Source organism: Elusimicrobiota bacterium (assembly GCA_016706425.1).
Taxonomy (GTDB): Bacteria; Elusimicrobiota; Elusimicrobia; order FEN-1173; family FEN-1173; genus JADJJR01.
In genome coordinates this window covers 1611412-1669082 of sequence record JADJJR010000001.1, presented here as the reverse complement: position 1 = coordinate 1669082, position 57671 = coordinate 1611412, and the positions used below count along the sequence as shown (strand labels likewise).

Annotated in this window: 49 protein-coding genes, 1 tRNA gene and 3 pseudogenes (2 of these 53 only partly in view); 37 read left to right on the top strand and 16 right to left on the bottom strand. The window is 61.2% G+C overall.

From position 1 onward, the window contains the following. From IPI56_06925 to IPI56_06825, 21 genes are all read left to right on the top strand, one after another. Nucleotides 1-2812 carry the 3' portion of a carbohydrate-binding protein gene (locus tag IPI56_06925; protein MBK7545458.1) on the top strand. The gene continues 2486 nt to the left of window position 1, outside the view, so the window shows 2812 of its 5298 coding nt (coding positions 2487-5298); the start codon falls outside the window, past its left edge; it ends in the stop codon at nucleotides 2810-2812. 177 nt (nucleotides 2813-2989) lie between these two features. Continuing rightward, nucleotides 2990-8392: a discoidin domain-containing protein gene (locus IPI56_06920; GenBank protein MBK7545457.1), complete on the top strand. Its 5403-nt coding sequence runs from the start codon at nucleotides 2990-2992 to the stop codon at nucleotides 8390-8392. Further along, nucleotides 8389-10359, top strand: coding sequence for a discoidin domain-containing protein (locus tag IPI56_06915; protein MBK7545456.1), 1971 nt, complete (start codon nucleotides 8389-8391; stop codon nucleotides 10357-10359). Before IPI56_06920 ends, IPI56_06915 begins: the two co-directional genes overlap by 4 nt. Before the next feature lie 8 nt (nucleotides 10360-10367). After that, nucleotides 10368-11039: a hypothetical protein gene (locus IPI56_06910; protein MBK7545455.1), complete on the top strand. Its 672-nt coding sequence runs from the start codon at nucleotides 10368-10370 to the stop codon at nucleotides 11037-11039. A gap of 580 nt (nucleotides 11040-11619) precedes the next feature. Continuing rightward, nucleotides 11620-13908, top strand: a complete 2289-nt coding sequence (locus tag IPI56_06905; protein ID MBK7545454.1) for a discoidin domain-containing protein — start codon at nucleotides 11620-11622, stop codon at nucleotides 13906-13908. Nucleotides 13909-13917: 9 nt separating this feature from the next. After that, the gene (locus tag IPI56_06900; GenBank protein MBK7545453.1) at nucleotides 13918-14322 is read left to right on the top strand and encodes a hypothetical protein; all 405 of its coding nucleotides are present in this window, start codon (nucleotides 13918-13920) and stop codon (nucleotides 14320-14322) included. Nucleotides 14323-14444: 122 nt separating this feature from the next. Further along, nucleotides 14445-16295, top strand: coding sequence for a discoidin domain-containing protein (locus IPI56_06895; protein ID MBK7545452.1), 1851 nt, complete (start codon nucleotides 14445-14447; stop codon nucleotides 16293-16295). A gap of 29 nt (nucleotides 16296-16324) precedes the next feature. After that, nucleotides 16325-16690: a hypothetical protein gene (locus tag IPI56_06890; protein MBK7545451.1), complete on the top strand. Its 366-nt coding sequence runs from the start codon at nucleotides 16325-16327 to the stop codon at nucleotides 16688-16690. 184 nt (nucleotides 16691-16874) lie between these two features. After that, nucleotides 16875-17864 carry a transposase gene (locus IPI56_06885; GenBank protein MBK7545450.1) on the top strand — a complete coding sequence of 330 codons (990 nt, stop codon included), beginning with the start codon at nucleotides 16875-16877 and terminating at the stop codon, nucleotides 17862-17864. 454 nt (nucleotides 17865-18318) lie between these two features. Beyond that, nucleotides 18319-18873, top strand: a complete 555-nt coding sequence (locus IPI56_06880) for a hypothetical protein (GenBank protein MBK7545449.1) — start codon at nucleotides 18319-18321, stop codon at nucleotides 18871-18873. A 12-nt stretch (nucleotides 18874-18885) separates the two neighbouring features. After that, nucleotides 18886-20937: a hypothetical protein gene (locus IPI56_06875; GenBank protein MBK7545448.1), complete on the top strand. Its 2052-nt coding sequence runs from the start codon at nucleotides 18886-18888 to the stop codon at nucleotides 20935-20937. Further along, nucleotides 20937-22469 carry a type II/IV secretion system protein gene (locus IPI56_06870; GenBank protein ID MBK7545447.1) on the top strand — a complete coding sequence of 511 codons (1533 nt, stop codon included), beginning with the start codon at nucleotides 20937-20939 and terminating at the stop codon, nucleotides 22467-22469. Before IPI56_06875 ends, IPI56_06870 begins: the two co-directional genes overlap by 1 nt. After that, nucleotides 22469-23659 (top strand): type II secretion system F family protein, encoded by a 1191-nt coding sequence (locus IPI56_06865; GenBank protein MBK7545446.1) that lies wholly within the window; start codon nucleotides 22469-22471, stop codon nucleotides 23657-23659. Before IPI56_06870 ends, IPI56_06865 begins: the two co-directional genes overlap by 1 nt. Nucleotides 23660-23669: 10 nt before the next feature. After that, the gene (gene gspG, locus IPI56_06860) at nucleotides 23670-24113 is read left to right on the top strand and encodes a type II secretion system major pseudopilin GspG (protein MBK7545445.1); all 444 of its coding nucleotides are present in this window, start codon (nucleotides 23670-23672) and stop codon (nucleotides 24111-24113) included. Further along, on the top strand, nucleotides 24100-24546 hold the full coding sequence (locus IPI56_06855; GenBank protein ID MBK7545444.1) for a hypothetical protein: 447 nt from the start codon (nucleotides 24100-24102) through the stop codon (nucleotides 24544-24546). The genes gspG and IPI56_06855 overlap by 14 nt, the downstream gene beginning before the upstream one ends. Then, nucleotides 24536-24880, top strand: coding sequence for a prepilin-type N-terminal cleavage/methylation domain-containing protein (locus IPI56_06850; protein ID MBK7545443.1), 345 nt, complete (start codon nucleotides 24536-24538; stop codon nucleotides 24878-24880). Before IPI56_06855 ends, IPI56_06850 begins: the two co-directional genes overlap by 11 nt. Further along, a complete protein-coding gene (locus tag IPI56_06845) occupies nucleotides 24877-25386 on the top strand; it encodes a prepilin-type N-terminal cleavage/methylation domain-containing protein (GenBank protein ID MBK7545442.1) in 510 nt (169 codons plus the stop codon). The genes IPI56_06850 and IPI56_06845 overlap by 4 nt, the downstream gene beginning before the upstream one ends. Beyond that, the gene (locus IPI56_06840) at nucleotides 25383-26267 is read left to right on the top strand and encodes a general secretion pathway protein GspK (GenBank protein ID MBK7545441.1); all 885 of its coding nucleotides are present in this window, start codon (nucleotides 25383-25385) and stop codon (nucleotides 26265-26267) included. Before IPI56_06845 ends, IPI56_06840 begins: the two co-directional genes overlap by 4 nt. Beyond that, complete coding sequence (locus tag IPI56_06835; GenBank protein ID MBK7545440.1) at nucleotides 26264-27583, top strand: hypothetical protein; 1320 nt, start codon at nucleotides 26264-26266, stop codon at nucleotides 27581-27583. Before IPI56_06840 ends, IPI56_06835 begins: the two co-directional genes overlap by 4 nt. Further along, nucleotides 27580-28065, top strand: a complete 486-nt coding sequence (locus IPI56_06830; protein MBK7545439.1) for a hypothetical protein — start codon at nucleotides 27580-27582, stop codon at nucleotides 28063-28065. Before IPI56_06835 ends, IPI56_06830 begins: the two co-directional genes overlap by 4 nt. Nucleotides 28066-28160: 95 nt before the next feature. Further along, nucleotides 28161-28234 (top strand) — tRNA-Met (locus IPI56_06825). Here the strand turns inward: IPI56_06825 and IPI56_06820 are convergent. Both IPI56_06820 and IPI56_06815 read right to left on the bottom strand, forming a co-directional pair. Next, nucleotides 28194-28955, bottom strand: a complete 762-nt coding sequence (locus IPI56_06820; protein ID MBK7545438.1) for a hypothetical protein — start codon at nucleotides 28953-28955, stop codon at nucleotides 28194-28196. The genes IPI56_06825 and IPI56_06820 overlap by 41 nt on opposite strands. Before the next feature lie 405 nt (nucleotides 28956-29360). Continuing rightward, a pseudogene (locus IPI56_06815) lies at nucleotides 29361-29873 on the bottom strand (recombinase family protein). 310 nt (nucleotides 29874-30183) lie between these two features. Between IPI56_06815 and IPI56_06810 the strand changes: the two are divergent. After that, nucleotides 30184-30753, top strand: coding sequence for a hypothetical protein (locus IPI56_06810; GenBank protein MBK7545437.1), 570 nt, complete (start codon nucleotides 30184-30186; stop codon nucleotides 30751-30753). Between the two features lie 2538 nt (nucleotides 30754-33291). Here the strand turns inward: IPI56_06810 and IPI56_06805 are convergent. From IPI56_06805 to IPI56_06770, 8 genes are all read right to left on the bottom strand, one after another. Then, nucleotides 33292-34122 carry a thermonuclease family protein gene (locus IPI56_06805; protein MBK7545436.1) on the bottom strand — a complete coding sequence of 277 codons (831 nt, stop codon included), beginning with the start codon at nucleotides 34120-34122 and terminating at the stop codon, nucleotides 33292-33294. Beyond that, nucleotides 34115-34423, bottom strand: coding sequence for a DUF1232 domain-containing protein (locus tag IPI56_06800; protein MBK7545435.1), 309 nt, complete (start codon nucleotides 34421-34423; stop codon nucleotides 34115-34117). Before IPI56_06800 ends, IPI56_06805 begins: the two co-directional genes overlap by 8 nt. Before the next feature lie 109 nt (nucleotides 34424-34532). Then, nucleotides 34533-35084: a hemerythrin domain-containing protein gene (locus IPI56_06795; protein ID MBK7545434.1), complete on the bottom strand. Its 552-nt coding sequence runs from the start codon at nucleotides 35082-35084 to the stop codon at nucleotides 34533-34535. Nucleotides 35085-35100: 16 nt separating this feature from the next. Further along, the gene (locus IPI56_06790; protein ID MBK7545433.1) at nucleotides 35101-35709 is read right to left on the bottom strand and encodes a hypothetical protein; all 609 of its coding nucleotides are present in this window, start codon (nucleotides 35707-35709) and stop codon (nucleotides 35101-35103) included. An 11-nt stretch (nucleotides 35710-35720) separates the two neighbouring features. Further along, nucleotides 35721-36068, bottom strand: coding sequence for a cupin domain-containing protein (locus tag IPI56_06785; protein MBK7545432.1), 348 nt, complete (start codon nucleotides 36066-36068; stop codon nucleotides 35721-35723). Nucleotides 36069-36081: 13 nt separating this feature from the next. Beyond that, nucleotides 36082-36516, bottom strand: a complete 435-nt coding sequence (locus IPI56_06780) for a hypothetical protein (GenBank protein ID MBK7545431.1) — start codon at nucleotides 36514-36516, stop codon at nucleotides 36082-36084. Nucleotides 36517-36559: 43 nt separating this feature from the next. Next, nucleotides 36560-36802, bottom strand: a complete 243-nt coding sequence (locus IPI56_06775; protein ID MBK7545430.1) for a hypothetical protein — start codon at nucleotides 36800-36802, stop codon at nucleotides 36560-36562. Beyond that, the gene (locus IPI56_06770) at nucleotides 36799-37767 is read right to left on the bottom strand and encodes a hypothetical protein (GenBank protein ID MBK7545429.1); all 969 of its coding nucleotides are present in this window, start codon (nucleotides 37765-37767) and stop codon (nucleotides 36799-36801) included. Before IPI56_06770 ends, IPI56_06775 begins: the two co-directional genes overlap by 4 nt. A gap of 1073 nt (nucleotides 37768-38840) precedes the next feature. On the opposite strand from IPI56_06770, the gene IPI56_06765 reads away from it, so the two are divergent. Continuing rightward, nucleotides 38841-40193, top strand: a complete 1353-nt coding sequence (locus IPI56_06765) for a hypothetical protein (GenBank protein MBK7545428.1) — start codon at nucleotides 38841-38843, stop codon at nucleotides 40191-40193. Between the two features lie 710 nt (nucleotides 40194-40903). Further along, a complete protein-coding gene (locus IPI56_06760) occupies nucleotides 40904-41308 on the top strand; it encodes a hypothetical protein (protein MBK7545427.1) in 405 nt (134 codons plus the stop codon). A gap of 263 nt (nucleotides 41309-41571) precedes the next feature. On the opposite strand, the pseudogene IPI56_06755 reads toward IPI56_06760, so the two are convergent. Both IPI56_06755 and hypD read right to left on the bottom strand, forming a co-directional pair. Next, nucleotides 41572-43282 (bottom strand): annotated as a pseudogene (locus tag IPI56_06755) (hydrogenase maturation protein). Continuing rightward, complete coding sequence (hypD, locus tag IPI56_06750; GenBank protein MBK7545426.1) at nucleotides 43279-44409, bottom strand: hydrogenase formation protein HypD; 1131 nt, start codon at nucleotides 44407-44409, stop codon at nucleotides 43279-43281. Before hypD ends, IPI56_06755 begins: the two are co-directional and overlap by 4 nt. Nucleotides 44410-44550: 141 nt before the next feature. On the opposite strand from hypD, the gene IPI56_06745 reads away from it, so the two are divergent. The 10 genes from IPI56_06745 (at nucleotide 44551) to IPI56_06700 (ending at nucleotide 51305) form a co-directional block, all read left to right on the top strand. Beyond that, complete coding sequence (locus IPI56_06745; GenBank protein ID MBK7545425.1) at nucleotides 44551-44955, top strand: Rrf2 family transcriptional regulator; 405 nt, start codon at nucleotides 44551-44553, stop codon at nucleotides 44953-44955. A gap of 13 nt (nucleotides 44956-44968) precedes the next feature. After that, nucleotides 44969-45553 (top strand): hemerythrin domain-containing protein, encoded by a 585-nt coding sequence (locus IPI56_06740; protein ID MBK7545424.1) that lies wholly within the window; start codon nucleotides 44969-44971, stop codon nucleotides 45551-45553. Between the two features lie 44 nt (nucleotides 45554-45597). Further along, the gene (locus IPI56_06735) at nucleotides 45598-45927 is read left to right on the top strand and encodes a nitrous oxide-stimulated promoter family protein (GenBank protein MBK7545423.1); all 330 of its coding nucleotides are present in this window, start codon (nucleotides 45598-45600) and stop codon (nucleotides 45925-45927) included. A gap of 85 nt (nucleotides 45928-46012) precedes the next feature. Beyond that, entirely contained in the window at nucleotides 46013-46699 is a 687-nt protein-coding gene (locus tag IPI56_06730) for a type 1 glutamine amidotransferase (protein ID MBK7545422.1), read from the top strand. Nucleotides 46700-46921: 222 nt separating this feature from the next. Then, on the top strand, nucleotides 46922-49162 hold the full coding sequence (locus tag IPI56_06725; GenBank protein ID MBK7545421.1) for a nitric-oxide reductase large subunit: 2241 nt from the start codon (nucleotides 46922-46924) through the stop codon (nucleotides 49160-49162). Continuing rightward, nucleotides 49159-49494: a cupin domain-containing protein gene (locus IPI56_06720; protein MBK7545420.1), complete on the top strand. Its 336-nt coding sequence runs from the start codon at nucleotides 49159-49161 to the stop codon at nucleotides 49492-49494. The genes IPI56_06725 and IPI56_06720 overlap by 4 nt, the downstream gene beginning before the upstream one ends. 10 nt (nucleotides 49495-49504) lie before the next feature. Next, nucleotides 49505-50158, top strand: a complete 654-nt coding sequence (locus IPI56_06715; protein MBK7545419.1) for a superoxide dismutase — start codon at nucleotides 49505-49507, stop codon at nucleotides 50156-50158. 2 nt (nucleotides 50159-50160) lie between these two features. After that, the gene (locus tag IPI56_06710) at nucleotides 50161-50835 is read left to right on the top strand and encodes a DUF488 domain-containing protein (protein MBK7545418.1); all 675 of its coding nucleotides are present in this window, start codon (nucleotides 50161-50163) and stop codon (nucleotides 50833-50835) included. A gap of 109 nt (nucleotides 50836-50944) precedes the next feature. Further along, complete coding sequence (locus IPI56_06705; protein MBK7545417.1) at nucleotides 50945-51052, top strand: hypothetical protein; 108 nt, start codon at nucleotides 50945-50947, stop codon at nucleotides 51050-51052. 58 nt (nucleotides 51053-51110) lie between these two features. Then, nucleotides 51111-51305 (top strand): hypothetical protein, encoded by a 195-nt coding sequence (locus tag IPI56_06700; GenBank protein MBK7545416.1) that lies wholly within the window; start codon nucleotides 51111-51113, stop codon nucleotides 51303-51305. Between the two features lie 585 nt (nucleotides 51306-51890). Here the strand turns inward: IPI56_06700 and IPI56_06695 are convergent. Beyond that, nucleotides 51891-52091, bottom strand: a complete 201-nt coding sequence (locus IPI56_06695; GenBank protein MBK7545415.1) for a hypothetical protein — start codon at nucleotides 52089-52091, stop codon at nucleotides 51891-51893. A 1035-nt stretch (nucleotides 52092-53126) separates the two neighbouring features. Here IPI56_06695 and IPI56_06690 point away from each other — a divergent pair. Beyond that, on the top strand, nucleotides 53127-53864 hold the full coding sequence (locus tag IPI56_06690; protein MBK7545414.1) for a glycosyltransferase: 738 nt from the start codon (nucleotides 53127-53129) through the stop codon (nucleotides 53862-53864). A 71-nt stretch (nucleotides 53865-53935) separates the two neighbouring features. Further along, nucleotides 53936-54058, top strand: a pseudogene (locus IPI56_06685) (prepilin-type N-terminal cleavage/methylation domain-containing protein). A 468-nt stretch (nucleotides 54059-54526) separates the two neighbouring features. Here the strand turns inward: IPI56_06685 and IPI56_06680 are convergent. From IPI56_06680 to IPI56_06670, 3 genes are read right to left on the bottom strand one after another with little or no spacing between them, the layout of a single operon-like run. Further along, entirely contained in the window at nucleotides 54527-55549 is a 1023-nt protein-coding gene (locus IPI56_06680; protein MBK7545413.1) for a hypothetical protein, read from the bottom strand. Beyond that, on the bottom strand, nucleotides 55546-56646 hold the full coding sequence (locus IPI56_06675; protein ID MBK7545412.1) for a Gfo/Idh/MocA family oxidoreductase: 1101 nt from the start codon (nucleotides 56644-56646) through the stop codon (nucleotides 55546-55548). Before IPI56_06675 ends, IPI56_06680 begins: the two co-directional genes overlap by 4 nt. A gap of 6 nt (nucleotides 56647-56652) precedes the next feature. Further along, nucleotides 56653-57276 (bottom strand): 7-cyano-7-deazaguanine synthase, encoded by a 624-nt coding sequence (locus IPI56_06670; GenBank protein MBK7545411.1) that lies wholly within the window; start codon nucleotides 57274-57276, stop codon nucleotides 56653-56655. Between the two features lie 33 nt (nucleotides 57277-57309). On the opposite strand from IPI56_06670, the gene IPI56_06665 reads away from it, so the two are divergent. Next, nucleotides 57310-57671, top strand: partial view of a VIT1/CCC1 transporter family protein gene (locus IPI56_06665; protein MBK7545410.1) — the 5' portion only. It continues 601 nt past the right edge of the window; the window shows 362 of its 963 coding nt (coding positions 1-362); its start codon is at nucleotides 57310-57312; the stop codon falls past the right edge of the window.

Below are 57671 nucleotides of genomic sequence, written 5' to 3'. Positions count from 1 at the left end.
CATTATCCCCATGACCACGGACATCGTGTCCGGGTTGTGTGTGACCTCGGTGACCGACGGGACGTTGAACACCGCCAAGTTCACGAACGTGGCCAACACCTTCGACCGGACGGAGGGTGGGCCGAACGGGTTGCTGGCGTATTACTACAAAGGCATCGACGCGGATTTTTCCCGGAACTATTTCCGGACGGAGCGGTTGGTGCCCAACGTCGATTTCGACTGGGGCACGGGACAGCCGGACCCCCTGTTGGGGCCGGATTCTTTTTCGGTGATTTGGAAAGGGTATGTGACCCCGGCGATCACGCGGCGCTACACGTTTCACACGTTGACCGACGACGGCGTGCGCCTGTGGGTGAACGGGCAGTTGTTGGTGGACAAATGGATCGACCAGGGGGCGACGGAACACAGCGGGGCGATCGACTTGACGGGCGGGGTCCCCGTGCCGATTGAAATGCGCATGTACGACCGCGGGTTGGGCGCCGTGGCCAAGCTGATGTGGAGCGCGCCGGGGTTGGGGAAGGAAGTGATCCCGCCCTCGGCCGTATCGCCGGGGCGGCCGGATCTGGTGGTGACGAACGTGTCCGTCACGCCGTCCAACCCCGTGGCGGGGGAGGAAGTGTCGTTCTCCGCCGTGATCAGGAACGTCGGTATGACGGCGTCGCCGTCGGGACAGTTGCACGCGGTCGCCTTTTACGTGGACGGGCGGAAATTCGCCTGGTCCACGGCGCGCTGGACGGGCTTGGAGCCGGGCGCCTCGGCGAACGTGGAGGCCGACGGCGGAGTGAACGGGACCCGCTGGACGGCGGAACCGGGACCCCACACGGTGATGGCGGTGGTGGACGACAACGACACCCTTCCGGAAACGGACGAGTTCAACAACAAAAGCGAGATCCCGCTCGCGTGCGCGACGGCCCCGGCCGGGCGCGGGCTTTTCGGCGCGTACTACAACAACCCGGATTTCACGGACTTGCGCATGACGCGGGTGGACCCGAAAATCAAATTCAATTGGATCCACCTCTCGCCGGACCTTTCGCTGGGGTCGGACACCTTTTCGGTGCGATGGACGGGATCCATCACGCCGCGATACAGCGAGGCGTACACGTTTCACGCCGAGGCCGACGACGGGGTGCGGTTGTGGGTCGATGGGCAATTGATCATTGACCAATGGGCCTCCCAAGGGGCGACGGAACACACGGGCACCATCGCCCTGACGGCCGGGCGGCCGGTGTCGATTCGGATGGATTATTACGACGACAGGGTGGCGGCGCTGGCGAACTTGTCGTGGAGTTCGCCGTCCCAGGCCAAGGAGCTGGTGCCGCCGGAGGTCCTGCGCCCCAACGGGCACGAGGCGGAGCGGGGCACCGTGGGAGGCGGCGCGGCGGCCACCGGCTATTACGTGGGTCAAATGCATAACGCCGGGGCCTGGAACCAGGTGGACGGCGTGGACGGGTTGGCCGGGGGTTACAAGAGCCTCACCATCCGTTACGCCACCAACGAGACGAACTGCGTGAAGAGCCTTTTCGTTAACGGCGTGTTTGTGCGGCGCGTGTCTTTCCCGGCCACCGGCGGATGGGAAACCTTCGCCGTGAGAATGGAACCCATTGGGTTGTCGTCGGGGGCGGTCAACACGGTCCGCCTGCAAAACGCGGCGGGGGACGCGGGCGGGTTGAACATCGACCGGTATGAGACGTCGGACTATTCGCCGACCGGCGTTTACTCGGCCGAAGACGGGACCGTGGGCAACGGCGCGGTGATCGCGGGGTCTTACGTTGCCCAGATGCACCACCCCGGCGCCTGGAACCAAATCGGCGCCGTCTTTGGGGCGGGCGGGGGGGTGAAAATCCTCAAAATTCGCTACGCCTGCAACGAGGCCGGCGTCATCAAAAGCCTCTACGCCAACGGCGTGTTTGTACGGCATGTGACGTTCCCGCCGACCGGGTCTTGGAGCGCTTATGGCGAGACGCAGACGACCGTCACGCTGGAGGCCGGCTTCAACAACACCCTCAAGCTGGAGAACGGCGCGGGCGACGCGGGCGGGGTGAACATCGACTCTTACGCGATATCGGATTATACGCCCGGGGACTACGAAGCCGAGCAGGGGGCGGTGGGCGGGGGCGCTGCGATCCAGGGGGCGCACGTGGGGCAGATGCATCAATCGGGGGCCTGGAACCAGATTGGCATCGTCGACGGCTTGGGTGGCGGAACGAAGACCCTGGTGGTTCGCTACGCGACCAACGAAGCCGGCGTCGTCAAAAGCCTCTATGTGAACGGCGTGTTTGTGCGTCGCGTGAACTTCCCCGTGACGGGGGCGTGGGACGCTTTCGGCGCCACGCAGGTGGCGATCCCGCTGAACGCCGGGCCGGCCAACGTTATCAAGCTTTTGAACGCCCCGGGCGACGCCGGGGGGGTGAACATCGACCGCTACGCGGTTTCGGATTATGTCCCCGGCGTTTACGAGGCCGAATGGGGCACCGTGGGCGGGGGCGCAGCGGTCGTCGGCTATTTTGTGGGGGGGATGCACGCCGTGGGGGCTTGGAGCCAAGTCGATGGCGTGGACGGCGGGAGCGGCGGAACGAAAACCCTACGGATCCGCTGCGCGGCCAGCCTGACGGATGGGGAAAAGGGCCTTTACGTCAACGGCCAATATCGGCAGACGTTGTACTTCCCCTCGTGGTGGTACGGGTGGGAGAGCTTTCACGACGTGGACGTGCCCGTTGATCTAAACCCGGGCCCGGTGAACACGATTCGGTTGCTCAATTCAAAGGTGCAAAGCGGATTGAACATCGACCGCTACGGGATTGTCGAGCCATAGAAAATCGACCGCCGAATGGGCGGTGGGGGGTGTAAAACCGGAGGCCAGGCTTTTTGCAAATTATACTGCTGTCGGTGGTTTATATTATAAGTAGTATAATTTATTTTAAAACACTTGACATAAATAGAGTGTTTGTGTAAATTGTCCCGGCGATGACTTTCTTTCGCGGGGGCGGCCATGATCAACAAATCTTTCTCATTCGTCAAATCGATTGTCCGGTCGACGGCAATGGTTTTAATGTCGGCCGTTTTTGTCGTCGGCGTATCGGCCGGAGAGAAAGCGGGGCCTAACCCCGGCAACCTCGCCCCCACGGGCTCCCACGACACGTCCCTCTTCACGGGGGCTTTTACCTACAGCTACCCCATCGAAGTTCCTCCAGGCCGAAACGGCCTACAGCCCGACATTAAATTGATTTACAACTCCCAGGCTGGAAACGGCTGGCTGGGATTGGGTTGGGATTTGAGCGTCGGCGCTATATTCCGAAGCACCAAAAAAGGCGTCCCCACCTACACGGATTCCGACACCTTCATGTTTTCGCAGGGAGGCCAAACCCAGGAACTGGTGCCCATCGGAGGCGGTGAGTATCGCGTTCAAATTGAAGGGGCGTTCTTTCGATTCAAAAAAATTAACGCTCAAGAATGGCGTGCGTGGGACAAGGGGGGAAGGGAATTCCTTTTCCTTGGGCTCGTGCCCAAAGGCACGGAATTTTACTATTGGGACCTTCGCAAGGTGACGGATCTTAATGGCGGCACAATTGAGCTAACGTCTTTTTATGAAGGGGCGCTGAATCCAAATCCCTCCGGCGGTGCCGGTTCTCAGGGGCTGCCGGGATATATCCCGGCAGAAATCCGATATAACCGAAAAACGGACGGCACCTACAAGAACCGCGTTGTATTGGAATTGGAAGCGCGTTCCGACACCCTAACCGACTATCGTGCTGGGACTGAAAATGAAGTGAATAAGCGGCTCAAGACGATAAAAGTCTATTCCGAGACTCAACTTATTCGTCGAAACGAATTAACTTATAGCCAAAATACCGCGGGCAAATCTTTCCTGTCCGCTATTCAAGAATACGGTTTGTCCGGAACAACACTGCCCCCGGTGCGCTTCACATATCAGGAAGGCGACCCAACTTGGGATGCGGCAATTTCCGAACTTCCAACGCAATCGCCGAGCGGCATCGTTGTCGCTGATATCAACGGAGACGGCTTGGTGGATGTCCTTCGGAGGTCTCCGACAGAGACCCCGGCCGCTTGGCTCAACACGGGCAATGGTTGGTTGAGAAATGATGCTTTTGCACCTCCCGTTGATCTTTCCGCCGAAGTTCAACTCGTGGATGTGAACGGGGACGGGTTGATGGATATCCTCCATAGTGCGTTTAATCTCTATGATCCTCCCACGCAGAATGCGTGGTTGAACAGCGGCAATGGTTGGGCCGTCGCGCCGGAATGGATTCTTCCGGCGGCCGCCGTTTTCAGCAGGGGTGTCGAAGACATGGGAACCAGAGTTGTTGACATAAGTGGAGATGGTTTGGTTGACATTGTCATGTCGCGGAATGCCAAACCCCATAATGACAATGATGATCCGGTTTATTCTTTCGGAGTTTGGATAAACAATGGGAATGGCTGGGTGGAAAGCCAATCGTGGGGATCACCGCCCGCCATCTGCGATGTTGTAATTCAATTGGGAAACGGGAATCAAACTCAATCAAAGGATCTCGGTGTTCGTTTTCTTGATGTGAACAACGACGGACTGGTGGACATCTTGAAGGCCGCCGGGGGAGTCCGTAAAGCTTGGATTAACAACGGGATCAATTGGGTTGAGCAGCCCGGATCGCCATTGGTTCCTCCCCTGGATTTCGTCACTGCAGAGGGCAAGGACGAAGGTGTGCGGCCAGCGGACATCAACGGCGACGGAATCGTGGACTGTGTCCAATATCTGGATGGTGAGGCTGGAACAAAAAAAGCTGTCTGGCTGGGGACAGGCAACGGCTGGGTTAGGGACGACCGATGGCTCCCACCCTTTCGGCTCGTTAACTGGGTTCTTTCTGACTATCGGGTGGACGAGGGGGCCCAATTAGCTGATTTCAACGGAGACGGTTTAATTGATGTCGCACACTACATGACCAACCCAGTAGGCATAAAAATTCGCCGGAGTATTGTTCCCGACAAGCTCATCCAAATTCAAAATCTATTGGGCGGGCTGGTTTCTGCCCAATACGAATTTGTCGTTCAAAAGAGTACGGGACTTCCCTTCCCGGTCGCCGTTGTGAAATCCGTCTCCATGTCGGATGGTTTGGGATCGACAACAACGATAAACTATTCTTTTTACGAAGGCCTTTTCGATCACATCCCATCGACAGAAAAAGAGTTTCTCGGTTTTGGAAAAGCTCGGACGACGGATTCCCAAGGCAACCATGGGATAAACACATTTTTTCAATCGGAGAGCGCGGTCAATGACGTCAACATGCTCAAAGGTCTTGTGGCGGAACAAGCGGCCTACGATGCCGTCGGAAACCTGTTGACGAAAACCACGAACATTTACGGCGTGGCCCAGCCCTACCCCGGGGTGTATTTCCCCCATCTTTCGCAAACAAACAGCGTCTTGGGATCGAAAATCACCTCCGCCCAATTTGAATATGACGCCTATGGAAACGTCACCAAACAAACCGCCCTGGGAGATGTGTCCGTGAGCGGCGACGAAACGGAGACAACCATCGAGTATGTGCACAACACGCCGCTGAACATTCTGGGCTTGCCCGCCCACACGAAGGTGTTGGACAGCCTGGGAAACACTGTGTCGGAGAGCTGGACGAACTACGACGGCAACGCGCTGTGGACCCAGAGCCCCACGAAAGGCCGCCCCACGCGCGCCGAGGCGTGGCTGTCCGGCGGGGCGAACGTCGCGCTGACAAAAGCCTATGACGCCCATGGGAACTTGACGGACGAATACGACGCGAAGTGGAACGCCACCAACGGCACCGAGGGGAACCACGCTCGCTACGAGTACGACCCCGTTTACAATCTTTTCCCGGTGAAGGTCACGCAGGGGGCGGGTTCCTTTAACTTTATTGAGACGATGGCGTACAACACGGACACCGGCCAGGTGCTAAGCAAGACCGACGCCAACGGCCAGACCACGCAATTCGTCTACGACACCTTCGGCCGAACCACGAAGGTGGTGGGCCCGGGGGACACGGCGGCCCATCCGACGGTGGCGTACGAATATCAAGTCCAACCGACGCCGCCGCATCTGGTTTTGGAGAAACGGCGGATTAATCATCACCAAGAGGGCGTTCCGGAATCGGATCAGACGCTGGACAGTTACACCTTTTTGGACGGGCTGGGGCGCGTGCGCCAAACCAAAACCCCGGGGGCGGCGGGGCGGCAGATTGTTTCCGGCGTACACACCTACGACGCGCGGGGGCTTGTGGGGGAGAGTTTCGCTTCGGCCACGGTGTTGTTTTCGACGTCCATGGCGGTTTTGCCCGCCAACACCCCCAAGACATCGGCGGAGCACGACGCGCTGGGGCGCGTGGTGCGCACAGTGTTCCCGGACGGCGGGGCGGCGGCGACGACCTACGTTGAACGCGTGACCACGGGGATCGACCCCAATGGGAACAAAAAAGAAACAGTGGCGGACGCCTATGGACGCACGGTGGAAGTGGGCGAATTCGACGGCCCGACGAAACACACCACCGTTTACAACTATGACGCTTTGGGGAATCTGAAGGGGATAGTGAAGTCGAACGGGGAGACGGTTTCCATCCTCTATGACAGCCTGGGGCGGAAAACCTGGATGCGGGACCCGCAAATGGGGGAATGGCGTTACGAATACGATGCCAACGGCAACTTAACCAAACAAATCGACGGCAAAAACCAGACGATCATCATGGCGTACGACCGGTTGAACCGGCCGACCTCCAAGACCTATCCCGACGGGAGATCCGTCGTCAACCAATACGACCAAGGGCTTAACGCGGTGGGGCGGCTGTCGAAGGTGACCGATTTGTCGGGGACGCTGGAACTGTTCTACGACGACTTGGGCCGAGCGACCCAAAAGAAGCGCGTCATTGACGGCAGGACTTATATCACCCAAAGCCGCTACGACCTTTTGGGCCGGGACACCGCGTTGGTGTACCCGGATGGGAGCGAAGCCCGCAACGTTTACGAAGGAAGCTTTTTGAAATCCGTCACCGACGCGGGGGGCGCGCCTTACGCGGCGTTGACCTACGACTTGGCCGCCGCCGGGCAGCCGGCCACGTTGACCTACGGGAATGGAACCGTCACCACCTACGCCTATCGGGCGGACAACCGAATGATGCAAAACATCACCGCCCAAAAAGGGTCCCAAACCTTGTTGAATTTGAGCTACACCTACGATAAATCCGCCAACGTGAAGTCCACGGTGGACGGCGTGCGGGGGTGGACGTACAACTACGACTACGACGGTTTCAATCGTTTGTCCGACGCGCAGGGGCCCTATGGACGGCAGATGTATCAATATGATTCCGTTGGAACCCTGTTGGGGTACATCGAAAACCCGGCCTGGGACGGTTCTTTGGACCATCCGGCGGCCACGGCGTCCTCGGTGTGGGGCGCGGGGGCGGAGGCGACGTTGGCCATGGACAACAATACCTACACCCGCTGGACCTCGGCGGCGGGGGATCCGGCGCCCTGGCTGCTGATCGATTTGGGATCGCCCCGCGACTTCAACACGGTGGTGCTGAACTGGGAAACGGCCTACGCGACGCGCTACCGGCTGTTGTGTTCCTTGGACGGGAAAAACTGGACGGCGATGGGGAACCCTTACGATTCGGACGGGGGCATCGACCGTGTGGGCGTGGGGGCGCGGACGGCGCGCTATGTCCGGCTGGAGACCATCGCGCTGAATCCGGCGCACGGATTAGTTTCCCTTTGGGAGATCTCCGTGACGGATGGACGGGTCGCCACGGCGTCGAGCAACGCGGCCATCGCCGGCGCGGCGATTGACGGCAACCCCTACACCCGCTGGACGTCGGATGCGATAGATCCTCAGTGGATCAGCGTTGATTTCGGCCAGGAAAAAGCCTTTGACACGGTGCGGATCATGTGGGAGGCGGCCTATGGGAAGAGCTACGAAATCCGCATCTCCACGGACAACGCCAATTGGACGGTTGTGTACGCGACGGCGAACGGGGACGGGAACGTGGATGAGTGCCCGGTGGGGGACCGGCGGGCGCGGTATCTGCGCTTGTACGCAACCCAACGCGGGACGCAATGGGGGTATTCTCTTTGGGAGATCGAAGCGTTCCGGTCCAACATTCGAAACGCGGCGCTGCGGGCGGGGGCGACGGCGCTGACGTCGGGCGCGGCGGCGGGGGCGGCGGTGGACGGGTCGGCGACGACGGGGTGGGTGTCGGCGGCGGCGGACAGCCAGTGGTGGCAGGCGGATCTGGGGGAAGCGCGGTGGATGAACCGGATGGCGCTCAAGTGGGGAGCGAGCCACGGGGTGGAGTACAAATTGAAGGCCTCGATGGACGGACGCCGCTGGAAAACCCTTTATCAAACGACGGCGGGGACGGTGGGACGGACGAAGTGACGTTCGGGTCTGTTCGAGCGCGGTACGTGCGGTGGGAGGGAACGCGGCGGAGCGGGAGCGGGGGCTACGAGCTGAAGGAGCTGGAGGTGTACGGGCCGGACATCCGGGCGTGGGCGTCAACGGAGGGAGCGAGCCTGCCGGCGGCGCACGCGGTGGACGGGGACGAGCGGACGCGGTGGGCGGGGCAGGCGATCGACCCGCAGTGGCTGGCGGTGGATTTCGGGGAGACGCGAGCGTTCGACACGGTGCGGCTGGTGTGGGAGGTGGCGTACGGGAAGGATTACCTGGTGCAGGTGTCGACGGACAAGGCGAACTGGGTGATTGTTGGGGCGGTGACGGGCGGGGACGGTGGCGTGGACGAGGTGGCGGTGGGCGCGCAACAGGCGCGGTATCTTCGGATCTACGGGCTGGTGCGCGGGACGGCGTGGGGGTATTCGCTCTATGAGCTCGACGCGTACGGCCCCGCGGACCCTGTCGAAGAGACCCTGGTGGGGAGCTACGGGGAGGGAACGGCGAGCGGGGAAATCATCGGGCTGACGAACGTGGGGGCGATCGTGGCGGCGATCCAAAGCCATCGGAACCAGATATTGAAGGATGGGAACGGGAACATGGTGATCGCGCGGGACAAGTGGATCGCGTACGATTACGAGAATCGGCCTGTGAAGGTGGTGACGGCGGAGGGGAGCGTCACGGAATACGCCTACGACGCGGAGGGGCAGCGTGTGAAGGCGACGGGGGCGGGGGGAACGACGTATTTTGCGGGGACGGTGTACGAGGACCGCGGGACGGAGCGGATCCGATACGTTCACGCGGGGGGACAGCGTGTGGCGCAGGTGAGCAGCGCGGCGGGGACGAGCTACTTCCACGTGGACCAGCTGGGGAGCGTGAGCGCGCTGACGAACGGGGCGGGGGCTGTGACGCGGACGCTTGCGTACACGCCGTTTGGCGGGAGTTTCGAGGTGGGGGGGAGCGGGGAGACGGCGTGGCGGTTCACGGGGCAGCGGCAGGACGACGGGACGGGGCTGTATTATTACAACGCGCGGTACTACGACCCGGCACTGGGGCGGTTCATCACGCCGGACACGATCGTGCAGAGCCCCTACGACCCGCAAAATCTGAATCGGTATGCCTATTGTTTCAATAACCCAATCAACTATACTGATCCTAGTGGTCATTTTTCTTGGAACATCAAACATACATGGCGCGGAATTGAAAAAAGCATTAGCCATACCTGGCACCAAAGCGGAGCGGCGAGTTGGTGGAACAAGAACCGCGATTATGTATGGGCAAGCGCGGCAATTATTGCAACAGCAGGAGGTGCCCTCGCCTATGGCGGACCAGTTTGGACGGGAGCTCTAATGGGTGAGGTTGTGGGCGGCTACAGTGCTTATAGGGCTGGTGGGGACATCTTGAGTGGTGTCGCAATCGGCGGAGTGATCGGCGCGGTTACGGGCTACGCGGGTGGGCAAGCAGGAGGTTTTTTGCGTGATGCCATGGGTGGCAGTCGGTTGGGGTATGTCTTTGGCGGGGCCACACGCGGAGCAATCATGGGGATGGGGGGCGGCAGTGCCGCCAGCTATGCCGGCGGTATAGGGGACTGGGGGTCCGTCGTCCGAGGAGCGTATCGAGGAGCAGCCATCGGAGGTATAGCAGGAGGTGTTTTGGGTTACCTCGAATATGCGCCGAAGGTGCCTAGCAGAGAGGGTCTTTTGAACGCCATCAAGACTGCGGCGAGAGACGGCGCCAAGAATGCGGCGCAAAAGGGAGACATCGGTGCTCTTTTTTCAGATGTGGTCAAAGAAGTGACAAAGGCCATGGCGAAGCCGGCGCTAAACTTCTTGGCGGATAACCCGGAGCTTGGGTATGACATGATCGCCGGAGGCGTGGGCGTTGAAGAAACGGACCACTTCGGCGGGGAGTATTTTGACGAGAATGGCGTCAAAGGAAGAATCAAAATTAAGTTCTGAGAGGAAATATGACCTACTTCTCGAGGATAGATAAGGGAGCTCTTCTGTGGTGCGCTGTCTTCCTTTCAGGCTGCGGCACCCATAGGATGGTGCTTGTGAGAGAGCGCCAGGTAGAAAACGAGGGTTTGTATAGGGTCAACAAGCCTGTTGGGGAATGGAAGTGGAACGACAGCAGTGTCATCCGTTATGGGACGGTCGGGACTGCGGCGGACGATATAATTTTCTGGAAATGCCCCGGTCCGCAGCAGATCACCATCATGAGGGCTGATTACCGTCGAAATGAACGGAAGAAAGCTCTGCCCGTCCAGGTGGAGAAGAATTCATTTGAAGAAGTTGCCGTGCGGTTCCTTCAAAGCTTTAACGAGAAGATGGGTGTCAAGGATATCCGGTTCCTGGAGCACCGGAAGGCTTCCTTGTCTGGCTACGAGGCGGTCGAGGTCTCGGTTGTAACGAGAGATGAATATCTCGTCGCGTGTGATTCCACCCAATTGGCCGAGAGGGCTTTGAAGAGCAAGTTTGTTTTGATTAAACGAGGGGATTGGGGATACACGCAGTTTTCGAAGAAAGGCCGATTTCCAAGGATGATCGTCTTGTGGTACAGCAGCCCGGTTGAGAACTTCGACGGAGGCGTGGGCGAGTTCGACCAAATGGTCCAGGAGTTCCGCTTCATGGAAAACTGACATGATGTCGACGATCCGAATAAGCTGGGGTGGCACAATGCTGGCCTTGTGTTCGTTTCTTCTGGCGGGGTGCGCGCCGTTTCGGGCTTACACGGGACCGAAAGCCCCAAGGTCCGACGTCGCGATTATTGAGGTTAATCATCCTGTCGACCAAGTGATGAGTGGCAGCGAGGAGACGGTTTATCTTCGGAAAGTGAATGGATTTATCACTGCTAAGGACAGGGTGGCTGTCTTGCCCGGCCCCTGTGAGATAGAGGTCGGTTATCGATCCGGTGACGACGATGAGAGAAGGGCCATTTCCCAACGGAACGTTAGGATTGAGTTTAAGGCGGAAGCAGGAGTGGCATATGCTGTTTATGCCAGACGGCTTTGGAGCAAAGGCCATTGGTACGCGGTCGTTTGGGGATCTGGACGGGAAATTGCGAGGAGCGAGAATGGGGTTATTGTAATTAAGGGTCCTCCACAGAAGGCTCCTTCGCATCCGTGAGGGCGGCTTCTCATTGGATACCAAGCACAGCTTATAAGATGGTCAGCACACATTTTCTATTTGTGGACGTGTTTAACAAATTGACGGCATAGTTTGTCCCTGCGGGCGGGGGCGACGGCGTTGACGTCGGGAGCGGCGGCGGGGGCGGCGGTGGACGGGTCGGCGACGACGGGGTGGGTGTCGGCGGCGGCGGACAGCCAGTGGTGGCAGGCGGATCTGGGGGAAGCGCGGTGGATGAACCGGATGGCGCTCAAGTGGGGAGCGAGCCACGGGGTGGAGTACAAATTGAAGGCCTCGATGGACGGACGCCGCTGGAAAACCCTTTATCAAACGACGGCGGGGGACGGTGGGACGGACGAAGTGACGTTCGGGTCTGTTCGAGCGCGGTACGTGCGGTGGGAGGGAACGCGGCGGAGCGGGAGCGGGGGCTACGAGCTGAAGGAGCTGGAGGTGTACGGGCCGGACATCCGTGCGTGGGGGTCGACGGAGGGGGCGAGCCTGCCGGCGGCGCACGCTGTGGACGGGGACGAGCGGACGCGGTGGGCGGGGCAGGCGATCGACCCGCAGTGGCTGGCGGTGGATTTCGGGGAGACGCGAGCGTTCGACACGGTGCGGCTGGTGTGGGAGGTGGCGTACGGGAAGGATTACCTGGTGCAGGTGTCGACGGACAAGGCGAACTGGGTGATTGTTGGGGCGGTGACGGGCGGGGACGGGGGCGTGGACGAGGTGTTGGTGGGCGCGCAGGCGGCGCGGTATTTGCGGGTGTACGGGCTGGCGCGTGGGACGGCGTGGGGGTATTCGCTCTATGAGCTCGACGCGTACGGCCCCGCGGACCCTGTCCAAGAGACCTTGGTGGGGAGCTACGGGGAGGGAACGGCGAGCGGGGAAATCATGGGGCTGACGAACGTGGGGGCGATCGTGGCGGCGATTCAAAGCCATCGGAACCAGATATTGAAGGATGGGAACGGGAACATGGTGATCGCGCGGGACAAGTGGATCGCGTACGATTACGAGAATCGGCCTGTGAAGGTGGTGACGGCGGAGGGGAGCGTCACGGAATACGCCTACGACGCGGAGGGGCAGCGGGTGAAGGTGACGGGGGCGGGGGGAACGACGTACTTTGTGGGGACGGTGTACGAGGATCGTGGGACGGAGCGGATCCGATACGTCCACGCGGGGGGACAGCGTGTGGCGCAGGTGAGCAGCGCGGCGGGGACGAGCTACTTCCACGTGGACCAGCTGGGGAGCGTGAGCGCGCTGACGAACGGGGCGGGGGCGGTGACGCGGACGATGGCGTACACGCCGTTCGGGGGGAGTTTCGAGGCGGGGGGGAGCGGGGAGACGGCGTGGCGGTTCACGGGGCAGCGGCAGGATGACGGGACGGGGCTGTATTATTTCAACGCGCGGTACTACGACCCGGCACTGGGGCGGTTCATCACGCCGGACGTATACATCCAAAGCCCCTACGACCCGCAGACGCATAACCGCTACACCTACTGCCGGAACAACCCGGTCAATCTGGTGGACCCGGATGGGCATTTCTTTTGGATCCCGGTTCTGGTGGGCGCGGCAATGGCGGGAACGCACGGGCGTATTTTCAGCGGGAACGCTTGGCAACACTTCGACTTCAAAGCGGCGGTCATCGGCGCGGCGGCGGGAGCCGCTGGACAGTGGGGGTATACCTTGGGTGGTGGTGGAGCGGGAGGAGCCTTCCTGGGGGGTATGATGGGTGGAGCAACCCAGGGGGCGCTAGGGACAAACGGGAATGTTTTTCAAGGAGCTGTTTTGGGTTCAGTCTCGGGTGGAATGAGTGGTTTGGTGTCTTATGGTGTTGGACAGCTGCCAATTTTTGACATATCAGGTTCGCCTTACATTTCTGGTGTTCACAACCCGATTGCCAATGGTGTGGGCGCATTTCTGTCCGCCTACCTCCTGGGTGGAAAAAAATCGGAAGCAATGGGGGCTTGGCGTTCCGGGTACTGGTCGGGGATCCTGAACAACCTTGGACAATACACATATAGCGCTATCAAAGAACCACCTACGAGCGGGGAATATTTAATGTCCCGTCGATTGGGCGGGACAGATAGTCGGTTGAAGGGAACTGTAGGAATCGGTTTGCAGCTGATGGGGATTGGACACTATGCAGCTGTCGATTTCGGTACGGGGCGTACGAAAGAACTTTTCCCAGAAAACGGAGAAGGAATCGCTAGGGAATACAATCGAACCGAAAGGCTAAATTCACTCAGGAATTACGGTGGCCGGTTTGGCACCTCTTACCGCCCTTTGACTGTTTCTTTTGATCAAATCCCGACGGGCAGCGCGGGGAGATACTTATTCATTGGGAATAATTCGAACCATTGGGCCAACAGTGTCATTAAATGAGAGGTTCTAATGATAAAAAAAATATTGATTACAATTCTGTTGTTTTTGTCGCCGAATTTTAGCCAAGCGATCATGTTGCGCCCTAAGGATTACAAGAGGATGTCCGTTGATGAAATAAGAAAATTTTTTCTTCAGCGCACCCCCATTGGGAGCACACGGAAAGATGTGGAGCATTTTATCCAACAAGAGCTGCATAAGAAGTTTAAGGTTCATAATTTCGCAATAGGATTAAAACCTGGATCCTATGCCGTCCCAATCGAAGATGGAGACTTCACGATGGAAGCCCCTTTGACATCCTATGGTTTTGTGAAGCATTTGTTCCTAGGAGAGCATCTGGTGGATGGTTTTTGGTTGTTCACTAAGGAAGGCATACTGAAGGATTTTCAAGTGCTACGACACTGGGATGGAGTTTGAATTGGAGGAGCAGGGGACGTTGTGGACCTCCCCCGAGAGAAAAAAGGGTCAGCATAAAAGAGGGGTCAGGTCTTGCAATACAATATCCGGAGTGTTGTTTTGGGAAAGAGCAGGGGACGTTGTTGACTAATCAACTAAATTGGCCGGACATCCGTGCGTGGGGGTCGACGGAGGGGGCGAGCCTGCCGGCGGCGCACGCTGTGGACGGGGACGAGCGGACGCGGTGGGCGGGGCAGGCGATCGACCCGCAGTGGCTGGCGGTGGATTTCGGGGAGACGCGAGCGTTCGACACGGTGCGGCTGGTGTGGGAGGTGGCGTACGGGAAGGATTACCTGGTGCAGGTGTCGACGGACAAGGCGAACTGGACGATTGTTGGGGCGGTGACGGGCGGGGACGGGGGCGTGGACGAGGTGGCTGTAGGCCCGCAGGCGGCGCGGTATTTGCGGGTGTACGGGCTGGCGCGTGGGACGGCGTGGGGGTATTCGCTCTATGAGCTCGACGCGTACGGCCCCGCGGACCCTGTCCAAGAGACCTTGGTGGGGAGCTACGGGGAGGGAACGGCGAGCGGGGAAATCATGGGGCTGACGAACGTGGGGGCGATCGTGGCGGCGATTCAAAGCCATCGGAACCAGATATTGAAGGATGGGAACGGGAACATGGTGATCGCGCGGGACAAGTGGATCGCGTACGATTACGAGAATCGGCCTGTGAAGGTGGTGACGGCGGAGGGGAGCGTCACGGAATACGCCTACGACGCGGAGGGGCAGCGGGTGAAGGTGACGGGGGCGGGGGGAACGACGTACTTTGTGGGGACGGTGTACGAGGAGCGGGGGACGGAGCGGATCCGATACGTCCACGCGGGGGGACAGCGTGTGGCGCAGGTGAGCAGCGCGGCGGGGACGAGCTACTTCCACGTGGACCAGCTGGGGAGCGTGAGCGCGCTGACGAACGGGGCGGGGGCGGTGACGCGGACGATGGCGTACACGCCGTTCGGTGGGAGTTTCGAGGCGGGGGGGAGCGGGGAGACGGCGTGGCGGTTCACGGGGCAGCGGCAGGATGACGGGACGGGGCTGTATTATTTCAACGCGCGGTACTACGACCCGGCGCTGGGACGGTTCATCACGCCGGACACGATGGTGCAGGCGCCGTATGATCCCCAAACATTAAACAGATACACCTATTGCCGGAACAACCCGGTCAATCTGGTGGATCCCAGCGGCAATAGTTTTTCTTTGAATCGGACGATTAATAGGGTTGGTAAAAGTCTGAAGCGGCTTAACCAGAATATGTACAGAACATGGCACGGTTTTGAAATAGTCACGGACACCGTCGGATATGCTTTCCAGAAAAAGAATCCCGGGGTGAATATCAATATTTATGTCGAAGGGGATATCCCCTTCGGTGGTGCGGGTGATGGCGAGGGGGAGGATGACGGAGATGGGGGAATGTTTCCCCCAAGCCTTCAACCGCAGCCCATTTTTATTCCCCTCACATCAATGCCCCTATTGCTGGCCGATTCCCGCGATTGGGTAAGCGATGCGCACGCGGCTCTGATTCCCGAGAGTCCCAGGGTGGTGGATATCCTAATAATGAACCCAATGGCTTTTTATGGGGCCTATAAGCTTTCGGCGCAGATCGGCGAGGAATCCGCCCAATGGTACGCCGAACGCTATGTCGCGGGTGGGAACCTCGGGCACCTCATTGGGGGGGTCGCATCATCGGCCTGGACACCGGACACCGCTGGGTGGACGGCGGGAACCTTGGCGATGGGTTGGGGGGCTGCGGGATGGGCCGCGAGGACAGGGCCAATTATAGGGTGGCGAGGTGGGGAGATCGTTCTTGAAAAAGGTGGAAACAGATTCTTTCGTTTGAATCCATTTGGTAATTGGCGGGGAAAAACTTGGAAGGAAAAAATCCCGCACTACCATCGGAGACCAGGAATTGGAAAACATCGACCATGGGAAGGATGGTGATAAATATGGAACCACGGTTTCCTATATTTTTGAAAGATAAAGACGGTTGGATGTATTTGATTGATTCAGCCGCGAATTTGGGTCGGCTTGAGTGTGTTGATGTTGAGGAGAAGGAATACACCGGGTGGGACGTTGATGGGAGACATATCGGATTGGGAATGAACGGCGATGAAATAACATCGACTTTAATCGGTGACGGTGTTCAATGCCTAGACGAATTGGCAAAATCAATTATCGATTTTGCCAATAAAATGGGACCCAAGGGAGATCAATTCCATGTGAAGAATGTTAAAGACGTTTTGGAATTATTTTCCATTGCTGAAAAACATGCCAATAAATCGAAGTTGTGGAACCGATTTTTGAGTTTTATAGGGTGGCCCACTAGAAGGGAGTGAGGTCGAGGGCGGGAACCTCGCTCGGGCACCTCATTGGCGGGTTGCATCATCGAGCGGGGAAATCATGGGGCTGACGAACGTGGGGGCGATCGTGGCGGCGATTCAAAGCCATCGGCGAAGTTTAAGGGACGGTCTTACTTAATTACCTATTGAGGAATTCTTCTTGGTTCGGTAAAGTTTGTCCATGCCACGACAAGCACGTATCCACACACCGGGGCTGTTGCACCATGTGATCAGCCGGGGGCTTAACCGGGGCTTAATCTTTAAAAGCGTCGAGGATTATCGGGATTTTATTGAGCGCATCGGCCCCTGCCTGGAGAAATCCCCCAACCAGATCCTGGCCTGGGCCTTGATGCCGAACCATTTTCATCTCCTTGTGCGCAGCGGGACAGGCGGGATCACCTCATTCATGCGCCGCCTCATGAGCGGCTATGCCAATGCATTCAATGCCCGGCACAAAAGATCCGGCTACCTGTTCCAGAACCGCTACAAATCGATCGTTTGTGAAGAAAGCGCCTATCTCATGGAACTGGTCCGATATATACACCTCAACCCCCTGCGAGCGGGCCTGGTCAAGGGCCTCCATGAACTGCGACGTTACCCCTACGCCGGCCATGGGGTGATTATGGGAACCTTTCGCTATGACTGGCAGGAACGGGATGAAGTGCTGGGCCTGTTTGGGAAAACGGAGGCCACGGCTACCCGTCGTTATGCAGAATTTGTGGGGGAGGGGGTGAGCCTTGGACGACGGCCTGATCTTGTGGGCGGCGGTCTTAAGAAAAGCCACGGAGGTGTGTGCTCCCCCAAAAGTGACCGGGAGTGTTACGACAGCCGCATCCTGGGAAGCGGATCTTTTGTGGAAAGTCTGCTGAGTCAGGAAGAGAAGGCGGAACGGAGATCGCGGGATGCCCGGCGTGGGGGATGGGATCGCCTGGTTAAGGCTGTGGCGCAAAGGCAAGGCGTGGAACCCGCCGTTCTTTTCCAGAAAGGGCGCCGGCAAACGGTGTCTGACGGCAAGGCTATGTTGATCTATGCGGGGGTTACGCTCTTTGGGAAGACGAACAAGAAGATGGCCGCCATGACCCGCATGGCCGAACCTCCCGCCAGCCGGGCCCGCCAACGGGGGAAGGCCATATTGGAAAAGTCGGGGATTCTGTCCGAGTTAGGTAATTAGGTAAGACCGTCCCCTTTTCCGGCAGACGTTGTACTTCCCCTCGTGGTGGTACGGGTGGGAGAGCTTTCACGACGTGGACGTGCCCGTGGATCTAAACCCGGGCCCGGTGAACACGATTCGGTTGCTCAATTCAAAGGTGCAAAGCGGATTGAACATCGACCGCTACACGGTTCTCGGGGCGCAATAAAGCCGGGGGGAAACCCCCCGGGACGGGTTGGCCGGTATCCCAACCGGTCGGTGGGAAGGCGCCAGAAAACAGACTTGCCGACGGTATAAAATATTATAAGTAGTTGTAATGCCCCCATGCATCGTGGGCGGTTCAGAGAGTGCCGCGGCCGGTGACCTGCCCCGAATAATTGAGCCGATGGCGCGTCGAATTCCGGTGTAACAATCAACCGCAGCGCCTCGCCCGCTACGTGCATTGGCCGGTGGGTCAAAAGGCTATAATATAAGAATGAATTTTATCAGGAAGGGCCGAGCCCTAATCTTTAGGGCACCTTTTACGTTTCCCTCGTGGGCGGACCGGCTCGGAATCGGCGATGGGTGGCGGGCGCTGAACGCCTTATTGGTCCTGTTGCTCGGTGTTTTGGCGGTGGGGTGGATGGTGACGTTGTGGGGGCCACCCGGGAAATCGTCCGAGGAGAGCGCGCCGTTCGCCGGCGCCGGGGAGTGGGCGTCGGCCAACATATCCCCACCGGCTCCAACCGCTCGACGCAATATCTTCGCGTCGGTGTACGCCCCGCCCGCGGCGAAGCCGGCGCCGGCGACACCCCCCATCCCGGCGGCTCCGCCCCCTCCCAAAATGACGATCTCGGAACGAGTCGGTCATTGGCGGCTGGTGGGCGTGTTGCCCGGACCGCCGGTCCAGGCCATCATCGAAGACCTCCGCGCCCAGCGCACCTACGACGTGACGGCGGGCCAGACGGTGGAGGGAGTGACCATCGGAGAAATCCGCGAGGGGAGCGTCTTGCTTTTGGTTGAAGAGGAACGGTTTGAACTTTCTTTGTAAGCGGGGGATTTCATGAATCGATGGACGCGCGTGACCCTTTGTCTTTTCTTCGCGGCGACGACGGCCTTGGCCGCGGTGTCGAAAGAGGAGTGGGCCCGCTTTACGCTGGGGCGGGGTTTCAAACCGGGCAAGACGGCTTCCATGGATCAATGGAACGCGTTTTTGGGCGCGTTGACGGCCGGCAACGCCCCCGATGTCGAGGCGGGGTGGAGCGCTTTAGCCGCCAAGCACGGGTTTAATTCGCGGCCCAGCTACGGTGACGCGGAGTGGGCCGCCGTGCTGGAGGCTGTTCAAAGCGGCGGAAAGATCAAGACCCCGGCGGCTCCCGCCCCCGCGCCGACGGCGCAAGACACGCCGGTCGTCACGCCCTCGCCGGCGCCGGCGGCCCTCTCGCCGATGTTGACCCCGCCCGCTGTGGGAAGCACGGCGCCGACGCAGGTTCCCGCGGGGGCGCCCGCGGCCGCGCCCCCGCGCGCGGAGGAGGCGCCCTCGACCTCCACCGCGACCGCGACGGTCATTGAGCCCAAGCCCGCCGCGGCGACGGCCCTGCCCAAAATCTCGCTGGACTTGCGCGAAATGGATATCGTTGAGGTGTTGAAGATCCTGTCGCGGCAGTCGGGGTTAAACATCGTGGTGGGCAAAAACGTCGCCGCGCGGGTGACGGTCTTTATGAAGAATGTGGATTTTTGGGACGCGTTGCGGATCATCTTGGAGTCCCGGGATTTGGCCTACGCCGGGACGGGCGATTTGGTGACCGTGATGACGGCCCAGGATTACGAACGGACCTACGGTCGGGCGTTCGCCGCGCGCACGGAGTTCCGCGCGTTCGGCTTGAAACACGCCCGCGCGGCCCACGCCAAGACGTTGTTGGAGCCTTTCCGCAGCCGGGTGGGCACGTTGGTCGTCAACGAAATCACCAACACCCTGCAGGCGGAGGACACGCCCGACGCCTTGGCGCGGATGGAGAAGATGATCGCGGAGTTTGACCGGCCGGTGGCGACCCGGGTGTTCGCCGTCAATCACGGTTCGGTGGAGGACATCCTGCCCAAGCTGACGCCGCTGGTCAGCCGGGATTACGGCAACGTGCAGGCCGATAAACGCACCAACACCATCGTGATGACCGACAACCCCGCCCGCTTGGACGAGGCGGCGCGGCTGATCGAATCTTTCGACGTGAGGGATCGGGCGGTGTTGATCGAGGCCAAGATCGTGCAGGTTCTTTTGAACGACGATTTCCAGTGGGGCGTCAATTGGCAGTACGTTTTCGACCGGGTGGCGGGCAACTCGCGCAACTCGCCCATCACGGGGTCGGTCTCGAGCAACCTGTTGACGGTGCCTTTGGCCCAGGTCACGCCGGACGCCGCGGGGCGCGTGACGGCCAAGGGGGTGACCGGCAACGTGAAGATCACCCGGTTGCCCCACGGGGCCGACTTCTCGTCGGTTCTCAATTTCCTGGAAACGATGGGGAAGACCAACATCTTGTCTTCGCCGCGCGTGATGGCCCTCAACAACCAGGAAGCGCGCATCCACGTGGGGACGAAAGAGCCCATCTTGACCCGCAACATCGTGAACGCGGGCAGTTCGACCACGCAGCCGATCGTGACGGAGGACGTCAAGTTTGAACCGGTGGGGGTGTCGCTGACGGTGACGCCGAAGATCGGGGCGGACGGATTCATCTCCATGAAGATCCGGCCGGAGGTGAGCGCCCTGGAGTCGACCTTGACGACGGAGAACGGCAGTTCGATCCCGATCATCCGTCTGTCCGAGGCGGAGAGCAGCGTGTTGATCAAGGACGGCGCCACGGTGGTGATCGGCGGGTTGATCGAAGACCGCGCGGAGATGACGAATTCGCACGTGCCCATTTTGGGACGGATCCCGCTGGTGGGCCTGCCTTTCCGGGGAAAAAAGAAAAGCACGGTCAAATCCGAATTGGTCATCTTTTTGACGCCGCGCATCGAGAGCGGCGAGGTGGATTCGTCGGAGGTGGAAGTGTATCTGCCGCCCTATGAGAAAACTTTGAACCGCGCGCCCAAACGGCGCAAGGGCCGGGCGAAGGAATCCTGATGGCGTCGGAAAAGCCCGCCGGGGAGACGGCCTTCGGGGTCCGCGTCGATCTGGCGGGGGTGACGCCCGACCCGACGGCGCTGGGCGCCGTGCCCGCCCGCGTCGCCCATCATTACGGGTTGTTCCCTTACGGTTGGGAGGGCGATCGCTTGAAGGCGGCCGTGGCGGAAATCCCCGACGCGGCCAAAAGGGACGAGTGGCGGTTCGTCTTGAAGCGCGAGGTGGTCCCCGTGTTGGCCGCGCCGGCGGAGATCCTCCAGGCGCTCAAAAGCCACTACGGGATCGGCGCCGAGACCGTGGCGCGGATGCCGGACGCGGGGCCGCGCGTGGACGTTTCTCGGCGGCGGGACGACTTGGACGCGGCGGAGGACGCCTCGGTCGTCAAAATCGTCAACCAGTTGTTGCTTGAGGCCCACGAGAACCGGGCCACCGACATCCACCTGGAACCCTATGAGAACGATTTCCGCGTGCGGTACCGGATCGACGGCGTTCTCTACGACGCGAAAACCGCCGAAGGCCTGAGAGGGCACCGGGCGGCCATCGTGTCGCGGATCAAGATCATGGCCGAGCTCTCCATCGCCGAAAAGCGCCTGCCCCAAGACGGACGGTTGCGGGTGCGTGTGGGCGGGCAGGATTTGGATTTGCGCGTGTCGACCCTTCCCACCCCGTTCGGGGAGAGCGTGGGCATACGCCTTTTGACCCGCCGGCAGTTCTTGGATTTGCGGCATTTGGGTTTCGAGGACGCCGACACGGGAACGCTCGCCGCCCTCCTGGAAAAGCCGCACGGCATCGTTTTCCTCACCGGCCCGACGGGCAGCGGCAAAACCACCACGCTTTACGCTTTCCTGAATCAAATCAACCAACCGGACAAAAAAATCGTCACCATCGAGGACCCCATCGAGTACGAGATGAAGGGCATCACCCAGGTGCAAGTGCATCCCGCCATCGGGTTGACGTTCGCCCAGGGGTTGCGTTCCATGCTGCGCCACGACCCCGACGTCATGATGGTGGGCGAGGTGCGGGATCTGGAGACGGCGGAGATCGCCGTGCGCGTGGCCTTGACCGGCCATTTGGTGTTTTCCACGCTGCACACCAACGACGCCGCTTCCGCCGCCACGCGGTTGCAGGACATCGGCGTGGAACCCTATTTGATCGCTTCGTCGGTGCTCTGCGTCATCGCCCAGCGGTTGGTGCGGGTGATTTGCGCCGAGTGCCGGGAGGCCGTTCCGCCGCCTCCGGAGATGGCGCGGGATTTGGCGGACGGCCCCGATGTTCCGAAGGCTTTTCGAGGGCGCGGCTGTCCCGCCTGCAAAGGCACGGGCTACCGCGGCCGGACGGTGATTTATGAAATGTTGCCCATGACGGACGCCCTGCGGGGGATGATCGCCGACCGTCGGCCGGCGCACGCTTTGCGCGAGGAGGCCCTGCGGGGCGGCATGCGCCCCCTGCGGCGATCCGGATGGCGCAAGGTGCTCGACGGAACGACCACCGCCGACGACGTGATGCGGGCGACGCTGCAAGAAGGGCTCTGATGCCCGCGTTTCGTTACAGCGGGAAAACGGCGCCCGGCAACGTCCGGCGGGGCGTGCTGGAGGCCGGGGACCGCGCCGCGGCGCTGGCGAAACTGGCGGACGACGGCTGTTTTCCAACGGTGCTGGAGGAAATACCTCCGGCGCGGGGGGCCGAAAGCGCGCCCTTCTCCGCGAGCGAGCTCGGCGCGTTCACCCGCGGCCTCGCGGACCTCTTGGACGCGGGGTTGGCCCTGCCGCAAGCCTTAAAAACCGTGGAACGGCAGGCGGCGTCGCCCCGACTGGCCGGCATCACGGCGGACCTGCGCGGGCGGGTGGAAGGCGGGATGTCTTTGGCCGCGGCGCTCTCGGCGCAGGGGAAACATTTTTCCGACGTTTACATCGGCATGGTGCGGGCGGGGGAGACGGGCGCCCACCTGTCGGACGCGCTCACCCGATTGGCGGACATGGCCGATCAGGACGAGGAGCTGGCCGCGCGGGTCAAAACCGCTTTGGCCTATCCCCTGTTGGTGTTGGCGACCGGCGGCGCGACGGTTCTTTTTTTGGTTTTGTACGTGGTGCCGAAATTGGCGGGGGTGTTTGAGGACATGGGTCAATCCCTGCCGTTGGTTACGCGCATCCTGGTGGTGTTGAGCCGCGGGGCGCGATCGGGGGCGGGGTTGTTCGCGTTGGCGGGCGGATTGGTTGCCGTCGGCCTAACTTGGCGGGCGGGACGGATGGATTGGGCGCGGCTCGGTCGGTGGTTGGCGCGGGGACCCTGGGTGAGGGACTTGGCGCGGGACGCGGGATTGGCGCGGTTTGCGAGGACCCTCTCGGTTCTTCTCGCGGGGGGTATCCCGTTGCTGGAGGCCTTGCGCGCCGCGGCGGACGTCGGGGGCGATTCCGCCCTGCGCGGCCGGGCGGACGAGGCGCGGCGTCGCGTCGCCCAGGGGCAGGGTTTGGCGGACGGCTTTGCGGCGGCGGGGTTCCCGGCGGAAATGGTCCACCGGGTGGCCGTGGGGGAAGAAGGGCGGCGGTTGATTCCGGCCTTGGAGAAGGTTGCAACGGCCCTTGAACGGCGGCGCGACCGATCGCTCAAGGTGTTTGTGGCGCTGTTGGAGCCGATGCTCATCCTGGGCGTGGGCGGGGTGATCGCGGCGATTGTTTTGGGAATGTTGCTGCCGATTTTTCAGCTGTCATCGTTCATCGGGTAAGGGAGATTTTATGGATCGACGGAGGGACGCGGGTTTCACGCTGGTGGAAATGCTGGCTGTGGTCGTCATCATCGCGGTGCTGGCGGCGATGGTGGTTCCCCGATTCGCCGGACGGTCGGAAGAGGCGCGCCGGTCGGCCGCCTCGGCCGACATCCACGCCAACCTCGCGGGAGCCCTCGATTTGTTTGAACTCGACAACGGGTTTTACCCCACCACCGCCCAGGGGCTGGAGGCCCTCCGGACCGAGCCGAGCGTTTCTCCCGCGCCGCCCCGCTGGAAGGGGCCGTACATCAAAAAGCGCGGCGCTTTGAACGATCCGTGGGGACGGGCCTACGTCTACATCGCGCCGGGCGCGCGCAACAAAGGCGACTACGATCTCTCGTCGGCCGGCGCCGACGGCGCGCCGGACACGCCCGACGACATCACCAATTGGAGCGGCGATGACCCGTCGTGACCGGGGCGTGACGCTGGTGGAGGTGACGCTGGCGATCCTTTTGTTGGCCGCTTTCGTCGGGTGGGCGGCGCCGTCCCTGCGGCGCGGCGTGCGGCGGTTTGAGGAGGAGCGCGCCGTCGACCTTGTGCTCGCGGCCGCCGCGGACGCCCGGCGGATCGCGGTGGACCGGGGAACGACGTGCCGACTCGATCTGGAGGCGGAAGGGGATCGTTTCCGACTGGTTTGTTGGGACGCGGCGAACGGGACCTACGTCGACGCGGGGGCGCGGGCGCGCGTGTTGCCGACGGGCCTGCGCGCGGAGGGCCCCGTCGCGGGGGCGTTGTTTTTCCCCGACGGTTCGGCGGACGCGGGGGAGTGGCGGTGTCTGCGGGGAGGGGAAACGGTGGGGCGGGTGTCGGTGGACTCTTTCCTGGGCGAGAGCCGTGCGATCTGACGATTCGGGTTTTGTTTTAACGGAACTGCTGCTGGCGGCGGCTGTGTTGGGGCTGGGGTTGGTGGTTTTTTATCAAACGTTGGGCGGCGCGCGCCGTCTCTCCGCCCGCGGGCACGACCGTCTGGTCGCTCAAGGGGCGTTGCAGGACGCCGTGTCCCGCGGCGAGGCGCGGACGCCCGATGAAGAGCCCGCGGCGGCGCCGGGCCTCTTGAGCCCGGAATGGAACGTTCAGCCGCGCGACGTGGCGGGCCACGCGATTCGGAACATCCGTTTGTCTTGGTCGACCGGGCGGCACACGGACGAACTGGAATTGGACGCGGTGCCCAGGCCGTGAGACGGTGGCGCGGCGTGACGTTGATTGAAATGCTGGTGGCCATGGGCGTGGCCGCTGTCCTGACGGTCTCCTTGGCGGGCGTCCTGCGGGGGGCCGTTTCCGCTTGGCGGGATTTGCGACGCCAGGCGCGCTTGGACCAACGGGCGCGCGTGGTGTTGGACCGGCTGGGATTGGACGCTCGAAACCGCCTGCCATTTCCCGCCGCGCCCGAGGGAAAGGAAGAGGATCGACTCGTTCTGTTCACCACGGCGGTCGGGCCTTCCCCCGGGACCGATTCGGGCAGGGAAACCCGCTTCGTCCGCGTGACGTGGCGGACGCGGGACGTGGACGGCGTGTCGACGGTCGAGCGGGAAGAGGAACCTCTCTCGCCGACGCCCGAGGCGCTGCCGCCCCGCCGAAGCGCGGTCCCGGGACGTCTTCGGTTTCAACACACCGGCCGGATCGGGGTTCTTTTGGAATTGACGGAGGATGGCGTGACGGCGCGTTACGCGACCGGCTTTCCATGACCCAGCGGCCCTCCCGGAACGGCGGTTCGGTCCTGGTCGCCGCGTTGTGGCTTGTGTCGCTTTTGGGCCTCGTCGGACTTTCGCTGTCGTCGGCGGCGCGGGAGAGCGCCCGATTGACCGACCGCCGGTGGAAGACGGCTCGGCGAAACCAGGAAGCGAAGAAGGCCGTTCTTCTTTTGGAAAGTCTGTGGGCGGCGTCCACGGCTTCCGTCACCACGGCCGGGGAATTGGCGCGGTGGTCGGCGGAGGCGGGGGAGGGCGTCTCGATTTTGGATGAATCGTCGCGAATTAACCTCAACACGGCGTCCACGGACACCCTGCGACGCCTCCTGGGCTCGGACACGGCCGCGGCGGGCGTCGGCGATTGGCGCGACGCGGACGATCGCCCCCGTTTTGACGGAGCCGAAAAAACCTACTACGCGTCTTTGGGCCGGCCGTACCCGTGCCACAACGGCCCCTTGGCCGCGGTCGAGGAACTTTTGCTGATCAAGGGCGTGACGCCCGCCCTGTACGAGCGGGTGAAGGAGCGGGTCACCGTCTGGGGCGACGGGAAGATCAACCTCAACACCGTTTCGTCGGACACGTTGCGGGATCTGGGTTTCTCCGCCGGGACGGCTGAAAGAGTGGCGGCCTTCCGCCGGGGACCGGACGGACGGTGGGGAACGGTGGACGACGGCGTGTTTCGGCGCCGGAACGAGGCGCCTGATTTTTTGCCGGAAAATGAACTCCGACGGTGGAATGCCCTGGCGCCGTTTCTTTCGGTGCGCGGGAGCGCTTATCGATTGGATTTCCCCGCGTCGGCAGGCGTTCCCCGGTTGCGGGTGGTGGTGACGACGGACGGAAAGGGGATCGGCGCGTGGAGAGAGGGAGGCGGCGGATGACGACGGGACGACGGCGCGGGGGGGAGCCCCGCCTGGGCGTTGTTGTGCGGGGGGCGCGGTGGACGGTGGCGTCCTCCGGCGAAGGGGCCCCCGCGGTTTTTGACCTGCCGGCGGAAGACGCGGCCGGGGCTTTTCGGGCTTTTTTGCGCGCGCACGGTTTTTCGGCTCGACGCGCCGTTTTGGTCCTGCCGCAACGCCTGGCCGTCTGCCGGGTTTTGGATTTGCCGTCCCGGAACGAGCGTGAAATCGCCTCCATGGCGGTCCTCCAGGCGGGGCGACTGCTGCCCCTGTCGCCGGAGGAGATCGCCACCGGCCACCGTCTCCTCCGAAGGAACGTCGATGGGACATCCCGCGTTTTGTTGATGGTGGTTCGCCGGTCCGAAATTCAAACCGCCTTGGCGCTTTGCGGCGAAGCGGGGCTGGCGGTCGAATCCATCCTCCTCGACCTGCTTGTGGCGGCCGGCGCGACGGCGGACGGCGTCGTCGTCCGGGTGGTTCCCGGCGAGGCGCAAATCGGCGTTTGGGAAAACGGCGCGCCCGTGATGCTCCGGGGATTCCCCTGGGGTGGGGACGCCGCGGATCTGGCCGCGGAGGTGTCCGCCTCTTTGTCCGCCCTCCGTCGAGCAGAGCCGGGCCGCGGGTGGGGGTCGATGCGTTTGGCGGGAATCGACGCCGGCTCGGCGGCGGCCGACGCTCTCCGCCGCGCCGCCGACGTTTCCTCGGCGATCGAATGGGAGAAAACGGACCCCGCCGATTTGGCCCTGTCGGCGGCCCGGGGCGCCGTCGGTCCCGGCCTTTTGCCGCGGGAGGAGCGGGAACTTTTGTCGAAGGCGGTCCACCGTCAGGGACGGCGACGTGCCGGTTTCTTGCTGGCGGCGGTTCTCGCCGCGGCGATGGGGCTGGAACTGTTCCGCTCGTTTCGGCGGGAGGATCGTTTGGCCGCCCTGACCCGGGAAGAAAAAAAACTGTCTGCGCTTGTCGCTCCGGTGGCGGGGATGGCCGAGGCCCTCGACCGGCGCGCGGCGGCGACGCGCGAATCCTCCGCCGGGAACATATTGCGGGCGCTGGAAGGCGCTCTGCCCGCCGGCGTTTCCCTAGAACGTCTGGTCTACGAGCGGGGACGGCGCGTCCAGCTTCACGGGGAGGCTCCGACGCTGAACGAATCCCTCGGGGTGGTCGCGGCGCTGGAGAAGACGGGGGTTTTTCGAAATGTCGAGTTGCGCGGGAGCGATGTCGAGCCGAATCAGGGGCGGGAGCGGACAAAATTCCAAGTGGACGGTTCTTTGGGCGATGGGTCTTCGGTGGCGGGGCCATGACCCGCCGCGAACGGGTGGCGGTGTCTCTTGTGATGGTGGTCGGCGGTGTGTTTTTCCTTCAACGATTTCTTTGGGGTCCGCACCGGGATCGCCGGCAATTTTTGGACGCGCAAATCGTCCGGAAGACGGCGCGGATCCGCCGTCTGGAGCGGTTGTGGGCGGCGCGTTCCGCCATCAAGGAGGCTCACAAGCGTTTGTCTCCTGGACAGGGGGCGGCCGTCCTTTCCCGAGAGGATGGGCTGAAAAATGTGGAACGGCTGGCGCGTCGGTGCGGGGTTTCCATACGTGACCTTCGTCCCTTGCCCGGTTCCTCGACGCGAAATATCGAAGTGACCACCGAAGGGGCCTACGGCGCCCTCTCGATTTTCATCGACGCGCTTGAAAACGGATCGCTGGGATTTGGCATCGACAAGTTGACGGTGGATCGCATGGCGGGGGCGTTGCGACCGTTGCGGGCGCGGTTCACCCTTCGATTTGAATAAACCGATGCCGGTGATCCCCCCGTTCATTTCAAACTTTTGGCGCGCTCTTGAATATTGTCTTGACCCCGGCATCGCCGTATTTGCTACAATCCCGTTGCGGGGTGGAGCAGCCTGGTAGCTCGCGAGGCTCATAACCTCGAGGTCGTAGGTTCAAATCCTACCCCCGCAAGATTTCGATCGGTATCTAACCACGAAGAGGAGTCCGTCCCTATGTGGGGGACGGGCTCTTTTTTTTTGCGGGTGGCGGAGTCGTCCGCCGCGAACCCGGAGGACCGGGAAATGTCGGCTGGACGGCCTTCTCCATTCAACGAAGGACGGCGGAGTCCGTCCCCATCCCGACCCGGAGACGTCTCCTCATGATCGGACGACGGACTCTTTTCTCCGTCGGAAAACGACGTCAACGGCAGGGGACGGCGGCCCTCGACCTCGACCGCCTCACCCCCGGAGGAGAGGGCCGGGCGGCGGAGGTCCGCACCGGCATAGACGAACTCCACCGAGATCGTCTTTTGCGAATACTCCACCTTTTTGATCCATCGCCGAACCTCAAGAGTCTTTTCAATTCCGGTTTTGCGCGCATATGCTTTTACAAATGCTTTTAGGTTTTCCTGGAGCTTTTCGGGGGTCAAATCGCCGTTTTCATGGAACGGTTCAAATCCTACCCCCGTACGGGGGCGAGTTTGGTAATTCCTCGAAAAAATGAGGTTTTTGAGGTATTCGGGGTCCATGGAGACCCTCAACATGTCCCTGTAAAACATGTCGCTGAACCTGTCCGCGTTGATTTCCCTCGTTGAACAAGCCTTCCATCCTTTGTGGCTCAAAGACGAACACCGATAGTAAAAATACCGGCGCGGGCCGGACTTGTTCATCTTATCTATAAAGGAAGCGCTCATCGTTGACCCGCACTCCGAACAACGGATGAGGCCCGCGAACGGGAGGACTCGACCGGGGGTTGCTCCTTTTTTCCGGGGCTCCGTTTCGATCAGGGTTTGGACGTGGTTGAAAAGCTCCGCCGAAATGATGGGTTCATGTTTCCCCGGATAGACCTTTTTCTTGTGGACGATATGGCCCGTATAGACCCGGCATTTCAGGACGTGGTAGACGAAGGTGTCGTTAAGCGGCTTGCCGTTTCGGGAAAGGATGGCCTTGTCCGCAAGCATTTTGACGATCTGTTGAACGGAGCGGGATTCGACGTACAGGTCATAAATGGCGCGGATGATGTCGGCCCGTTTCTTTTCAATGGTGATTCTCCCCTCCTGGATTACGTAACCGAAGGGCGCATGACCGCCGGTATAAAGCCCCCTCTGCGCCCGTTGCAAAACCTTGTCGCGGATTCGCTCGGAGGTCAACTCCCTCTCGAATTGGGCGAAGGTCAGCATGATGTTGCGGAGGAGGCGTCCCGCGGGCGTGGAGGTGTCGAAACGTTCCGTCACCGAAATGAACCCCGCGTGATGGGCCTCAAAAAGCTCTATCAACTGGTAGAAATCGCGGGGCGAACGCGTGAGCCGGTCGATCTTGTAAGTGACGACCATATCCACGGAATCGGAACGGATGTCTTGAAGCATCTTTTGAAGGCCGGGCCTGTCCGTGTTGGCCCCCGTGAAACCGGGGTCGGAATAGACTTTCGACAGGACGAAGTTCTCCTGGCTGGCGATGAACGACTTGATGCGTTCCTCCTGGGCCTCGCACGAATTAAATTTCACCTCCGCCTGTTGGTCGGTGGAAACGCGGGTGTAGACCGCGCAACGGACGGGTTTCGCGGGCTTTTGTATTTCGGGGGCGTCGAGGGTCAGCGTATTCGATGTTTTCATTATTGGCTCCTCACTTTTGGATTGCGTCGATAACCGAACATCTTCGTAAAAGATTAACTTTCACCACGGTTTGCCGGTTCCCGAGAACCGGCAAATGGCGGTAGCGGGCCTCTGGATTTCGGGCGCGAAAAAGGGTTCGCTTAGCGGGCCATTGGTTTCCGGGCGCGAAAGCCTTTCCAGCTTTTGACCTTGGTTCGGGTCTTTGATTAGAGAGGATTCCCACCTTCTTGATTTTCTCCTCTTCCCCGGCGGGGAAGAGGCCGGGAGAAGGGCTCCGGCTGTCCCGCCCACGCCGGGGGCGGGAGGCAGGGTGGGGGCTACCTTTTCGGGGTTGGGTTTCGCGCGCGGTGTTGGAATTGAAAAGACTCTTGAGGTTCGGCGATGGATCAAAAAGGTGGAGTATTCGCAAAAGACGATCTCGGTGGAGTTCGTCTATGCCGGTGCGGACCTCCGCCGCCCGGCCCTCTCCTCCGGGGGTGAGGCGGTCGAGGTCGAGGGCCGCCGTCCCCTGCCGTTGACGTCGTTTTCCGACGGAGAAAAGAGTCCGTCGTCCGATCATGAGGAGACGTCTCCGGGTCGGGATGGGGACGGACTCCGCCGTCCTTCGTTGAATGGAGAAGGCCGTCCAGCCGACATTTCCCGGTCCTCCGGGTTCGCGGCGGACGACTCCGCCACCCGCAAAAAAAAAGAGCCCGTCCCCCACATAGGGACGGACTCCTCTTCGTGGTTAGATACCGATCGAAATCTTGCGATAGATGGAAATTCAAAAACCATTATCTTCTCCTTCCCAAATATCGCCCACAACTACTGGGACAATTTCCGCCTCACGCGGGAGTTCTACGTCCGTCCGGCTGAGCCGGTGAACCGCCAAGGGGTGTAGTTGCCCAATTCATTGGGCACCCAAATCGGGCCGCGTTTGAATTCCCCTCGCCCGCGTGCGGGAGAGGGTGCCCCGGACGGGGCAGGAGAGGGCGGACGTTCCCCTCGCCCCTTGGGAGAGGGTGGCCGAAGGCCGGGTGAGGGGCCGATTTTTCCGTCGGGAATTCATCCTTCACCTTTCAAAATTGAATTTGTGACGGTTATACCCGCCGCCTTTCAGCGCGCGACACACCGCGACGCGTCGTCTTCGCTGATCACGCATGACGAGAAGGGACGGCGCTCCGCGCCTCACGATCCCATCAGTCACACCGCCGCATCGTCGTCACTGCGAAGCATGACGAGAGGATGGACAAAGCCGCCGCCTCCCGTTGTCCATCCGACATCCCGCCGCGTCGTCGTTCTTGACGGCGGCGTCATCGTTGGCGGGGACAGAACCCGCCGCCATGTCACGGCGGGAAGGACGCCACAACCACACGCCGACATGATCCCGCCGCCCGTCCTCGTCGTCCCGCCGGATGGATGGACACCGCCGACGGGCGTCGTCTTCGTCCCGGCCGGAGGGATGACGGTCCCGGCTGTCGTCCCCTGGAAAACCGGAAGCCACCGCCGCCGAACGCCGGGACGATCTTTCCCGGCGGCTACGCCGCCGGGGAAAACCCCCGCCCTGTTTCGTGAATCGGGACCGGGGATCGTCATTCGGGCGCGTGGGGATGATCCCGCCCGGTTTCGTTTTCCCGACGGATGGACGCCGCCCGCCGCGAAAACCAGAAGAAGCCATCCCCCGGAAAGAAGCGGGTCCCGCGCCTGGAAAGAAAACCCGGGCGCTTGAGCATGGCTGGGGAAAGGCGGGGCGAACGTGGCGCTCCGCCGGAAAACCCCGGCGCTGTGCCGCTGGCGGGGAGAGGGGACCATCGCCCTGGCGCTCGAACAAAAACCCCGCCCTGTGTCGTCCGGTGGAAAGACAAGGCCGCCCGCCCGGCCCGGCACGAGAAACGTGCGCCGGTCCAGGCGGGCTCGTTGGTCGCTGGCGGTGGAGTCGTCCGGCCGGGAGAGTGACGCTGTCCGCTCCGGTTTTCGGAGAAAACCCCGGCGCTGTGTCTCTGGCGGGGAAAGGGAACCATCGCCCCGGCGCTCGGACAGAAACCCCCGCCCTGTGTCGTCCGGCGGAGAATCCCGGCCGCGGCCCGGCCCGCCACAAGAACCGCGCGGCGGTCCAGGCCGCTCGTCTGGTGCTGGCGGTGGAATCGTCCGGCGGGAAAGTGACGCTGTCCGCTCCGATCTTCGGCCAAACCAAACCACCCCCCCGCAGAGTGTCGCCCTCCCGGACTTGACCCGCCGTCGCCCGGTGCAGGTCACGCCCCCGCCCGCCGTTGGCGGGCCCGCTGTCCGGGCCGGGGGGCCGGGCCGTTGGCCGGTGGCCTTTTGGGGGGGCGCGCGCAAACCTAAACCCAAAGTGGAAGCGGCCCCCCGGCCCGGCCATCGGTGTCGGGGCTGAAAACCGCCCCGACAGGGGTCGTTTAGTTGTGCCTGTCAGGCACTATTTGTTCGGTGTTTTTGGTGCCGTCTCCCAGGCGGGTTTCTCTTCACAGCTCCCAAAAGGTGCGGCGCAACCCGCCGGAGCCATGTGCCGGAATCCGCCGGGGCGGGGGGAAATACTCTGGGGGGGTATTTCGTCCAAAGGGGGGGGTCGCTTCACTACAAAATCAGAAGTGGTTGCCATCGCAAGCTCGGATCTATTTGCGGTGGTCTAAACGCGCCCCCTCCCCCCGGGCTTTGCTCCGTAGTTCCGTCGGTGGGTTTGGGTTCATCTCATCCGCTTTCGTTCGTCTCCGCTTCGTCACCGACGGCCCGGCCAGGTGCGCGGCCAAAAAACGGCCGCGCACGGGGCGGGGGCGCAGCCCACCGGGGCGCAACCCCCCTCCCCCGTGCCCACCCCATGACAATCCCGGCCAGAGGCCGCGCGCAAAATCTGCGCGTAACGTCCTCGACGCACTTGGGCGCACTCGGGCGCGGGAACCATGCGCCGGAGCGCCGCGTCTGCGGGTGGAAAAGCCATCCATTACACGGTGGCCATGCCAGGGCCAGCCGGAAAACCGTCGGCCGCCCGGCTTGGCCGCCAGGGACACCGGGGTCAAGATCAACCCGGCGGCTATCCTCGAATCCTCGTTCCTCTCGGATTCTCGGAAGTCTTCGCCAGTGGCCTCGCCCTCCGGGCTTCGGCCCGGCGCCGTCCAGACTGCTTGGGCTCGCCCTTCGGGGTTGCCCTTGCGGAAACCCTCTCGACGCTCCGCGTCTTGCGGCCTCACCCTTCCAGGGTCTCGGCCTTCTTTCTCGCCGGGGGAAAACCTCCCCGGCCGCGCCCATGACGACGGCTCCCCAACCCCAGGGATCGCCCAGACAGCTCACCCTCGCGCCATCGGCGCGACGGGCTCGCCGTCCGCGCCAACCCCGCGCGACGGCCAAAAAACAAGACGCCGGTGGGGAAACCCTCTCCTCACCGGCGTCTACCTCTGATTTTCTCCGGGCTCCCGCCCGAAAATCAGAAACCCGATACCGCTCTCGCCAACCCCCGGTTTATCAGTTCCTGGTTCAGCCAATTCCCTTCCTCGAATACCTTCTCCCGCGCCATCTCCGGGTCCAGGGTGTAGAAAACATGCGCCACATAACGACCGTGGGCGTCCACCTTCCCCGTCCGAATCACCACCCTCTTGGCCTTCGCCAGTTGGCTCAGGACATACTCTTGGGCCTCCGGCCCGCCGTCTTCACCCAAAGCCGGGGTGTCCACACAGGCCAGCCGGAGCCGCTGTTCCTTCCAGACCTCAAACCCGAGATCGGCCATTACAAGCAGGGTGTCGCCGTCCACGACGCGGAGGATGGTGGCGACGTAGGTAAAGGGGCCGCCAGTCGGGCGGGTCAACTTCTTCCCGCCCTTACCCGACGGGGTGACGGCGGAGTCGTCTTTGACCGCCTCCACGAGCTTTTCGTAACTCCAATGCTCTTTCTCCACTTTCTCGATGTAATAGGCGCGCTCTTTCTCGTTCCCAACGGTCAAGAGGAGACGCCACGACGTCCAAGGGATGGAGCTTTCTGGCGCTCCCTTCTGGTAAAAGTTGTAGAACTGAATGCACCGGACCAGGGTGGAGCGGTCCGTTTTCAGGGCGACCGCCAACTTTTCCATGATGGCATCGCCGTACCCGGCGGTCTCGGTCAACCCCTCTTCCTCGATCCGGCGGCCCACTGCCCAATAGGTCCGCACAAGCTCCATGTTCGCGGCGGTTTTCACCCGCGCCCGGCCCTCGTTGATGATCTTGTTCAAATCATCGACGAGCTTGTTGTATCCCGTCGTCGTCAATACGGAATCTTTAGGCATCTCGCCTCCTCACTACGCTTGGAGTCTCGGAAGCTTCCACCGCCTCCCGACACCGGAGCCTAACATCCTTTGGCACCAGCAGGAACGCGACAAAGAACAACGCCGGGACCACGATCAAATCGTCCAGATATCCCAACACGGGGATGAAATCCGGGATCAAATCCACAGGCGAAAGCAGGTATCCCACCGCCAAACCAAGAAACCATTTGGCAATCTTCGGTGTCGCGGGGTCCTTGAATACCAACCGCCAGACCGCGATTTCATTTTTCAGCCTTCCTTTGCGTTTTCCCACCAAAGGCATCTCGCCTCCTCGCTTCGCTCGGAGTCTCGGAGGACTCCACCGTGGACCTCGCCCTCGGGGCTTCGGCCCGGCGTCGTCCCGACGCTCGGGCTCCCCTTCGGTGTCGCCCTCAAACCATGTTTCCCAATTCCTCCGCGAACCTTTCCCATTCCCGATGTGTTTCCTCACCCAACTCCTTCTCCACCGCAATGAACTTCTCCAAAAGAATCTTTTGTTCCGCCGCATTTAAAACCTTGCCTGTCATGGGCGACAGCAAATAGTCCTCCTTCCAAATGTGGTTTGGATAGAGCGTCGCAAGCGGTTTCATGCTGGCGGCGAGACCCACGCGCCCGGCTTGAGGGTCCTTGGCGTAGGATTCAACAGCCTCAGCGAACTTTCCGACCAACGACCGCCCCGACTTGTGCTCGAACATCAGCGCGGCAAGAGGACAACCTGTTGTCGGAACCCCCTTTTTTTCGAGAAGCGTGAACAGATGCGCCTCCTCTTTCCCATGGTGGAACTTGTCCGCGTAGGTCCGTAAGAACTCCACGGTCCGGCGCAGGGTGTCCGGGCTTACGTCTCCGCCCTTTTCGAGTTTCTCGGTCATGGCCACCATCGCGGCCACCACTTTGAGGATGAAGACGTGTTCGGCTTCTAAAATGTCCGTCGCGTTTTTCGGCATAAGGCCTCCTATCGGTTCAATGGGCGTGAATCTCGCCGCCCTCATGATTTCCTTCGTGCTCTCCCCCCGACCTTAGGATGTCCCCGTGGAGGCGTTCAACGTAATGGACATACTCAATGTAGGCTTCGACATACTCCCGCCCCGCCTCCACGCTTTCGTCGGCGTGTTTCATCTTCTCCAACGCCCTTTGAAAACGATCTCGGATGCCCTTCCCCGCCGACTCGGAGACTTCTTTCGCCAGGGAATCCACCGACCCGGTTTCCAGCGCCTTGTCCGCCGCCTCTACCGCCTCACCTGGCTCTACGGATTTCAAACCGGTGAAGGGCGCCCCCTCTCCGGCCCGATGGATTCGCACCAACGTTTCAAAGAAGAAACGGTCCGCCAAGTCTTTGGCCTCCGGCCCATTCTTCCGTACGGCCAGGGTTTCCTTGAACGCTCGCCGGATTTCCGCTTCGTCGTCCCTCTTCACCCATTTAAGCACGGGGGTGACGTCTCCCTTGTCCAAGGCCGCTTTCGCTGTCGTTACCACCGGCCCGTTCATCGTGTCGCAATGGGCTGAGGCAATATGCGGCGTGGCCAGGGCGCCAACCGCCAAAAGAAAGCCAAACAATCCATGTGGTTTCATTTTCCAGCCTCCTATGATCGGATCATTACAAGCATCATCTTAAATCTCTTCACGGCATTAAGGGCGTGGGGCTGCCCGGCGGGCAGGATGATGATCTCCCCGGCCTTGACCGCGTGTGATTTCCCGGTAATCGTGATCTCCGCCTCGCCGTCCAAAACGTGGACCAACGCGTTGAAGGGGGCGGTATGCTCGCTCAAGCCCTGCCCCTCATCGAAAGCGAACACAGTGACCGTCCCCGTGTTTTTCCGAATGATCTCCCGGCTCACGACGGAGCCCTGCTGATAATTCACCCAATCAGACAACACAACCGCCTTGCCCAACGCCTCATTGGCCGTTACTTCGGATGGGGGATGCCCCATAGATGTCTCCTCCTTACGATTTCGCGCCCTTCGGCGCGTAGGTTAAAGGTTTCTCTTCCGCCGGATCGGCGGCGTAGTCCGCAAACCACCGGACCCCGTAGTAAACTAACCAAGCCCATACCGACCACATGCCGTCTTCCAGACACAGAACCCGGAGCGTCTTGTCCGCCGCCACGCGGTCAACGGCGGGGTCCAGGTGGCCGAGCCGCATCAATTGATAGAGGGCGTCATGGACGAGGGAACCCCGCATAAAAGAAAGCGTGTCCACCGTTGGGCCGGAGGGGCCGTCCCAGGCGTAACCCTCTTTGATTCTCAATTCCCCCGTGGTGTCGAGCGAAACGTAGTCGGTCCGAATCGCGGCGGGGGGGACAAGGGAAACGCGAACGACATAGGGGCGTTTCAGTTGGTATTTGTAGCCGCCCTTGTAGGTGATGAAGTTGTCCGTCATGGTCCGGTTCTCCGCTCCGAAGGTTCCCTCGTTAATGCCTCGGTTAAAACCCGTAACTGAAACTCACCCGGAAGGCCGCCCGCTCCGTGTTGTTCTTGGCCCTGTAATCCGTGAAGGTGTATTTCCCTTCCAAGGAAATCTCTAAGCCCTCCGCCAAATCCTTATCCCAAATCATCGTCGTCTTGTATCGCTTCTTGTCCTTTTGAGAATCCCGGTAATAGTAGGTGTTGACCTCGGCCAGGAGCGTCGCCGTCCACGTCTTTTTCCGCCAATAGACCGTTTTCAACTCGACGGTTTCCTTTTTAAGTTGTTGCCGGAGATCAACGCGAATTTAGCTTCCCGATGCCCCACCAGGACGGACGCCCACCATCGCGCCTTCTCGTTTTTCACGAAGACCCGCTTCCATTCGTTCTGGATCGAATACCCCCGATGGTCCCGGTTGTAAAAGAGGTAATTCTTCTCAAAGTGTTCGTATTCGAGGGTTGTGTCCGTGTTCTCCCCGATGTCGTGATAGGTCTGTCCGTTGACGGTCCAATAACGGTAATCGTAATCAATGTCCGACTCGTCATCTTCCTTGGTGTCCCGTTGGCCCACGTTCGCCCGAAGCGTCGCTTTGTTGATCATCGGATTGTCGAATTTGTAGGCCCCTTTCCCCGTCCAGGCCTGTTTAGTTCGTTTTTTGAAGGCCCGTTCCTTTTCCGTCCTGGCGATGCTATAGGACGACGTGAGATTCACCCTGTTTCCGTCGAAATAGCGGTTCCCGTTGATCCGTCCGATCCAGGTGGTTTCGTCCTTCTCCTCCGCGTGTTCGTATCGGTAGGCATCCATCCCGCCTTCCACCGTCAACCGATACAGGTCTTTCGCGGCCTTGGTGAAAAAGGACGACGCGCTGTTTTGCTCAAACTCATTCCGAGGGGTGTCGTTGAACCGTTTCTCCCGGTGTTTCACTTCCAGGCCCACTTGCCGGGTCTGTTTCTTCTCCCCCGCCAAGTCATAGGCCGCCTTCCCCTTGTAGGTCGAGGATCGGTTGTCCAGCGCGTTCGTGTCTTTGTAGTCCCGGAACTTCTGGAAGGTGCTCACTTCGTATTCGAGGTTGTCGGCGGGGGAGTCGTTGTATTTGAGGTGATAATTCCGGTAGGTGTACTCGTCGTCCAGCCCTTCTTCTTCAAAATCCTCCAAAGCCGTCCGCTTGCCCGTGTCGAAATAACCGATCAGGGTCCGGTCGGCCCCGTGAACATTGGGGACAGGCAAGGCACCGAAGGCGAAAACAAGGGGGAGAACAAGCCGCCACCCTCCTTTCGACCCGTCCAAGACCCCCCGCCATGACCAAGAACGTCGGACCATAGAAAGAATTCCCCGGAGAATTCAGGATGGACACCGTCCCTAATTTCTTCAAACGATTTTACAACCTTTCAACAGGGGGGAACAAAACCAATACGCCGAAGCTGGAAAACCGGTCGCGGCTGTTCCCTCGATCCTGCCGCAGGATGCGCCTCCAAGTTTTTGGCCAGGACGGCCAGGATGCCCGGGGTTCCACCCGGCCTCGGCCGTCGTCCGCCTTCGGCGGCGGCGTTATGAATAACAATAACAGTATTTCTAATTATTGTTGTTTTGCGCACTATGGTCAGGAATGATAGAATAAACCCGTTCCACCTCGTTGGGATCATCCGGGCCAGCGGCATGGCTGAAGGCTCGGGGAGGTTCCTACGATGGGCCGACCGACCGGGAGCTTGCAGACGGGCAGGGAGAAATCCTGGCCAGGAAGCAGGCGAACGGCAACAGGCTCATCCGAAGTCTCAACCAGCTGACAACTGCCGGCACAAGGGGTTGGTGCTGTTGGCTAGTGAAGAGAATCAAGCGAGGCGGGGCGCGCAGGCCCGGGCGGGGAAGACCTTCCCGACGGGCGGGCACTTCAAACGACGTCCGGGCAGTGAACCCTGCGGCCCGTCGTGTCGCGCTGACCACTCGGTAGACGAATCGCCGTTGTGTCGCGCACATGGAGGAGCCTTGACGAAAAAACGCGCCGTGGTAAGATGGAATTCGAAGCTGGGTTCGCGGTTTCCGTGCGGGCTCCGGTGGCGGCTCACGCCCTGTTTCTTGCGTTAGTCGTTACCGGAAGTTTCAGCGGAACCTATGGGCACCTCGTTTGGACCCTCCGGGCCAGCGGCATGGCTGAAGGCTCGGGGAGGTTCCTACGATGGGCCGACCGACCGGGAGCTTGCAGACGGGCAGGGAGAAATCCTGGCCAGGAAGCAGGCGAACGGCAACAGGAGGAAGTCTGTAGTTGGCGCCGTGCTTAAACCAACCCCCCAATTTCCAAGCATATGGCTATCCCATCCTTCCAACAGCTCGCCCGGGCAGATTTTCTTGAACTCGCCTGGTATAGAATAAATCGCTCTTCCCGAGCGCCCGGCATTGACGGGGAGACTATCAAGCATTTTGCCGATCAGCTCCGCCCGAAGTTGCGCTCACTATCCCAAGACCTTAAAAATGAGACCTTCAAGTTCCAGCCTTTAAAGGGCGTTACGATTCCGAAAGCGGATGGGACATCTCGCCCCCTGAGAATTCCTACTGTTAAAGATCGAATAGTATTGAAGGCGCTCCAAATATTTCTTGAGCCACGACTTTCCCCCCTGAACGCACCATTCAGCTATGCGTATAAAAGCAAGGATCATAATAAAGACCAGGGCGGTGTTTTCCGCGCTATTGAACACGCCCGAGAACTGGGTATGCGATACGATTTCGTTCTGGAAGCGGACATCCAAAGTTATTTTGAAACGGTGGATAAAGAGCGACTGTCGAAGGCCCTCTTTAAAGTGCAAAGACTCTCCTCACTGGACAGTCTTCTCCAAGAGGCGATAGACCTCGAAACAAATATCGGTCCGATGGTGGCCGATAATGATAAGGCCCTGTTCGAAAATGACGATAGAGGGATTCCTCAGGGGAGCGCGCTTTCCCCTCTTCTCGCCAACCTATACTTGTCCCACTTCGATCTAAAAATGACCGATGCTGGTTGGGAGATGCTGCGGTACGCTGACGACATAATCATCTTTGCTGAAACAGAGGAACGGGCCAAAAGCGCATATACCCTGGCGCGAGATCTTCTGATTTCGATGGGTCTGAACATGCATGAGCTTTCATCTGACCCGAAGGCAAAAACAAAAATCAGGCGAACAAACTCCGATGGCGTTGAGTTCGTTGGATTTAGAGCTCAAACAAATCAGATTTTCCCGGGATCAAAAACCTTGGCGAAATTCCGCGCGGACATTCAAGAAATGACCAATGTGGAAAACATGAATAGGAAAACCAAAAAAATACCATTTGACCGAAGGGACTCCCTCATTTCACGCGCGACAAGCATCAGCAACAAGACGGAGGGTAAGGCGGCATCCCTGGCGTGTTGCAGTGAGTGCCAGGAGATTTCACAGTTAAGCAAATTTGTTGAAGACCGATTTATTGGTATGTTCGAGCGCCTTGGACTTCGATTCCCCGATCGCAACCCGGAGCGTCTCAAGATGGTGGGAGTTCCCAACCTATTTGAAATTTGGCGAGATCGAAGGGACGGCTACAAAAGAAAAGCTGTTGTCCCCACAGCTCAAAAAAGTGACGCCATCACATGGGCGGACCAAAACCGCAGTTCATTGACATCAGCTTTCAAACAAATCCAGACAGCCTGAAAATCAATCCAACTTCGCCCATCCGCGATCCAATTTAAGGCCTTTTTACTAAAACCGGTCGCGGCTGTTCCCTCGATCCGGCCGCAGGATGCGCCTCCAAGTTTTCGGCCAGGACGGCCAGGAGGCCCGGGGTTCCACCCGGCCTCGGCCGTCGTCCGCCTTCGGCGGCGGCATACTGCGGTTTTTCCGTCGGCTCCCGGCCTTCGCCGTCCGCCAGGACGGAAAAATTCCCGTCTCTCGGATTGGGTCTCGCGTCCCATTGAGCGGCAGAAATCACCGCTCAATGAGATTGGGCCGCTCGGCACAATCAGCCACGACCTTTAAGGGTTCCACGGCCGGAGTCATGGCCGTGTTCCCGATATGTGGGAATCCTTTCCGGGGGGGAACCTTCCCGGAGCGGACGGCCGGTAGCCCGGCCGATCCAAGATTTTGCGCTTTCCGTCCTGTGTCTTTTCAGTTTAACAACGGCCTGAGGTGGTCACGTCAAGGGCTCCGGCCCAGGCATAAAAGAAACGGCCTTCGGCCATTTATTCCTGGCCGGACCCTCTACGGTCGCTTCGCTCCACTTCGCGCCGGGGCTCGATGGTGCGGGGCCTAAGGTGAGGCCCGTCCCCTTCCTTCGATCCAACCCCTCCCGGCGTGACGGACCTCCCAGGCTCGTTGTTCCTTTTCTCCCAAACACCGCGGAAAGCGGCTTAAGGAGGAAACACATGCACACGCAAAAGCAGGGATTGTTCAGTGACGCGCCGGTCATCAGCGTTTATACTCGCGCCCAGGCCATTGAGGATGGGTTCTTGGTTGACGTGTCTGATTCGTCGGAGTACAAGGAGCTTCGGTTCCGCTTCCCCATTGCTCTTACTCGGGCAGTGTGGGATCGGTATGTCGAGGTTCCGCAAGGAGTGTGGGGGCAGGATCTTCATGGGCGGCTTTGGGATCTGTTGTTCATGCTCCGCCACGCCATCCGCAGTTCCGCCACCGGGGATTACCTCAGGTTTCATCTCCACGTCCGCAATGATAACCGGGCAGGCATGCCCCCGCTCGTCACGCTCAAGGCCATCTGCGGCCCCGGCGATGATGCGGAGCCGGTCATTACCGTCCTGCTTTTATGTTCTTAAGAACATAACCGCATGACGCAGATGGTGGGCGACCCATCATCGCCGGGGCCGCAGATGGCTTTGAGCGACACCAAGGGCAGCGTGCCTTCCCGATTATCATTGCGGACGTGAAGGCTGAACAGGATTTGGGCGCCGTGCGCCCCGCTGCGGGCAGCCGAGCGTAGGCACCAGAGCCCAAAGGCGACCAGCCAGATCCTGGCCGTTGACACCGGGGAAGGAGCGCTTGTCCCGCGCCTTACCGGATCGACATACGGCCACGCCATTCACACCCCCCTGAGGATCCTCCGATGGACGGCCAAGTGGGAAGGCGTCCTGGACTTGGGGATTTTTCGAATGAAGTTGTAGCGCGCGACGTGGTAACTGGGGTCGAAGCCGAAGAAGTTCATCCGCATCCGGTCGAGTTCCTCCCGGCGGTATTCCGCAAGGGGCTTGGCGGCTTCCTCCGCCGCGCGGCGGACGCGTTTCTCGTCGATCAGGCGGACCAGCACCGGGTCCTTCGCCAAGTCCAACGCGCGCCGATGCGCCTCCGCAAAGAAATCCTCGACGTTTCCGCCGAAGGCATCGTCCGCCAGTCCCCATCGCCTCGCCTGCGCGCTTCCCACGGGCCACAGGACCGATGCCAGTTCGCCGGCCCGCTCGCTCCCCACTCGCCTCGGCAGGGTGTACGTCCAGTATTCAGAGCCGAAAAGGTTTCCCATGGCGGCGTAATGGGGGTTGATGATCGCCCCCGTTCTCATCCAAACCAGGTCCGCCGCCAAGGCCAGGAAGGCCCCTCCCGCGCCCGCGTCACCGCCCAAGGCCGACACGACGAGTTGGTCCGTCGTCGTCAAGATTTCCAAAGCGAGGTCGTCCATGGCGATGATGTTCCGCAGGGATTCCTCCGCCGGGCTCTCGGCCGCTTCGATCCGGGCAAGGTCGATCCCGTTGCTCCAATAATCGGGGCCTCCCGCCAGGACCAGGACCTTCGCCGGGCCCTTTTTCGCCCGGCGGAGGAGTCCCCGGAGCCGCCGGCAATCCGCCGTCCCCATGGCCCCGTTGTAAAAGGGGAAACGGATCCACCCGACTCCGTTCCTCGTAGGACATGTCCGGCAGGCCCTCTTCCGGGCCGGCCGTCGGAACCCCCGCCAGGACCGCAACTCCGAGGACTCGGACGGCAGGGAGTTTCAAGGGGGGCGGTCCGCTTCCGTCGGGTTCCGGCCGTAGTCTGCCGATCCAAACGGCGCCATCCGCGGCGCCGACCAGGACCGCGCCGAGCCGCCGGGCTAGGATTTTCCCGGCGTCGTCGGGCTTCAGGACTCGACGGGGGCTTCCGGTTGCCGGGTGCGCGTCGAAAAGGCGCAACGAGATGCCAGCCAAATTCCCCGGAGCGCCGGGAATCCCGTCCGATGCGCGGACGCGACGGAGAACTTCCTCGACCCCGTGGCGCCGCCAGTCCACGGCGCGGTCGGCGGATCGACAGGGAGGAAGTGGTCGGCCATGAACGCCGGGCCGGGAATAGTCCAGGGGTGCGGGCCGCGCCCCGTCGGCGAATTTATCCAACGCTTCCAGGACGGCCGCGACGGCGGCCTCGGCGACTTCGCGGCGGTAGAGGCTTCCCTTCGTCGCCTCCCTCATTTTGAAACATTTTTCCGCCCACACGTCTCCCCCGTCAAAGACTCCGTTCGCCTGGAGCACTGTCGCGCCCCATTCCCCCTCTCCACGGAGGACGGCCCAGTCCAGAGCCGAGGGACCCCGGTCGCCGATAATCCCCGGGTGGACGACGAGGCATGGGAGGCCCCTCCAGACGCTTTCCGGGATCGCGCGTTTGAGGAATGGCGCCAAAACGACGTCCGGGCGGAATAGACGGACGGCTTCCTCGGTGACGGCGTCCGAAACGTCAAATTCCACGGTGGCCTCGTGGCCGCGTTCTCGGAGTTCCACGTGGAGCCGCTGGGCGAGGCTGTTGAAGGAGTGGCAGAGGAGCAGGATTTTCACCGGACCGGCCTCCGGGGACTGTGTCGATAAAGAGCGGCGCAAGCGCCTTCCGAGGAAACCATGCAGGACCCGACGGGCCGTTCCGGCGTGCAGGCGGTTCCGAACAGGGGGCATTCCAGGGGTTCGCCCATCCCGCGCAGGATAGCCCCGCACAGACACCCCGGCGGTTCCGGTACGGCCGGCGCGGCAAGGTCAAAACGGGCCTCCGCGTCCCATTCCCGGAAGGCCCGCCGAATACGGAGGCCGCCGTAGGGGACGGGCCCAAGTCCCCGCCACTCAAAAATCTTCCTCAGTTCGAAGACTTCCGCCGCCATCCGCTGAGCGGGAAGGTTCCCGTCGCGGACGACGGCGCGGGAGTATTCGTTCTCCACTTCATAACGGCCCTCGTTGATTTGCCGGACGAGCCACAGGACGGAGGTCATCACATCCACCGGCTCGAACCCGGCGACAACGACGGGTTTTTGGAATTCCCGGGCGAAATAATCATAGGGCCGGGTGCCGATGATGGCGCTCACGTGGGAAGGACCGATGAAACCGTCCAGGGAAGGCCGTCCGCCGTGGGCGCGGACGGCGGGGCTGTCCAGGATGTTGTGGAGGGCCGGAGGGGTCAGGACGTGGTTGCAGTAGACGGAGAAGTTGGCGAGGCCCCGGCGGCGGGCCTCCAAAAGGACCCACGCCGTGGCGGGGACGGTCGTCTCGAACCCGGCGGCGAAAAAGACGAAAGGGCGGGACGGCTCGCGCGCGGCCATCGCCATCGCGTCGGCGGCGGCGTAGATGACCCGCGCGTCCGCCCCGCGAGCCCGGGCCGAAAGAAGGCTCTCCCCGTCGGCGGCGGGAGCCCGAAGGACATCGCCGTAGGAACAGACGACGACCCTTTCTCCCACGGCCAGACGGACGGCCGCCTGGATCCGCCCGGCGGGGAGGACGCACACGGGACATCCCGGACCGTGGACGAGCTTGATGGAGGGGGGGAGCAGTTCCGACAACCCAAACCGATGGATCGTGTGGGTGTGCCCTCCACAGAATTCCATGAACCGGTAGGAGCGGCCGGGGCGCGCTTCCCGTCCGATCCGATCCGCCAGTTGATGGACCAGTGCCGGGTCGCGGTATTCGTCAACGAATTTCATGGGGCCGCCGATGGGATAGCATGGAGACGATCTCCCCTTGTAAAAAATCTTCTCGGCGCGAGGTTGAACGAGCCGGTTCGCTTGACAAAATAGTTGTCCCGTATATAATAGGACATCTGTATCCGATTATGTGGGGAGAGTATGCTTTCAAAAACCGCCCGCGACGCCGTCCGCGCCTGCCTCATTTTGCGAGGCCTCCCGAAGGGAAGCCATGCGGGCGCGGATAAAATCTCCCAGATTATCGGTGCGCGCCCCCTGTATTTGTCGAAGATTCTCCAGGCGTTGAGCCGTCGGGGCGTTTTGGAATCGAAAAAAGGCAAGGGGGGCGGGTTCCGTCTGGGCGGGAGCCCCGAAAGGATCACTCTCCGGGACCTTTTGGGTCCGGTGGAACGTTTTCCCGGACCGTCCGAATGTTTGTTCAGGGATCGGCCTTGCCCCGACAACGCGTCGTGCCGGATTCAATGTCGATGGCGGCCGGTCCGGAGGGCCTTCGATCGATTTTTGTCGCAAACGACCTTGGCGGATGTCGCCCTCGGCCGGATATGAAAGGGGGAAATTGATGAAACCGACCGACGTGTTGTCGTCCGAGCATCGCGTGATCGAAAAGGTTTTGGGCGCTTTGGACGGGTTGACCGAACGGGCCGAAAAAACGAATTCCATCGACGGCGACGCTGTCCTCGCGATAGATTTCCTTCGGGAATACGCGGATAAACGCCACCACGCCAAGGAGGAGACCTTCCTATTTCCATTCCTCGTCAAAGACAAGGGCTGGCCGGAACATGCCGGGCCCATCGCCGTCATGCTCGCCGAGCATGAACAAGGCAGGGCCTTAGTTCGCGCGATGGCCGCCTCCCTGGAGTCCGGCGAACCGTCGAAGTTCATCGATGCCTCCCGTTCCTTTTCGCTCTTGCTTCGCGGGCACATCCGGAAAGAGGATGGAATCCTGTTCCCCATGGCGGACCAATCCATGAACGATGAAGAGAGAAATTCCCTCTTGGGTTTGTTTGAGGAAACGGAGAAGGATGACGCGGGAGCGCGTCAGAAATACGAGAAAGTGGCCGAGGAGATGGGTCTACGATATCCCGCCGAGGTTTCCGGGCGTTCCGCTCAGTCGCCGGGTTGTTTCGGCGGCTGCGGCCACTGACTTTCGCCGGGCCTGTCACAAAATTCTATAAGGCGGGGGAAAGGATGAGTATCCTTTGGAGAGAAAAAGAGACCGTTGGCGCCATGGTGCGCCTGTTTTGCTCCGGGCGACACGGCTCTGAGGAGCTTTGTCCCTCGTGTGGAGAGTTGCTGGCTTACGCCCACGCGAGGCTGGACCGCTGTCCTTTCGGCGAGGGGAAACCCGTTTGCGCCGATTGCTCGGTCCATTGTTATAAACCGGACATGCGGGATCGCATCCGGGAAGCCATGCGCTACGCGGGACCTCGGATGCCGTGGCATCATCCCTGGCGCGCGTTGGTTCATGTCGCCCGGTCGTTTAAGAAAGCGTCCCCGCGCCTTGGGCGGAGCGCCTGAATCGCGCGTTGCCCCCTATCCCGCGGGTCCTTTCCATTACCATTTATAATTTGAGTGAGGCGAACAGTTGAATATTCATTGCCTGATGCATGTCCCTCATGAAGGGCCGGGGTTGATCGCCGAATGGGCGGAGCGGCGGGGGCACACGTTGAGGGAAGTCCGCCTTTTTCGCGGGGATTTATTGCCGGACCTCCGGGATCTGGAATGGCTTGTCGTCATGGGCGGACCCATGAATGTTTATGAGGAAGACAAATACCCCTGGTTGGAGGAGGAAACGAGGTTCATTCGGCTTTCGTTGGCGAAAGGGGTCCGGACCCTGGGGATATGCCTGGGCGCCCAGTTGATGGCGAAAGCCCTGGGAGCGCGGGTGACGCGTAACCTTCAGCGGGAAATCGGCTGGTTTCCCGTTTCGATGACTCGGGAGGCTCTTCAGTCAAGCCCATTCTTTAGGTTCCCTGAGATCGTTCCCGCTTTCCATTGGCACGGGGATACCTTCGCGATACCGGACGGGGCCCAACGCGTAGTATCAAGCTCCGCCTGTCTGAACCAGGGATTTTCATTGAACGAGGGAAGAGCGGTCGGGCTGCAGTTCCATTGGGAAGTCCGCCCGTCGGACATCGATGGGTGGCTGGCGCTCGTGGACGGCATGGCGCCGGGGCCTTTCGTCCAGGCTCCCGCCGCGATGCGCGCGGCCGCGACTTTCGACCGCACAAAGGACCTGTTGAATACGATGTTGGATGGAATGGCGGAGGCCAAAGCAGGTGTCCTTTGAATGCCCTCACATTGATGCGGCCTCGGGTAATTGCCTGAAGCTCAAGGGCCTTTGCGTTCCCGGACGCCGGGGTTGCGAGTTGGCGGGTCGGGTTGTTTTCGCCTCTCCCTCTGGCGCCGGAGGAGCGGAATCAGGCGCCGGACGTCCTTCGGAGAGTATAGAATCAGATTTTCATCGGCCTGGTTACAGATGTCAAGACCTCTCGGATCAAGGAGAAAGAAAATGAAGAAATTGTGGATCGCCTTCGTCGCCGTGACGGGGATTTCGTTCGGCGTGTTGGGCTGGGTCGGTTACGAGATTTATCAAAAAGCGCCCCCGATCCCCGAGACGGTCCTCAGCACGGACGGGTCGACGGTGATCGCCTCCGGCGAGATCGCGCGGGGTCAAAATGTGTGGCAGTCCCTTGGCGGGATGGAGACGGGGTCCATTTGGGGTCACGGCAGCTACGTCGCCCCTGACTGGTCGGCGGATTGGCTGCACCGCGAACTGGTCGCCGTCTTGGACGAATGGGCGAAAGCGGAAGGCGCGGCGAACTTCGAGGGATTGCACCTCGAGAAGCGCGCGGCGCTGCAGGCCCGGCTGACCGAGCTTTATCGCCGGAACGATTACAATTCGGTTTCGAAGACGTTGACCGTTTCGCCGGTCCGTGCCCTTGCCGCGGACGCCGTGCGCACCCACCTCTCCGACGTTTTCTCGTCGGGTCGAACGGAATACGCCATTCCCGCCGGTGCGCTGACGGATCCGGTCAAGCTGAGGGAACTTTCGGCATTCATTTTTTGGACGGCATGGGCCACGGCCGCTGTCCGGCCCGGGACCGGGCACAGCTACACCAATAATTGGCCCCACGAACCCCTGATCGGAAACCAACCGACGCCCGCCATCCTGGTTTCCTCGGTGGCCAGCGTCATCCTCTTGTTGGCGGGAATCGGCCTATTGGTGTGGTTCTACGCAGGGAAATACGGGCAGGGTCATGACGTCCACACGGTCTCGAAAGAGGATCCGCTCGCTCGTTTCTCGCCGACTCCGTCCCAAAAAGCAACCCTTCCCTATTTCTTGGTTGTGGCGGGGTTGCTGTTGGCGCAGATCGGGGTGGGAGTCGTCACGGCCCACTACGGCGTGGAAGGGAACGGTTTCTACGGATTCCCCCTGGACAAGTGGTTGCCCTACGTCGTGACGAGGACTTGGCACGTTCAGTTGGGCCTCTTCTGGATCGCCACGGCCTGGTTGGCCTCGGGTCTTTTCATCGGGCCGGTGGTGGGCGGTGGCGAGCCGAAAGGGCAGGCCATCGGCGTGTGGGCTCTCTTGGGAGCGCTCGTTCTGGTGGTGGTGGGATCACTGGCCGGTGAATGGGCGAGCGTGTTCCACAAGTTCTCCAGCGCCAAAGCTTCGTTCCTGTGGGGACACCAGGGGTATGAATATGTGGACCTTGGCCGAGTCTGGCAAGCGGCGCTCTTCGGGGGATTGCTCCTGTGGCTGTTCCTGGTGGTCCGGTCCGTCCTTCCGGCCCTGCGGCGAACCGACGAGAAGAGACCGCTCCTCGGCCTGTTCGTCTTCTCCACGGCGGCCATCGCGCTCTTTTACGGCGCGGGGTTTATGTGGGGGCAGCACACGCCCTTGTCCATCGTCGAGTATTGGCGTTGGTGGGTGGTCCATCTTTGGGTCGAAGGTTTCTTCGAGGTCTTCGCCGTGGCGGTCATCGCCTTCCTCTTCGCGCAATTGGGGCTGGTGAACCCCCGCGCGGCGGCTTGGGCGGCGCTGTTTACGGCGACGATCTACCTGACGGGCGGCGTCATCGGGACCCTGCACCATCTCTATTTCGCCGGCACGCCGACCATCGCCCTCGCTTTGGGCGCGGTTTTCAGCGCCTTGGAAATCGTCCCTCTGGTGCTGGTGGGTTTCGAGGCCTGGGAGAACTGGCGCATCGGTCACGTGGCGCCGTGGGCGGCCAAATACAAATGGCCCATCTATTTCTTCCTGGCTGTGGGTTTCTGGAATCTGGTTGGAGCGGGATTGTTCGGGTTCCTGATTAACCCGCCGATCGCGCTGTATTACATGCAGGGACTCAACACCACGCCTTTGCACGGTCACGCGGCGCTGTTCGGGGTATACGGCATGCTGGGGATCGGCTTGATGCTTTTTTGCCTGCGGGTATACAAGCCCCAAGGCGAATGGCGCGAGGGACTGCTCCAGACCGGGTTCTGGGGCATGAACGTCGGACTCCTGATGATGTGCCTCCTGAGCCTTCTGCCGGTGGGTCTGGCCCAGACGTGGGAGTCGGTGCGCAACGGTTATTGGTCCGCGCGAAGCGCCGAGTTCTTGCAGTCGCCGGTCCTGAAATTCGTCCGGTGGATGCGGGTCCCGGGTGACACGGTTTTTGCCCTGGGCGCCGCGGCGATTGTGTTGTTCATCGTTGGAGTGGCGGCGGGGTGGTCGTTTAAGAAATCAAGAGAGGCGGGAACATGAATCCTGAAACGTCAGCGGCAGCGCCGGCGCACGCTTTCGTATTAAAGGATTGGGCGAACTACCAGGCGGGCTCCGTGGTGAGCCGGGAAGTCCTGCGCAAACCGACGGGTACCGTCACCGCGTTCGCCTTCGCCGAAGGGCAGGGGTTGAGTGAGCACACAGCCCCCTTCGACGCGCTGGTTTATGTTTTGGACGGTGAGGCGGAGATTTCCATCTCCGGGAATAAGCACGCGGTGAAGGCCGGGGAAATGATCGTCCTGCCCGCCGGGAAGCCCCACGCCTTGAACGCCGTGAGACCATTCAAAATGCTCTTGGTCATGATTCGATCTTAAGGAGGAATAGATGAGTCAAATACGACAGAACCGCTACGCGGCGTATCAAGTCCGACAAGACCTGAAGCCGAAAGGCCTCGTCGGGTTGTCCGGTAAATTGATCGACGAGCATTGGAAACTTTACGAGGGCTATGTCACCAACGTTAACCTGCTCAATAAGTTGATCTGGGATGTGGCGGAGGCAAAGGAGGAATTGAATAACGCCGCGCATTCCGAAATCCAAAGACGATTGGGGTTTGAATACAACGGGATGGTCCTTCATGAATACTATTTCGGGGCCATGAGGAAGGGCGTGGAACTTTCGCCCTCCTCCCCGTTGGTTTCGAAGTTGAAAGAGGATTTCGGCGGAGTCGACCGATGGAAAAAACAGTTCATGGAAATCGGAAAGTTCCGAGGCGTGGGATGGGTCGTCTTGAGCTACGACCCGCTGGCGGGGAGGCTCCAAAACTTCTGGATCACGGACCACGAATCGGGAAACGTCGCCGGCTTCATCCCCGTCCTGGTCATGGACGTGTGGGAGCATGCGTATGTTTTGGATTACGGGTCTTCTTCGGCGGCGGGCGCGGGGAGAGCGGCTTATTTGGAAGCGTATTTTAAGAATATCGATTGGGACGTTGTTTCTGTGCGGCTGGGAACCGCGCTGACGCAAAATACCACGAGATAAGGATGGCTCGACGCCAGGAGATATTCACTCTCGGCCATTCGACCCGATCGCTAGATGAGTTGGTGAAAATACTTCGGGCGTACGGCGTTCGGAGGCTTGTGGATGTGCGGACGATCCCGCGATCCCGGCACAATCCGCAGTTCAATAAGGAAACGCTCGGTAAATTCCTCCGGAACCGTCGAATCAATTATCGGCATATGAAATCGCTGGGCGGTTTGCGGCACGCGCGCGTTGATTCCGTGAACCAAGGATTCAGGAACAAATCCTTCCGTGGTTACGCCGATTATATGCAGACGCCGGCGTTTGAAGCCGGGATCCGGAAACTGCTGGACCTGGCCGCAAAAAAGCCGACCGTCATTGTCTGCGCCGAGGCGGTGCCATGGCGGTGCCACCGTTCCCTAATCGCGGACGCTCTCACGATACGGAACGTCCACGTCGTGAACATTTTCAGCGAGACCAACTCGCGGCCTCACGCCCTTACCTCGTTTGCCAAGGTTAAAAGTAAAATAATTACCTATCCGCCAAACCGGGAGACCCGCCGTTTCGCCGCTGGTCTTCCTATGAACCGCGTCCCTACATCAAAAGCTTCGGGCACGACCGGTGCCCGGTCTTCCTCGGTCCCAAGGACCATGACGAATGGTTCAACGGCGAGGAAAAGTGCCCAAAGAAGGTTTTGAGGTTACTTTTAATGTGGCACCCCGTTGTTTTATGTAATGCATTATGTCACACTTTTTATAAGTGGTAAGGACCAGCAGTAACCCACGGGTTAAAGCGGTGACGATCCGCATGACCGAAGAAGAGGTCAAAACCCTACGGGCTCTCGCCAAGAAAGATCAGCGGAGCATTTCAAATTTCGTTCGCTGGTTGCTCGAAAAAGAGGCGAAGAAATCGTAGCCGGTTTTTTTTGACTCATTATATACTGCATTATGTATTACATATAATGGAGGGGTCAATGGGTCTGAGCGAGGAGCAGCGGGTAGTTGGGCGGGAGGGGATCATCCAGACCGGGGGCTTGGAGGTCTCCGTCATCATCCGTGACGTGCGGCCGAAGCCAAACGCGGTGGACTACTTGATCGAGCCGACGGCGGGAAGCGGTAAAACCTGGATTGATGGCCATCAGGTCAAAATCGTCGGATGGTCGGAATAATCGCGCCCGCCGCCGGAAGGGTGGATCTCTCCCGGCGGCGGGGAAACCTGGCGGACTTGGCGGCCGAGCCTCATGGCCACGCAAGACCGCCTTTAAAGGATGTCCAAAGGCGGGGGGCCTGGCTCCCTCGCTGAGTGAGCCCAAGCCCCCCAACTGCGGACGCCATTTGAAGGAAAACATGAAAGGAAGGGTAAGGCCTATGTGCGCGCGCCCCCCCAAAAGGCCACCGGCCAACGGCCCGGCCCCCCGGCCCGGACAGCGGGCCCGCCAACGGCGGGCGGGGGCGTGACCTGCACCGGGCGACGGCGGGTCAAGTCCGGGAGGGCGACACTCTGCGGGGGGGTGGTTTGGTTTGGCCGAAGATCGGAGCGGACAGCGTCACTTTCCCGCCGGACGATTCCACCGCCAGCACCAGACGAGCGGCCTGGACCGCCGCGCGGTTCTTGTGGCGGGCCGGGCCGCGGCCGGGATTCTCCGCCGGACGACACAGGGCGGGGGTTTCTGTCCGAGCGCCGGGGCGATGGTTCCCTTTCCCCGCCAGAGACACAGCGCCGGGGTTTTCTCCGAAAACCGGAGCGGACAGCGTCACTCTCCCGGCCGGACGACTCCACCGCCAGCGACCAACGAGCCCGCCTGGACCGGCGCACGTTTCTCGTGCCGGGCCGGGCGGGCGGCCTTGTCTTTCCACCGGACGACACAGGGCGGGGGTTTTTGTTCGAGCGCCAGGGCGATGGTCCCCTCTCCCCGCCAGCGGCACAGCGCCGGGGTTTTCCGGCGGAGCGCCACGTTCGCCCCGCCTTTCCCCAGCCATGCTCAAGCGCCCGGGTTTTCTTTCCAGGCGCGGGACCCGCTTCTTTCCGGGGGATGGCTTCTTCTGGTTTTCGCGGCGGGCGGCGTCCATCCGTCGGGAAAACGAAACCGGGCGGGATCATCCCCACGCGCCCGAATGACGATCCCCGGTCCCGATTCACGAAACAGGGCGGGGGTTTTCCCCGGCGGCGTAGCCGCCGGGAAAGATCGTCCCGGCGTTCGGCGGCGGTGGCTTCCGGTTTTCCAGGGGACGACAGCCGGGACCGTCATCCCTCCGGCCGGGACGAAGACGACGCCCGTCGGCGGTGTCCATCCATCCGGCGGGACGACGAGGACGGGCGGCGGGATCATGTCGGCGTGTGGTTGTGGCGTCCTTCCCGCCGTGACATGGCGGCGGGTTCTGTCCCCGCCAACGATGACGCCGCCGTCAAGAACGACGACGCGGCGGGATGTCGGATGGACAACGGGAGGCGGCGGCTTTGTCCATCCTCTCGTCATGCTTCGCAGTGACGACGATGCGGCGGTGTGACTGATGGGATCGTGAGGCGCGGAGCGCCGTCCCTTCTCGTCATGCGTGATCAGCGAAGACGACGCGTCGCGGTGTGTCGCGCGCTGAAAGGCGGCGGGTATAACCGTCACAAATTCAATTTTGAAAGGTGAAGGATGAATTCCCGACGGAAAAATCGGCCCCTCACCCGGCCTTCGGCCACCCTCTCCCAAGGGGCGAGGGGAACGTCCGCCCTCTCCTGCCCCGTCCGGGGCACCCTCTCCCGCACGCGGGCGAGGGGAATTCAAACGCGGCCCGATTTGGGTGCCCAATGAATTGGGCAACTACACCCCTTGGCGGTTCACCGGCTCAGCCGGACGGACGTAGAACTCCCGCGTGAGGCGGAAATTGTCCCAGTAGTTGTGGGCGATATTTGGGAAGGAGAAGATAATGGTTTTTGAATTTCCATCTATCGCAACAAAGGACGCCGCTGAGATTGACACTCTCCGCGGCTTTTTTGTTTTATGAGGGATAACGTGAATCTGTCCATACTGATCCCCGCCTACAACGAAGCGGTTGAGCTTCCCGAGACCTTGGCGCGCGTCCGCGCCGCGGTCGAATCCGTCGGTTGGTCCGATTGGGAATTGATCGTTTGCGACAACAACTCCACCGACGATACGGCGGACATCGCCGCCCGAAGCGGCGCCCGCGTGGTGTTCGAGCCCCACAATCAAATCGCCCGGGCGCGCAACCGGGCGGCCGGTGAAGCACGGGGCGAGTGGCTGCTCTTTATCGACGCGGACACGCGATTGTCCCCGGACCTTCTGGCGGCCGCGTTGCGGGCCATGGCCCGGACCGACATCGCCGGCGGGGGCGCGCCGGTGATGTTCGCGGAACCGCCCCCCCGCATCGCCCGGGGTTTGACGGCCCTCTGGAACCGCGTTTCGCTTCGGTTGAATTGGGCGGCCGGGTGTTTCCTGTTCTGCCGTCGCATCGCGTGGATCGAGACGGGAGGGTTCGATGAGGGGTTCTACGCTTCCGAGGAAATTTGGTTTTCCCGACGGCTTCAGCGCTGGGCCCGCCGACACGGGCAAAGGTTCCGGGTGATGGCGGCCCCGGCCGTGGTCACCTCGGGCCGGAAGTTTCGTTGGTACAGCCCGGCCCGGATGCTGGGCCACCTTCTGCTCTTGTCCGTACCGGGGGCGGTTCGGGTGCGGGCGCTTTGCCGGTTGTGGTACAAGAGGCCGGTGTCCAAAATTTAGATCCGATTTCCCGTACTAAAATCCTTGTCATTAATGACGTGCGGGGATATCCTTAAAAATAGGGTTATCCTATGAAACCCCTTCCCACCACTAAAAAGCCCGTCGCGCCTCCCACGGGGGGATTCACCCTCATTGAGTTGATGTTGGTTGTGGCGATCGTGGCCCTGTTGGCCGCCATTGCGATCCCAAAATTTGCGGACTTGATCGACAAATCCCGGGAGGCCGCCATGAAGGGGAACCTGGGGGTCCTTCGATCGGCGCTCTCGATTTATTACGCGGACAATGAAGGACTTTATCCGAAGTACCACAACCTTTCTCCTCTGGTGACCCGAGGCATTTACCATCTGCATGGAAAATATGTGGATTTCGATAGGCTCGTTTTCCGTCCACCGCGCTATTCGGGCGCGGGGAGCGTTTCCTACACGGCGATGGAGTTGTACGGAAACCCTTTTATGGCGATGTCGTATAACTCCAAAGCCACCGTGCCGCCGGATTACCCCCCTGTGCACACGGCCTCGCCGTTCCCCAGTTATTGGAATTTTTTATCGGGAGCGGGGGGCCCCTCCGGGCGAGCATTAAGACGCACGCGATAAAGCCGACGCCTCCTTGGGGAGACCTTCTGGACACGAAGGGACAAGCCTGGAGTTTATGGTGAAGGGACTTTAATCGTCCACGTTGGCGCGGACGAAGGCCCAGCGGTTTTTCACCCGCCTGAAAACGAACACCCCGACGTGGATCTCGCCCAGGCTGTCCGCGGTGCCGATTTCGTTGACCGTCAAATCCTGTTTGCGCCAAATCAATTCCCGCATGCTGTCCCGCAGCGGGCCGGTTTTCGGATCGGCCTGGAGCAGTCGGGGGTAAAGCAAATCAAAATCCCGCGCGCCGTGCTTCTTGAGGGGGCTGGCGTCCTGGGTCCCCCGGGTCTCGAAGGAAAATTTTGTCATTGTTTTCACCATCGGCACATCGTTGGCGAGCACCGCGTCGCGGAACGACCGCCAATACCCGCGAAATCCGCTTTCGGTCGTCGGTGCGGCGGGCGCCGAAGCCGGTTTGGCGGGGGCCGCGGGTTTCGGGACCGGTGGGGCCGGGGGCGTGGCCGGCGCGGGTTCCTCGGCGGGAATGCCGGAGGGAATCGTTTCATCGATGATTTCCACGACCGGGGCCGCCGGCTCCGGGGGGGGCGCGCTTTCGATGTCCGCCGTGTTGACCGTTTCTTTTTCTTGGACGCGCGGGGAATAGGTCGGAACTTCCGGAGGGGCCGACCCGTCCACCCGCGCCGCCGCAAAGAGCCATTTTTCCCCAAAGCGCCGGAACACCAGCGGGCCCAAGGCCACTTCGCCGGTGCGCAGGGCGTCCAATTCCGGTCCCGACAAATCCTCTTTTTCCGAAACGTACTGCTTGACGGATTGGCGGGGTTTCACGCCGGAGGGGGATTTGAGCAGGATGGGAAACCATGACGCGAGGTCTTTGGCCGAGCGTTTCTCGGTTCCGCTCTCGGAAATGAATTGAACGGGGAAACGTGTCAACGGTTTGATGCCTTCGGGGTTTTCGGCGAGGACCGCCGCGCGGAAAGGCCGCCACACTTTTAAAAAGAGATCCGGTCGTCGCACCCGCGGGGCGCCCGCGTTCAATCCCGATCCATGGACAATAAGCGCGAGGGTCAGCGCCGCGATCCCGCGTCTCATTTGATCCGGGAGGACCCTTCGTAAATTCGCCGCAGGAGATCCTGGCAGCGGAGGGCGTCCTCGAGGGGAACCAGGGGGCGGCCCGCGAGCGACCGCATGAAAGCGTATTTTACCAGGTCGGTTCGGAGGGCGTAGCGGAACGGGAAAGCGTAATTCTTCCCTTCGATGCCCCGGGTGAATTCGCCGGTGGGCGTCGAGACCGTGCCGGTAACGTGAAAATCGTATTCCCGGTCGCCGTTCCCGTAAACCATTTTAAGGCTTTTGAGTTTCCGGCGATAGCCCAACACCAGGGTCACCGGCGCCGCGCCGAAACGCAATTCGTACTCCACCAGGTTCAAAAACACGTTGTCGCCTTCCCGGACGACGTTTTTAACGGTCAAAGGTTGCGACCAGAGCGCCGGGGGAATGAGGCGAAGAGCGTGAGCGCCGAGGTCCTCAAGAATAATCAATTCCCCGATGTGACCGAACCGCCGCCAGGGGCGGGTGCCGTGGGTGATGAACGTGATGTGGGCGGCGTCGGCTTTTTCGAAGACCTGGCCGAAGGTGGGCGCCTGGGGCGCGCCCGGATCCAACCGCAGGTCTTTTAAAAACTCGGGCAGGGCGGCGTATTGCTGGTTCACGCCGAAAACCACCCCGGCTTCGCGGACGAGTTTCGTCAGCCCCGGAAGGCTGTCGGCGTCGGTCAAGGTGGTGACGGGGTTTTCGCACAGGATGTTTTTGACGCCGAACCCGGTGATCAATTCCCGGACGATGGCGACGTGGGTGTCCGTTGGAGAGCACAGGACGACCACATCGGGTTTTTCTTTTTCAACCATCTCCCGCCAGCGCTCGTAGGGGCGAACGTGGCGGCGGAGGTCATCGGCGGTGAGGTTCTCAAAGCCCGCCATTTGGTGCAGGTCGTCCAGCAACACTTCCGAGACGAGGGCGGTGTTTCGCGCGTCGGTGTTGGAGTAGCTGATCGATCCGAGGGCCGGCAGGCTCAGGCCTTCCCGGTTGGCGTGGGGGTCCCGCAAAAGTTGGAAGGCCCATTTGACCAGGTAGACGCCGTAGGCGGAACCGGCGCCCAACACGCTGACGTGAAACGGACGATCGCTCATGGGGCGCTATTTTACCAATATCCGTTGCAATTCCGCGCACTTGTTGCAGCGCCCGCAGGGGGACAGACCCCGCGGATTCAAACACGAAAAAACGTGGCGCAGGGGAAGTCCCCGGGCCCAGCGCGCCAAGTCGGCTTTGGTCTTTCGTCGAAAAGGCGCCCGCACCCGAAGCGGCTTTCCGAGGGCCAGCGAGAGGGCGCGTTCCTGGGATTGGAGAAAGGCCGGGCTCGCGTCGCCGAAGGGGTTGGCCGACAAAATCCCCATGTACAAAACGTCGATTCCCCGGGTGGCGGCGAACACACCCGCTTTCGTCAGCAAAAGGGCGTTGCGCCCGGGGAGGTAAACGGCGGCGTCCCGGGAGCGCGTTCCCGGCACGCCGCGTCCGGTGCGGCTCCAGTGATGCCCGTAGACGTCGGCCATGGGGAGGTCCAAGACCGTCAGCGGGGCGAGGCCCCGGGGGCGGTATTCCCGCAGGAAGCGACGCAAGCGGTGGAGCTCGGGCCGTTCCCACCGCAGTCCGCAACGGACATAAATGGGGAAAACCCGGGCGTGGCGGGGGAGGGCCCAGGCGAGCAGGACCAAGCTGTCCCACCCGCCGCTCACCAACACCGCCGCCGATCGCGAGGCCATAATGGCACTTTATCAAACTGCTAAAATGGGCGCATGGTTTTCGACCGCGAAAAAGTCGTCCGCGCCCACGGCGAGGATTTGGTTTTGGACGAGTTGTTCGACCTCCGCCTGTACGAGCGATTGCGCGACCTTTCCACGGGGTCCCTGGCCGCGATGCTCGGCAAGCTCGTGGCCGTGGAAGTCCAACATCACGCGTTTTGGCAGGATTTTTTCGGCGTGCGGCGCGACCGGTTGGACTGGGGCCGCCGTCTCAAATTGGGAACGTTGGCCCTCGGCTGCCGGTTCGCGGGGCCCGCGTCGATCCATTTGGTCCTCGAGGGCATTGAAATTTACGGCATTCGGAAATACCTGCGGCTGTGGGACGCCTATAAAGACACCCCGTTCGGGGAGGCCCT

What these genes read in the sequence shown, in the direction of transcription:
- IPI56_06920 (MBK7545457.1), top strand. Translation starts at nt 2,990, where the DNA reads ATGATCAACAAATCTTTCTCATTCGTCAAATCGATTGTCCGGTCGACG.
- IPI56_06870 (MBK7545447.1), top strand. Translation starts at nt 20,937, where the DNA reads ATGGCGTCGGAAAAGCCCGCCGGGGAGACGGCCTTCGGGGTCCGCGTC.
- IPI56_06865 (MBK7545446.1), top strand. Translation starts at nt 22,469, where the DNA reads ATGCCCGCGTTTCGTTACAGCGGGAAAACGGCGCCCGGCAACGTCCGG.
- IPI56_06765 (MBK7545428.1), top strand. Translation starts at nt 38,841, where the DNA reads ATGGCTATCCCATCCTTCCAACAGCTCGCCCGGGCAGATTTTCTTGAA.
- IPI56_06745 (MBK7545425.1), top strand. Translation starts at nt 44,551, where the DNA reads ATGCTTTCAAAAACCGCCCGCGACGCCGTCCGCGCCTGCCTCATTTTG.
- IPI56_06900 (MBK7545453.1), top strand. Translation starts at nt 13,918, where the DNA reads ATGATAAAAAAAATATTGATTACAATTCTGTTGTTTTTGTCGCCGAAT.
- IPI56_06880 (MBK7545449.1), top strand. Translation starts at nt 18,319, where the DNA reads ATGAATTTTATCAGGAAGGGCCGAGCCCTAATCTTTAGGGCACCTTTT.
- IPI56_06820 (MBK7545438.1), bottom strand. Translation starts at nt 28,955, where the DNA reads ATGAGCGCTTCCTTTATAGATAAGATGAACAAGTCCGGCCCGCGCCGG.
- IPI56_06830 (MBK7545439.1), top strand. Translation starts at nt 27,580, where the DNA reads ATGACCCGCCGCGAACGGGTGGCGGTGTCTCTTGTGATGGTGGTCGGC.
- IPI56_06805 (MBK7545436.1), bottom strand. Translation starts at nt 34,122, where the DNA reads ATGCCTAAAGATTCCGTATTGACGACGACGGGATACAACAAGCTCGTC.
- hypD (MBK7545426.1), bottom strand. Translation starts at nt 44,409, where the DNA reads ATGAAATTCGTTGACGAATACCGCGACCCGGCACTGGTCCATCAACTG.
- IPI56_06710 (MBK7545418.1), top strand. Translation starts at nt 50,161, where the DNA reads ATGGCTCGACGCCAGGAGATATTCACTCTCGGCCATTCGACCCGATCG.
- IPI56_06885 (MBK7545450.1), top strand. Translation starts at nt 16,875, where the DNA reads ATGCCACGACAAGCACGTATCCACACACCGGGGCTGTTGCACCATGTG.
- IPI56_06855 (MBK7545444.1), top strand. Translation starts at nt 24,100, where the DNA reads ATGACCCGTCGTGACCGGGGCGTGACGCTGGTGGAGGTGACGCTGGCG.
- IPI56_06840 (MBK7545441.1), top strand. Translation starts at nt 25,383, where the DNA reads ATGACCCAGCGGCCCTCCCGGAACGGCGGTTCGGTCCTGGTCGCCGCG.
- IPI56_06700 (MBK7545416.1), top strand. Translation starts at nt 51,111, where the DNA reads ATGGGTCTGAGCGAGGAGCAGCGGGTAGTTGGGCGGGAGGGGATCATC.
- IPI56_06705 (MBK7545417.1), top strand. Translation starts at nt 50,945, where the DNA reads ATGACCGAAGAAGAGGTCAAAACCCTACGGGCTCTCGCCAAGAAAGAT.
- IPI56_06875 (MBK7545448.1), top strand. Translation starts at nt 18,886, where the DNA reads ATGAATCGATGGACGCGCGTGACCCTTTGTCTTTTCTTCGCGGCGACG.
- IPI56_06720 (MBK7545420.1), top strand. Translation starts at nt 49,159, where the DNA reads ATGAATCCTGAAACGTCAGCGGCAGCGCCGGCGCACGCTTTCGTATTA.
- IPI56_06680 (MBK7545413.1), bottom strand. Translation starts at nt 55,549, where the DNA reads ATGAGACGCGGGATCGCGGCGCTGACCCTCGCGCTTATTGTCCATGGA.
- IPI56_06740 (MBK7545424.1), top strand. Translation starts at nt 44,969, where the DNA reads ATGAAACCGACCGACGTGTTGTCGTCCGAGCATCGCGTGATCGAAAAG.
- IPI56_06725 (MBK7545421.1), top strand. Translation starts at nt 46,922, where the DNA reads ATGAAGAAATTGTGGATCGCCTTCGTCGCCGTGACGGGGATTTCGTTC.
- IPI56_06780 (MBK7545431.1), bottom strand. Translation starts at nt 36,516, where the DNA reads ATGACGGACAACTTCATCACCTACAAGGGCGGCTACAAATACCAACTG.
- IPI56_06835 (MBK7545440.1), top strand. Translation starts at nt 26,264, where the DNA reads ATGACGACGGGACGACGGCGCGGGGGGGAGCCCCGCCTGGGCGTTGTT.
- IPI56_06670 (MBK7545411.1), bottom strand. Translation starts at nt 57,276, where the DNA reads ATGGCCTCGCGATCGGCGGCGGTGTTGGTGAGCGGCGGGTGGGACAGC.
- gspG (MBK7545445.1), top strand. Translation starts at nt 23,670, where the DNA reads ATGGATCGACGGAGGGACGCGGGTTTCACGCTGGTGGAAATGCTGGCT.
- IPI56_06730 (MBK7545422.1), top strand. Translation starts at nt 46,013, where the DNA reads ATGCATGTCCCTCATGAAGGGCCGGGGTTGATCGCCGAATGGGCGGAG.
- IPI56_06790 (MBK7545433.1), bottom strand. Translation starts at nt 35,709, where the DNA reads ATGAAACCACATGGATTGTTTGGCTTTCTTTTGGCGGTTGGCGCCCTG.
- IPI56_06910 (MBK7545455.1), top strand. Translation starts at nt 10,368, where the DNA reads ATGACCTACTTCTCGAGGATAGATAAGGGAGCTCTTCTGTGGTGCGCT.
- IPI56_06735 (MBK7545423.1), top strand. Translation starts at nt 45,598, where the DNA reads ATGAGTATCCTTTGGAGAGAAAAAGAGACCGTTGGCGCCATGGTGCGC.
- IPI56_06690 (MBK7545414.1), top strand. Translation starts at nt 53,127, where the DNA reads ATGAGGGATAACGTGAATCTGTCCATACTGATCCCCGCCTACAACGAA.
- IPI56_06675 (MBK7545412.1), bottom strand. Translation starts at nt 56,646, where the DNA reads ATGAGCGATCGTCCGTTTCACGTCAGCGTGTTGGGCGCCGGTTCCGCC.
- IPI56_06715 (MBK7545419.1), top strand. Translation starts at nt 49,505, where the DNA reads ATGAGTCAAATACGACAGAACCGCTACGCGGCGTATCAAGTCCGACAA.
- IPI56_06785 (MBK7545432.1), bottom strand. Translation starts at nt 36,068, where the DNA reads ATGGGGCATCCCCCATCCGAAGTAACGGCCAATGAGGCGTTGGGCAAG.
- IPI56_06800 (MBK7545435.1), bottom strand. Translation starts at nt 34,423, where the DNA reads ATGCCTTTGGTGGGAAAACGCAAAGGAAGGCTGAAAAATGAAATCGCG.
- IPI56_06760 (MBK7545427.1), top strand. Translation starts at nt 40,904, where the DNA reads ATGCACACGCAAAAGCAGGGATTGTTCAGTGACGCGCCGGTCATCAGC.
- IPI56_06795 (MBK7545434.1), bottom strand. Translation starts at nt 35,084, where the DNA reads ATGCCGAAAAACGCGACGGACATTTTAGAAGCCGAACACGTCTTCATC.